46 protein-coding genes and 3 tRNA genes (2 of these 49 cut by a window edge) are annotated in these 57671 nt (G+C 50.5%); 13 read left to right on the plus strand and 36 right to left on the minus strand.

Going from position 1 to position 57671, the window contains the following annotated elements:
- The 5 genes from AB2U10_RS10030 to AB2U10_RS10050 all read right to left on the minus strand — a co-directional run.
- On the minus strand, positions 1-1011 hold the 5' end (the start) of the coding sequence (locus tag AB2U10_RS10030) for an alpha-L-rhamnosidase-related protein (RefSeq protein ID WP_367913961.1). The gene continues 1359 nt to the left of window position 1, outside the view; only the first 1011 of its 2370 coding nucleotides appear in the window; it begins with the start codon at positions 1009-1011; the stop codon falls past the left edge of the window.
- Between the two features lie 218 nt (positions 1012-1229).
- On the minus strand, positions 1230-2081 hold the full coding sequence (locus AB2U10_RS10035) for a LysR family transcriptional regulator (protein ID WP_367913962.1): 852 nt from the start codon (positions 2079-2081) through the stop codon (positions 1230-1232).
- Between the two features lie 5 nt (positions 2082-2086).
- Positions 2087-3109, minus strand: a complete 1023-nt coding sequence (locus AB2U10_RS10040) for a GntR family transcriptional regulator (protein ID WP_367913963.1) — start codon at positions 3107-3109, stop codon at positions 2087-2089.
- Positions 3102-4208 (minus strand): PDDEXK nuclease domain-containing protein, encoded by a 1107-nt coding sequence (locus tag AB2U10_RS10045; RefSeq protein WP_367913964.1) that lies wholly within the window; start codon positions 4206-4208, stop codon positions 3102-3104. Before AB2U10_RS10045 ends, AB2U10_RS10040 begins: the two co-directional genes overlap by 8 nt.
- A gap of 23 nt (positions 4209-4231) precedes the next feature.
- Positions 4232-4777, minus strand: a complete 546-nt coding sequence (locus AB2U10_RS10050; protein WP_367913965.1) for a hypothetical protein — start codon at positions 4775-4777, stop codon at positions 4232-4234.
- A gap of 141 nt (positions 4778-4918) precedes the next feature.
- Here AB2U10_RS10050 and AB2U10_RS10055 point away from each other — a divergent pair, with 141 nt between their 5' ends.
- A complete protein-coding gene (locus AB2U10_RS10055) occupies positions 4919-5260 on the plus strand; it encodes a zinc ribbon domain-containing protein YjdM (RefSeq protein ID WP_367913966.1) in 342 nt (113 codons plus the stop codon).
- Positions 5261-5353: 93 nt separating this feature from the next.
- Here the strand turns inward: AB2U10_RS10055 and AB2U10_RS10060 are convergent, their stop codons facing one another.
- From AB2U10_RS10060 to AB2U10_RS10080, 5 genes are all read right to left on the minus strand, one after another.
- Positions 5354-5536 (minus strand): hypothetical protein, encoded by a 183-nt coding sequence (locus AB2U10_RS10060; protein ID WP_367914081.1) that lies wholly within the window; start codon positions 5534-5536, stop codon positions 5354-5356.
- Positions 5537-5614: 78 nt separating this feature from the next.
- The gene (locus AB2U10_RS10065) at positions 5615-6535 is read right to left on the minus strand and encodes a glycoside hydrolase family 43 protein (RefSeq protein ID WP_367913967.1); all 921 of its coding nucleotides are present in this window, start codon (positions 6533-6535) and stop codon (positions 5615-5617) included.
- 40 nt (positions 6536-6575) lie between these two features.
- Positions 6576-7964 carry an alpha-d-galacturonidase gene (locus tag AB2U10_RS10070; protein WP_367913968.1) on the minus strand — a complete coding sequence of 463 codons (1389 nt, stop codon included), beginning with the start codon at positions 7962-7964 and terminating at the stop codon, positions 6576-6578.
- Between the two features lie 55 nt (positions 7965-8019).
- A complete protein-coding gene (locus AB2U10_RS10075) occupies positions 8020-10785 on the minus strand; it encodes an alpha-L-rhamnosidase (RefSeq protein WP_367913969.1) in 2766 nt (921 codons plus the stop codon).
- Positions 10786-11114: 329 nt separating this feature from the next.
- Entirely contained in the window at positions 11115-12572 is a 1458-nt protein-coding gene (locus AB2U10_RS10080; protein WP_367913970.1) for a rhamnogalacturonidase, read from the minus strand.
- 128 nt (positions 12573-12700) lie between these two features.
- Between AB2U10_RS10080 and AB2U10_RS10085 the strand changes: the two genes are divergently transcribed.
- Positions 12701-12847, plus strand: a complete 147-nt coding sequence (locus tag AB2U10_RS10085; protein WP_367913971.1) for a hypothetical protein — start codon at positions 12701-12703, stop codon at positions 12845-12847.
- 294 nt (positions 12848-13141) lie between these two features.
- Here the strand turns inward: AB2U10_RS10085 and AB2U10_RS10090 are convergent, their stop codons facing one another.
- The 7 genes from AB2U10_RS10090 to AB2U10_RS10120 all read right to left on the minus strand — a co-directional run bounded on the left by AB2U10_RS10090 (position 13142) and on the right by AB2U10_RS10120 (position 25001).
- A complete protein-coding gene (locus tag AB2U10_RS10090) occupies positions 13142-13870 on the minus strand; it encodes a DUF4450 domain-containing protein (RefSeq protein WP_367913972.1) in 729 nt (242 codons plus the stop codon).
- On the minus strand, positions 13867-15087 hold the full coding sequence (locus AB2U10_RS10095) for a glycoside hydrolase family 88/105 protein (protein WP_367913973.1): 1221 nt from the start codon (positions 15085-15087) through the stop codon (positions 13867-13869). The genes AB2U10_RS10090 and AB2U10_RS10095 overlap by 4 nt, the downstream gene beginning before the upstream one ends.
- A gap of 10 nt (positions 15088-15097) precedes the next feature.
- Complete coding sequence (gene rhaM / locus AB2U10_RS10100) at positions 15098-15412, minus strand: L-rhamnose mutarotase (protein ID WP_367913974.1); 315 nt, start codon at positions 15410-15412, stop codon at positions 15098-15100.
- A 100-nt stretch (positions 15413-15512) separates the two neighbouring features.
- The gene (locus AB2U10_RS10105; RefSeq protein WP_367913975.1) at positions 15513-17627 is read right to left on the minus strand and encodes a glycoside hydrolase family 88 protein; all 2115 of its coding nucleotides are present in this window, start codon (positions 17625-17627) and stop codon (positions 15513-15515) included.
- A 76-nt stretch (positions 17628-17703) separates the two neighbouring features.
- The gene (locus AB2U10_RS10110; protein ID WP_367913976.1) at positions 17704-19773 is read right to left on the minus strand and encodes a rhamnogalacturonan lyase; all 2070 of its coding nucleotides are present in this window, start codon (positions 19771-19773) and stop codon (positions 17704-17706) included.
- Positions 19774-19922: 149 nt separating this feature from the next.
- Positions 19923-21920 (minus strand): RagB/SusD family nutrient uptake outer membrane protein, encoded by a 1998-nt coding sequence (locus tag AB2U10_RS10115; RefSeq protein WP_367913977.1) that lies wholly within the window; start codon positions 21918-21920, stop codon positions 19923-19925.
- A 12-nt stretch (positions 21921-21932) separates the two neighbouring features.
- Positions 21933-25001: a SusC/RagA family TonB-linked outer membrane protein gene (locus AB2U10_RS10120; protein ID WP_367913978.1), complete on the minus strand. Its 3069-nt coding sequence runs from the start codon at positions 24999-25001 to the stop codon at positions 21933-21935.
- 327 nt (positions 25002-25328) lie between these two features.
- On the opposite strand from AB2U10_RS10120, the gene AB2U10_RS10125 reads away from it, so the two are divergent.
- Positions 25329-29396 (plus strand): two-component regulator propeller domain-containing protein, encoded by a 4068-nt coding sequence (locus tag AB2U10_RS10125; RefSeq protein ID WP_367913979.1) that lies wholly within the window; start codon positions 25329-25331, stop codon positions 29394-29396.
- Here AB2U10_RS10125 and AB2U10_RS10130 read toward each other — a convergent pair.
- From AB2U10_RS10130 to AB2U10_RS10170, 9 genes are all read right to left on the minus strand, one after another.
- The gene (locus tag AB2U10_RS10130; RefSeq protein ID WP_367913980.1) at positions 29391-29693 is read right to left on the minus strand and encodes a helix-turn-helix domain-containing protein; all 303 of its coding nucleotides are present in this window, start codon (positions 29691-29693) and stop codon (positions 29391-29393) included. The two genes, AB2U10_RS10125 and AB2U10_RS10130, sit on opposite strands and share 6 nt — an antisense overlap.
- A complete protein-coding gene (locus AB2U10_RS10135) occupies positions 29677-30015 on the minus strand; it encodes a type II toxin-antitoxin system RelE/ParE family toxin (protein ID WP_367913981.1) in 339 nt (112 codons plus the stop codon). Before AB2U10_RS10135 ends, AB2U10_RS10130 begins: the two co-directional genes overlap by 17 nt.
- Before the next feature lie 102 nt (positions 30016-30117).
- Positions 30118-31410 (minus strand): sensor histidine kinase, encoded by a 1293-nt coding sequence (locus tag AB2U10_RS10140; RefSeq protein ID WP_367913982.1) that lies wholly within the window; start codon positions 31408-31410, stop codon positions 30118-30120.
- Positions 31400-32743, minus strand: a complete 1344-nt coding sequence (locus AB2U10_RS10145; RefSeq protein WP_367913983.1) for a sigma-54-dependent transcriptional regulator — start codon at positions 32741-32743, stop codon at positions 31400-31402. The genes AB2U10_RS10140 and AB2U10_RS10145 overlap by 11 nt, the downstream gene beginning before the upstream one ends.
- Before the next feature lie 129 nt (positions 32744-32872).
- The gene (locus AB2U10_RS10150) at positions 32873-34045 is read right to left on the minus strand and encodes an ABC transporter permease (protein WP_367913984.1); all 1173 of its coding nucleotides are present in this window, start codon (positions 34043-34045) and stop codon (positions 32873-32875) included.
- Complete coding sequence (locus AB2U10_RS10155; RefSeq protein ID WP_367913985.1) at positions 34042-35382, minus strand: ABC transporter permease; 1341 nt, start codon at positions 35380-35382, stop codon at positions 34042-34044. The genes AB2U10_RS10150 and AB2U10_RS10155 overlap by 4 nt, the downstream gene beginning before the upstream one ends.
- Positions 35383-35461: 79 nt before the next feature.
- Positions 35462-36127 (minus strand): ABC transporter ATP-binding protein, encoded by a 666-nt coding sequence (locus AB2U10_RS10160; RefSeq protein WP_367913986.1) that lies wholly within the window; start codon positions 36125-36127, stop codon positions 35462-35464.
- A 10-nt stretch (positions 36128-36137) separates the two neighbouring features.
- On the minus strand, positions 36138-37613 hold the full coding sequence (locus tag AB2U10_RS10165; RefSeq protein ID WP_367913987.1) for a TolC family protein: 1476 nt from the start codon (positions 37611-37613) through the stop codon (positions 36138-36140).
- A complete protein-coding gene (locus AB2U10_RS10170) occupies positions 37610-38854 on the minus strand; it encodes an efflux RND transporter periplasmic adaptor subunit (RefSeq protein WP_367913988.1) in 1245 nt (414 codons plus the stop codon). The genes AB2U10_RS10165 and AB2U10_RS10170 overlap by 4 nt, the downstream gene beginning before the upstream one ends.
- A gap of 230 nt (positions 38855-39084) precedes the next feature.
- Between AB2U10_RS10170 and AB2U10_RS10175 the strand changes: the two genes are divergently transcribed.
- The gene (locus AB2U10_RS10175; RefSeq protein WP_367913989.1) at positions 39085-39279 is read left to right on the plus strand and encodes a hypothetical protein; all 195 of its coding nucleotides are present in this window, start codon (positions 39085-39087) and stop codon (positions 39277-39279) included.
- A gap of 1 nt (position 39280) precedes the next feature.
- On the opposite strand, the gene rnc is transcribed toward AB2U10_RS10175, so the two are convergent.
- From rnc to AB2U10_RS10190, 3 genes are all read right to left on the minus strand, one after another.
- Positions 39281-40000, minus strand: a complete 720-nt coding sequence (gene rnc, locus AB2U10_RS10180; RefSeq protein WP_367913990.1) for a ribonuclease III — start codon at positions 39998-40000, stop codon at positions 39281-39283.
- Positions 40001-40012: 12 nt separating this feature from the next.
- Positions 40013-41260 (minus strand): beta-ketoacyl-ACP synthase II, encoded by a 1248-nt coding sequence (fabF, locus tag AB2U10_RS10185; RefSeq protein WP_367913991.1) that lies wholly within the window; start codon positions 41258-41260, stop codon positions 40013-40015.
- Positions 41261-41347: 87 nt separating this feature from the next.
- A complete protein-coding gene (locus AB2U10_RS10190) occupies positions 41348-41584 on the minus strand; it encodes an acyl carrier protein (protein WP_013409086.1) in 237 nt (78 codons plus the stop codon).
- A gap of 132 nt (positions 41585-41716) precedes the next feature.
- Between AB2U10_RS10190 and kdsA the strand changes: the two genes are divergently transcribed.
- The 3 genes from kdsA to AB2U10_RS10205 all read left to right on the plus strand — a co-directional run bounded on the left by kdsA (position 41717) and on the right by AB2U10_RS10205 (position 44866).
- Positions 41717-42532 (plus strand): 3-deoxy-8-phosphooctulonate synthase, encoded by an 816-nt coding sequence (kdsA, locus tag AB2U10_RS10195; protein WP_367913992.1) that lies wholly within the window; start codon positions 41717-41719, stop codon positions 42530-42532.
- A gap of 460 nt (positions 42533-42992) precedes the next feature.
- Positions 42993-44144: a 1-deoxy-D-xylulose-5-phosphate reductoisomerase gene (locus AB2U10_RS10200; protein WP_367914082.1), complete on the plus strand. Its 1152-nt coding sequence runs from the start codon at positions 42993-42995 to the stop codon at positions 44142-44144.
- Positions 44141-44866 (plus strand): RluA family pseudouridine synthase, encoded by a 726-nt coding sequence (locus AB2U10_RS10205; RefSeq protein ID WP_367913993.1) that lies wholly within the window; start codon positions 44141-44143, stop codon positions 44864-44866. Before AB2U10_RS10200 ends, AB2U10_RS10205 begins: the two co-directional genes overlap by 4 nt.
- 4 nt (positions 44867-44870) lie before the next feature.
- Here AB2U10_RS10205 and AB2U10_RS10210 read toward each other — a convergent pair whose 3' ends face one another.
- The 7 genes from AB2U10_RS10210 to AB2U10_RS10240 all read right to left on the minus strand — a co-directional run bounded on the left by AB2U10_RS10210 (position 44871) and on the right by AB2U10_RS10240 (position 49639).
- Positions 44871-45545, minus strand: coding sequence for a class I SAM-dependent methyltransferase (locus AB2U10_RS10210; RefSeq protein WP_367913994.1), 675 nt, complete (start codon positions 45543-45545; stop codon positions 44871-44873).
- Between the two features lie 180 nt (positions 45546-45725).
- Positions 45726-47264, minus strand: a complete 1539-nt coding sequence (locus AB2U10_RS10215; RefSeq protein ID WP_367913995.1) for a serine hydrolase — start codon at positions 47262-47264, stop codon at positions 45726-45728.
- 177 nt (positions 47265-47441) lie between these two features.
- Positions 47442-48629, minus strand: coding sequence for an elongation factor Tu (gene tuf / locus AB2U10_RS10220; protein ID WP_367913996.1), 1188 nt, complete (start codon positions 48627-48629; stop codon positions 47442-47444).
- Positions 48630-48761: 132 nt separating this feature from the next.
- Positions 48762-48833, minus strand: a tRNA-Thr gene (locus tag AB2U10_RS10225).
- A 14-nt stretch (positions 48834-48847) separates the two neighbouring features.
- A tRNA-Gly gene (locus AB2U10_RS10230) sits at positions 48848-48920 on the minus strand.
- 12 nt (positions 48921-48932) lie between these two features.
- A tRNA-Tyr gene (locus AB2U10_RS10235) sits at positions 48933-49015 on the minus strand.
- Positions 49016-49237: 222 nt separating this feature from the next.
- On the minus strand, positions 49238-49639 hold the full coding sequence (locus AB2U10_RS10240) for a DUF3127 domain-containing protein (RefSeq protein WP_367913997.1): 402 nt from the start codon (positions 49637-49639) through the stop codon (positions 49238-49240).
- Between the two features lie 62 nt (positions 49640-49701).
- On the opposite strand from AB2U10_RS10240, the gene AB2U10_RS10245 reads away from it, so the two are divergent.
- The 6 genes from AB2U10_RS10245 to AB2U10_RS10270 all read left to right on the plus strand — a co-directional run.
- On the plus strand, positions 49702-50706 hold the full coding sequence (locus AB2U10_RS10245) for a hypothetical protein (RefSeq protein WP_367913998.1): 1005 nt from the start codon (positions 49702-49704) through the stop codon (positions 50704-50706).
- Positions 50707-50816: 110 nt separating this feature from the next.
- The gene (locus AB2U10_RS10250; protein WP_367913999.1) at positions 50817-51671 is read left to right on the plus strand and encodes a helix-turn-helix transcriptional regulator; all 855 of its coding nucleotides are present in this window, start codon (positions 50817-50819) and stop codon (positions 51669-51671) included.
- Between the two features lie 176 nt (positions 51672-51847).
- Positions 51848-53278 (plus strand): TolC family protein, encoded by a 1431-nt coding sequence (locus tag AB2U10_RS10255; RefSeq protein WP_367914000.1) that lies wholly within the window; start codon positions 51848-51850, stop codon positions 53276-53278.
- 12 nt (positions 53279-53290) lie between these two features.
- On the plus strand, positions 53291-54682 hold the full coding sequence (locus tag AB2U10_RS10260) for an efflux RND transporter periplasmic adaptor subunit (protein ID WP_367914001.1): 1392 nt from the start codon (positions 53291-53293) through the stop codon (positions 54680-54682).
- 119 nt (positions 54683-54801) lie between these two features.
- A complete protein-coding gene (gene ftsY, locus AB2U10_RS10265) occupies positions 54802-55758 on the plus strand; it encodes a signal recognition particle-docking protein FtsY (protein WP_367914002.1) in 957 nt (318 codons plus the stop codon).
- A gap of 377 nt (positions 55759-56135) precedes the next feature.
- A protein-coding gene (locus AB2U10_RS10270; RefSeq protein WP_367914003.1) for a sensor histidine kinase crosses the window boundary here: on the plus strand, positions 56136-57671 show its 5' portion. It continues 171 nt past the right edge of the window; only the first 1536 of its 1707 coding nucleotides appear in the window; its start codon is at positions 56136-56138; its stop codon lies off the right edge, out of view.

Consider the following 57671-nt stretch of genomic DNA (forward strand, 5'->3'; position numbering starts at 1 on the left):
TACCTGGTGGGCTGAACCGTCCGCGACCAGGCTGTCGGTACGGCCTATCAGCCGCTTCCCTGCTGTTTCGTTCCGGTTGCCCTTCTTATAGCCGTCGCTGTAGAGGGCTTCTGCATAGCCCATGGCAATACGCGCATCTTTCCCTTTACTGAATTCCAGCACAGGGTAGGCGTTAGTGAGGTAGGTCTGATCCAGCAGGATACTGACCGATGTACCGGCGGGTATGATCACTTCCTGCTTCTTCTCCGGAAAACCGGCCGGCAGGGTGAGGCCCGTAGCCATCCCGCGGGGAATGCGCTCCGGCTTCAGCTCCATGGGCGGAATACCCGAAGGACGGAGCATCCAGACGTTCGTGGTGCCGTAGGGGCCCAATACGTCTTTGGGCAGGCCTTTGAAAAGCGTCCGGGCAGCCGGCCAGGCGGAGTCGTCAAAATCAGCGCTCTCCCATCCCCGCGTATGCCGGAAAAAGTCCCGTATCTCGCCCGGCCCCGCCACATAGTAGAAGGGAACATTCAGCTTCAGCGGGGTGTAGCTTTCGTCTCTGATGCATTTCCAGGAAACACCGGTATTCACGGATTCTTCTACGGAAGTATTGCCCTGCAGGATAAAGCCGGTCATGGCGCTGATCTGTACCTCGGGCCGCCATCCGGCTTCGTTCCATACCCGGGCAGCGAGGATATTTTTCCCTTGCCTGAGGTGAGGTTTCAGGTCCACCGTTTCAAAATTCCAGTGGTTCAGGTCGCCCCGGGCCGGGCCAAAAGAGACCATCTGCCCGTTCACAAAAAGCTGGTAGCGGTTATCGGCTGAAACGTGCACGATGTAGTGATCCGGAACCGACGGCAGCTCCAGTGTTTTCCGGAAGAGGTAAACGCCGTATTCCGTGGCAGAGTGATCCGGAGTGGTGATCCAGTTGGCCGTCCAGGGTTTTTCCAGGATTTCAGGTGCTGTTTTTTGTCCGAAGAGAGGGCAGGTAAAAACCGCAAGGGTGATAAGTAGGGTAATTGTTTTCATAAGGTTAAATAGTTTTGAGTATTTTAGTTCCAGGTAAGAAACCGGGTCGGATACCACTTGTCAGTTCGAGCGAAGACGAGAACCACATGCCTCTCGTCTTCGCTCGAGGTGACAATGGCACCATACTTGTCAATAACAGCACAAACGAGCGCGTTAGAACGAAGTTTGTACTTGAGGTAACAGCAGCACCTGATATTATTCATAATCATATCCTAACTTTAACAGGAATCCCGCACTTGCCTCACCAGCGAAGAATTCCCGTTTTTCCGGAAAAGCAATGTTTGCCTGCAGGAGATGACCTTGCCATGCGCACCTTCCGAGAACAGGTTTATCCGACAGATTGCCGACACCTCCAGACGATAAAAAGAAGGCACCGCACCCAGTCCCATACCCCGCTCCGCCAGCCCGGCCAGCAGCCCGAAATCACTCACCTGCTGGCTTACCCGCTCAGAAAACCGGCCCGGCAGTGCACTGCATTCTATCCACTTTTCGTTTTTCAGCTGATGCATATTCAGACGCTCTTCCTGCGCCAGCGGATGCTGTACACTCATACATACCTGAACACGCCCCTCCTGCAAAACCACCGTATCCATCTCGGCCGGCACGCTCCCGGTATCCAGGCCGGTGGCAAACAGAATTTCATCTTTCTTTAAGGCTTCGTACATTTCGTACAGCGAATCAAAGGCCTGGAGCTTCAGCTCAAAAGCCGGCAGCCTTTGGTTCAGAAAGTCGAGGGCCAGGGTCACGCTCTCTCCCGGCAACCCGGCACAATAGCCCACATTTACAGTCTTCCGCCGGGTGCGCAGCCGTTCCAGCCCGTCGGTCATTTCTTTGCTCTGCCGGAGAATCTTCAGGGCTTCCTGATAAAAATAGCTGCCCTCTTCCGTCAGTACAATGCGCTTATGCCTGGTTTTTTGCGTAGCATCAAAGAGCTCCGTATTCAACTCCTCTTCCAGGAGAGCGATCTGCCGGGAAACCGCCGGCTGGGAAATGTTCAGTCGGGCTGCGGCCCTGCCGAAGCTGAGCTCCTCTGCCACCGCAATGAAATATTCGAGTTGCCGGAATTCCATAGGCATTATTTTAACGATTCCCGCAGGGTAATGTGAAACGGATTTTCAATCTGGCGGCGCGAATTATCCAGCACCAGCTCCGCGGCTTTTTTCCCCATGGCCGCAAAGTCGGTAGAGACCGTGGTGAGCCCGTTCACGATGTACTTTTTGGCCTTGGTTTCATTGTATGAAATGATGCCGATGTCGTGCCCCACCCGCAGTCCTTTGTATTCTATTCTTTCCAGCAATTCGAAGAGGTCGTCTTCCATGAGGTTGATAAACACATCGCCGGGGGTTACTTTTTCTTTCCGGATGTCATGCACCACTTTGTGCTCAAAGACAAAGCTTTCGCAAAACGACACAAACCCGTCAATGATCTCCCTGGGGTAATAGCTGTTTTCGGGAAAGACCAGCTTCAGCACGCTGAACTTCTGAAGGGCCTCCAGCACCTGGAAAAGGGCCTGGTAAATATCGCGTGCGAAGTTCTCATACACTGCCCCGTAACTGCCGGTGATTTCGGGTAAAATCTTATCCAGCAGGATCAGCCGGGAGCGCGGAATTTTATCAATGGCCTGGATGGCGGCCTTTTCCCCGTCAATAAAATGGGGAATAATGACGTAGTGCGTATAGGTGTTTTCGCCCTTGCTTTCCAGTATCCGGCAAAACATGCGGGCGTCATTGTTATAGATATAAAAATCAACCGAGGCTTTCTCCCCCAGCTCGGCTACAAAGGCATCGTAGATGATCTTCTTGTGGGCGCTCAGCTTATTAAACATCAGGAAGATGCGATAATCCTGCTGAATATGCACCGACTTCACAAAGTACCCCTTGCCCGGGTAGGCCTCCAGCACGCCCATTTTCCGAAGCTCTTTATAGCTTTTCTCTACGGTCAGCCGCGAAATATCGGTATGAAAGCTCAGCTCATTGATGGAGGGCATGAGGTCGCCCTGCTGCAGCCGCCCGGCCTTCACCGACTGGATAACGGTATCCATCAGCTGCCGGTATTTGGGGGTGGCAGAAAGCTCATCTATTTCGAAATGGTCAAACATGGTCAAGATTTCGTAATTCAGCTTCTATATATTGCTTTAAACGCATTTTATCCGGTAACTGAATCAGGTATTTTTGTACAAAAAGATTTTCATCCATTCCGGCAGTAGCATATTTTACTAATGCCTGATCTTTTTCTGCAACTAATAAAATACCGATGGGAGGATTATCTCCCTGTTCCAGAACCTCTTCTTTATAAAAATTCAGGTAGGTATTCAGTTGAGCAATATTTTCATACTCAAAAGCTCCCACTTTTAATTCTACCAAAACATGACATTTCAATACCCGATGATATAAAACCAGGTCAATAAAGTAATATTTATCTCCTATCAGAATTCGCTTTTGTCTTGCCTCAAGGCAGAATCCATTCCCCAATTCAAGCATAAATTGTTGCAGATTGTCCAGTAAAGCAGTTTCTAAATCAGATTCTTCCACAGCCTCTTTAATCCCGATATCCAGAAATTCAAATGTGTAAATATTTTTCACGATATCTTTAGATGTTTGGCGGGTAATTTTGGCCTGGGTAATTTGCGAGAGTTTTTCCGGGGCAGCCGATAGCCCTGAGCGCTCAAAATACATACTGGCTATTTGTCGTTTAAGTTCTCTCACACTCCACGTACCTTTCATTGCTTCAAGTTCATAAAATTCTCTTTTAACCGGCTCTTCTATATTTATCAGAAGTTCAAAATGAGAATAAGACAGCCTGGTTATTAACAAATGAGGGTTTGAAGAAAGTGGGGACAGTGTCCCCACTTTTGTATTTTCATCCAATTGTGGGGACGACCACACTATTGTATCTAAATGGCGAAGATTTTGCTTTAATACTCCTTTCCAATCAGGATATACCAGATAAAACTGCCTGAATTTAAACAAAGCTCTTTTGTCAATTCCCTTAATATGAGCTAATTCAATAGCAAGCTTCTCCATCAATTTTTCACCATATTGACCACGGTCTCTCCCGTTCTGTTCAAATTCCACTATATAAAACCCAATCAGCCAGTTTCTAATCGTCAATGCTCTGTTTACAGCACTAGCTGCCGAATATTGTAATTGCGTGTGAACATTCTCAATAGAATTTAATAATTCTTTAAAATCTTTCATTGAATTTATTAGTTGTTAGGTACTTAATCGTTTTCCTCATAATAATAGGAATAATCAATCCCTTTCATATACATTTCCCGATCGTTAATTTGGGGGGTTAATGCATTTTGCAAAAGTGTTTTCAGCACCTGGCTTTGGGTGGGGCTCAGCATCATGGCGTTCATATAATCGCGCTTGCTTATTTTGCTCCAGTCCACACATTTTTTCAAGCGTTTTTTGAGCATCAGATCCAGCCATATCCGGGTACTTCTGCCGTTGCCCTCCATAAACGGGTGGGCGATATTCATTTCTACATATTTTTCGACGATTTCGTCATCGGATAAACGCTTTTTACCGTCAGGTGCAAGCAATTTCAACTGGGTAGTGGCACTAACCACTTGACTATTTTCTTTTTTTAATTTGGCTTTCAGATATTTCCAGTAGTTACGGCTTTTAGTATAGTCGTCCTGGTTAGTTAGTACGGCTATAATATCTAACACTGAAAACCACCATTTAGCGTTTTCTTCATCCCAAACAGCCCGCACTTCACGGTCGTTAAAAAAACGTATGGATATTTTGGTATTGCTCATTTATCTGCAAACTGTATTGTGATTAAAGTTACGATTTTTAGTTGAATCGACGACTCTGAGCGCTGGGAAAAATGGGTGATCGTTATGGATTAGCCATCCCGGATATAATTTCGTAAATTTGCCCGAAAATTACAGAAAACCATGTCCGAATTTCCTCCTTGTCCTAAATGCAATTCCGAATACGTTTACCCTTCTGATAACCTGCTGATCTGCCCGGAGTGCTTTTATGAGTGGAACCCGGAAGAGGAACCGGCAGAAGCAGACGGCGCCCTGAAAGTGCTGGATTCCAACGGAAACGAGCTAAAAGACGGAGATTCGGTGGTGATCATCAAAGACCTGCCCGTTAAGGGGGCTCCCAAGCCTATCAAGGCCGGCACCAAGGTAAAGAACATCCGGTTAACTGATGGCGATCACAATATTGACTGCAAAGTAGACGGCTTCGGGGCTATGGGACTGAAGTCGGAGTTTGTGCGCAAGGCGTAAAAGAGATTGTAGCCCAAACGTCTTTTTGCCTGACTAAAAGCAGAAGCATTTGAAATTGTAGCAGAAAAATTGATTAGTAAAAGTGCTGACAGTTTATTCTCCCTCTAAAATTTTCAATAATTGCTCATTCAAATACAATTTTTCTTTCCCAACTTTTACGGATTTTAAAAAGCTGTTTTTTTCCAACGCTATTAAATAATTTCCGACTGTTTGCGGATTACCGATGTTTTCATCTATTAAATGTTGGCTTGGGACAAGGGTAAAAATATTAAAAATTTACTCTCGTTTTATTAATAAGGGTAAGAATTACTCTCGTTTGTTCTTAAAACATTTCTGGCCTATTACCCGATTTGTTTACTTCAGGTTATCAAATATTTTACGCGAAACCTCAAACGCCGTACCGTGACGTATGCCCTTAGGGAAAGTGACCTGATCGGAAACATCCTCCCAGTTTTTGAGGTCAGCAGAACGCACCGCGCCGTATTGTTTTTCCGTGTACTTATCAAAATACACATATACGGAGTCTCCCACCAGCAGGGGCGCCGGGCCTTCCGCCCAGTAGTTTCCGGTAATGGGCGCAGATACTTCTACGGGGAAGTCAAAGGGTTTATCGCTAACCGTTAAACGGATATTCTTCTCCGGCGGGTTGGAGTTCTCGTTCTTTAAAAACATATAATAGCGGCCTCCTTTTTCCAGTATGGCGCAGTCGATTACCGAAAAACCCGGTTCAAAATACAGGCGGGTGTCGCTGAAATTTTTGAAGTCTTTGGTGGTTACGTAGTACATGCGGTGATTGAGGCCTTTTTCACTTTCGGATGTAGGCACTTCGGGGAATGCCCCGGGAATCGTCGATGCCCAGAAGATGTAAAATGTCTTGTCCTTTTTATCGTAAAAGAGCTCGGGTGCCCAGGCGTTTTTAGTGCCTTCAAATTTCTCCATTACGGGGATATTCTGTTGTGCAGACCAGTTCTTCAGGTCGCGGGAGGAAGCATAGCCTATGCCCTGATCCCACCACCCGGTGGTCCAGACCATATGGAAAACCCCTTCCTCATCCTGCACTATGCTGGGATCACGCATCAGCTTATCTTTGCCGATTTCTGGCCTCAGATATACGGAATCGTTGCCCAATGCCTGCCATTCTTTCCCGTCTTCACTGTAGGCCAGGTGCAGTCCGTCACCATTGCCGTTAAAGTAGGAAAAAAGATAGACGGGTTTTTCCGGCGTTGAACACGACATTGTCAAAACAAGGGGAAGCAGAACAGGCAGTAATTTCATTTTATTTTCAGTATTTCCGGTCAAATATAACTATAGGGAATCAGTTTTCCGGCAGATGCTCTACGCCTTTGAATTCATCAAAACGTACCTTCTTTTCCTTCACATTTTCCGCGTGGGTCACCTTACTGATGAATTTATTTACCTTGCCCACTTTTACGTTTTGAATAGTTACATTTTTCACGGGAAGCCGGGCATCGCCTTTGATCTCATAAATAGCATCTGCCGATTCACAGGTAACATTTTTAAGCGAGATATTTTCAATCCGGGAAATCCGCTCTTCGAGGGTAGGCACCAGGTCACGCCACTGGTAGAGCACATCGGTATCAATCTCAAAAACACGCATGGTGGTGCCTGACCGTACGTTTTCCATGTAAATATTTTCTACGAAACCGCCTCTGCGATGGTTGGTTTTGATGAAGAAAAAGCGGTGTACCGATTTTGGGGCGGTACAATCATGCATGTAAATATTACGCACCCCGCCCGACATCTCACTGCCGATACCCAACAGGGTGTGGCCTTCCAGGATGGTACAATTGCGGATCACGATGTTCTCACAGGGAGTGTTCAGGCGCCAGGCGTCCCGGTTCCGGCCTGCCTTGATCACCACCGCATCATCGCCCTGGTCAAAGGTACAGTTCTCTACCAGGAAATTCCGGCTCATTTCCAGGTCTATGCCGTCGTTATTGTGGCCGTGCGCTTTCACGTCGAGATTCCTGACCACCCCGTCGTTACACATATACAGGTGGATGGTCCAGAACGGGCTTTCACGGATCATGAAGCCGTCAAGCAGCACATTTTTGCACCGGTTAAAGTGGATGAGGTGCGGGCGGAGGTGATTCTCCCCTTCGGCCATCTGGCGTTGCTGCACCGGCACATCCGTAGAAGCCATCGTGTACAGGTTTTTCAGGGCATCCAGGTGCAGTTGGGGTCGTCCGAACCAGGTTTTCCAGAGGTCCATATCCGGCTGTAACATGCCTTTGCCCGTGATAGCAATATTCTCACATTCCAAGGCATACACCAATGGCGAATAGTTATAGCACTCCATTCCTTCCCAGGAAGTCATCACTGCGGGGAGGTAGTCTTCCGGCTTGTCGGAAAACCGCAATACAGCTCCTTCCTGCAGGTGGAGATTGACGTTATTTTTAAAGTGTACCGGGCCGGTAAGCCATGTTCCCGGGGGTACCACCACCCGTCCGCCGCCAGCCTTGTTACAGGCTTCAATAGCAGCGGCAATGGCCCGGGTATTACTGGTTTTCCCGTCATTCACTGCACCAAAATCCGTGATGGGGAAATCTCTTTCCGGGAACACAAAAACCCGGATCGGCTCCATTTTAAAAGGAGCTTTTACGTTTACAGTTTCATATTTCTGGGCCGATACCGGAAGGGCAAGCAGGTATACCCATGCAGTGACCGCGACTATTCTTATCATCTTTTTACAATTTCAGTTCCGGATAGTTTATTGTGGATATCGGGCGGATATGTTTTTACTTCGGATTCACCCTCTCCATCTCCCGAATCACCACCGGCCCCAGCAACCCGGAAGGCATAACTTCCCACTCATCAAATTTTGTGTTTTTGTAGGTGATACTCACAAAGTTGATTTCGTGGAATATGCGCCAGTTCACGCCGCGCCGGTCATAGTCGCGGATGCGGTTAGCAGGGAGGTTAGTCACTTCTACTTCCAGGGTATTCTCTCCGTTTTCCAGGAATTGGCCAATGTTTATTTCAAAAGGCACGGAGAAGAGGGTTCCGGCATCCCGGCCGTTGACCCGCACGCGAGCGCTCTCCCGTACATCGCCCAGGCTCAGAAGGTATTCCCGGTTTGGCTTTTTGTGAAAGTCAAATTTTACGGCGTATTTTCCTGTGCCTGTGTTGATTTTCAATGTTTCATTTTCCAATGCTGTCCATGAGGTCGGGTTATCAGGTTTGAAATGCTCTTTTACCTCTGGGGTACTCTCCGGGAAACTGAGCTCCCAGCCGTTTTTCAGTTCCGTTTCATGGCCGGAGGGGGCATAGTACGGCCAGTTTTCGGCTTTGACTCTGTCCGTGGAAAAGGTTTTCAGGATAAGCGACTGCCCCGGTTTGAGCTGCAGGTATACCTCGGTGCGGCCCTTGTTTTTTCGCAGTGCCGCCCGGCCTGATTTTCCGGTCATGGGATCAAAGATCAGTGCGGAGGTAGCCGCCACACTGAGAGAAACCCAGTCGTCTACCGTGGTGTTTTTCAGCAGGGTCATAAAGTACAGGTGTCCTTCGCTGTGCTTTTTGCGGATAAGCTGCCCGCCAAAGTCGGTCTTGAACGGTTCTTTTCCTTCCGAAAAATCCGCCAGAAAATCCCGGGATCCGGTGATGATCCGCCCTTTTCCGAAAGTATGGGTTTGCGTTTTAGTGAACGGGGAGATTTCAGGAAGCCGGGCCAAAAGCGCTTTCAGAGCAGCCTGTCTTTCTGCCTGATCCTGTAAACCTGGCACATCGGTCGGATAATGGTCTGTAAAGATGACCGTAGCCCCTTCTTCTGCCAGCTTCAGCAGGTGATTCAGGGTTTCCGGGGGAATGGCCTTGGCAGCCGGTACGATGATGGCCTTGTAACGGCTTCCGCCCTGCGTCTGCAGCTGTCCGTCCTGAACCGTAGTGGTTTTGATATACGTATCCGAGATATAGTCGGGGTCAAAGCCGCTCTGCATGATCTTTTCAGCCAGGTCACAGAATTCGGGCAGGCGCTCACGCATGCCGTGAATGGCGAAAGTGGTGAAGATGCTGCCTCTCTGCCCCGCCCAGATGTCGTAAACCGGGAAGTAGAGCAGGAAATCGTTATCGGGTTTTGTGCTTTGCAGAAACGACTGCACCCGGGTCACATAGTTAAAAAATGCCGGTGCGTCTTTCCAGATGCTGTTGGTGGGCGACATGTCTACCGAGGCATAAAATTTCCATCCCGGCCAGGCGGCATCCTGAGGGGAATACGTGCTTCCGTGAAAGTACACATGGTTCACCCCGGCGGTAAACATCTGGTCGATCTCCGGCTTGCACTGGCTCAGAGAGCTGCGGAAATGCTCGGTGAGCCAGGTGAAGGTCTCGGCCGAAGTAAGGGGCTTGCCGGTGATATTGGCCGCAGAAGAGGCATATTTCAGAATGGTGGGATCGCCATCGTTTTTCTTACGGATGGAATCTTTCCGCAGACCGGGGATATCGAAATCAGAGATGCCGAAGGTCTCACATTCCGGGATATCCACAGCGGCGTACAGGTCGATCAGGTTGGCGGGTGAACCGTGGGCCTGGTTTTTGGTAGCGGCACCATGCCCGTGGGCCCAGTCGGTCCAGACGGCCGTAAAATTATCTTTCAGGATTTCGCCCAAGGTTTCGCGGTAGTCGGAGATGACCCGCACGGAGGTTTCCGTACGCCCGTCATCCAGGAGCTCCGGGAGGTGCTCTTCCAGCTTATAGCCTCTTCTCCGGTAAAATTCCCGGAGGAAGTCCGGGGTCCAGTCGGCCCCGTATACTTCGTAAGAATCATTAAAGAAGTTCTTCGGGTAGGGGGCTCCGCTGGTTTGAAAAGCGGTATCAAACTTCGCCAGGTAACGTTTTACGGCTTCTTTATCGAAATGGTTTAACACATAGCCCTGTCCGCCGGGGGCCGCCCGTTTCACTTTCTGGAGGGTCTTGCCCACGTACAGGGCCACCATTTGCCCGTCTTCCGGCGGGGTATAGCTGAAAAGTCCTCTTTCGCCCACCTGGTGGGTGGCATCTATTACCTGCCCTGAGGCCAGGTAGATCATGACCTTGCTGAGTCGGGCGTTTTTATCGCCCTGGGCGTCGAATTTTTCTACGATCAGCTCGCCTTTTTTCAGGGAAAACCGGTCGAAGACGGCTTTGCTCGCCGCATCTTCCAGGCTGATTTCCGGCCCGCCGAACGGCCAGCCGGTGCCGGTGTTCATGTCTACGTTCATGCCCAGGCGTTTTGCTTCTGACTGAGTGAATGCCAGCATACGCATCCAGGACGGTAAGAGGAAATTGCGGTAGTGATTCTCCCTGCCTTTCACGCCGTAAATGGGGGTGATCTCTACCCCGCCTATGCCGGCCCTGCTCATGGCTTCGAGGTTATAGGTGAGGCCGGCAGAGTCTACATCGCTGCCCAGCCACCACCAGCGGGTGTGGGGTTTACTTTCGGTGGTGATTTCGGGCCAGGAGGTGGTGATGGGGGCGGTGGTGCAGCTGCAGAGGGAGAGGAGGAGGAAGAGTGCGCTCCATCTGCCCAAGTGGGTAAATTTTAGTGTTGTGCCCTTCGACAAGCTCAGGGTGACAATGGTTACACACTTGTCGCAACTGTCACCCTGAGCTTGTCGAAGGGCATGAGCGATAGAAGGAAACCATTTGAGTAAGCTAAAAACCATCTGAAGCATATTCTTAACTGATGTTACGCATTTCGTGAAATAGATTTAACCACATAGATTTTAGAAAGAAAAGGAGACATTAGGGAAATCCATTTCCATCGCATAGCTATGTGAAACAGGTTTACATGTCCTGATGAAATCTCTTTAATCTATGTATCTATTGTGGTTTGGACAATAGTATGTAACATATATCCTTAATTTTTCATTTCAAAATCACTTCCCTTCACTTCAAAACCCGTCACATTTTTCAGAAGGTACGGTTTAACCCCCGTAGGCAGCGGTGTCCGGTAATTTCCTACCCGTATCCCCTGCACATCTTCCAGCCAGAGGGATGGCCGGAGATCTTCCTTCTCAAAAGAAAGCTGCACATTATTTAACGCTACGTTTTTGGCATGGCGGATAAAAAACCCGGAGGCGGGAATGGTGCCGAACATCCAGGGCTCGGGATATAGCTTTTCGTTTTCCGGCGGGGTCAGGAGGCCGTCTTCACGGGTACCGCCGCCTTTGAAGTGAATCCGGATGTTCTGAAGGGTTACATCTTCAATATTGTGCCCGGGGATACCACTGATGATGCAGGAATAACGGGAATCGGCATTGTAAACGTTGATATTACTTAGGGTAATACGGGCCATCCGCCCCACAGCCGTACCTTCCGGGCTGCGCATCCGGGCGCCCAGGCGGAGGAACAGGGGGGCATTCACGATATCGCGCATAGTAATATTACTGATGACCACATCTTCCAGGAAGCCCCCGTCTACGGTTTCGAGGGCAAGGCCACGGCAGCGCTCAAACACGCAGTTGGAAATGGCGATGTTCCGGAAGCCGCCGCTCGATTCGGTTCCGAATTTGATCCGGCCGGTCACAAATCCCTGGTCGGGTGCCTGGGGTTCATCGCGCTGAAAGGTGCCGTTGATCACCGAGCCTTTGTCGTACCCGCTGACAAAGCAATTGGTGATGGTCACATTTTCCGTGTCCCGCACAAAACCCAGGGCATAGCTGCTTTTCAGAACGATGGCATCGTCCCAGGGAGAATTCACCGTGCAGTCGGAAATCCTAACATCCCGGCAGGCGTCGATATCGAATCCGTCGCGGTTGGTATCTACCGTTATATTATGCAGGGTGAGGTTATCCACACCGGTGGCCAGCAGGGCAAAATGCCCGCAGTTGACCATGGAAATATCTTTTATGGTCACGTTCCGGCACAGCTTGAGGCTGATGGCCTTATTACCCACGCCCGGCAGGCGACTTTCCTCACGCGTAAGGCCCGCTCCGTTGATTTTTCCGAAACCGGTGATGCTGATATTTTCCAGCCCGATGCCCCAGATCAGGCTGTTTTTCCAATGGCTGTGGCCGAAGTCCTGGTAGCGGTTATGCGGGTTTTCTTCCGCCACATCGTATCCTGAATCTTTTCCCGGAAATGCGGCCAGGATTTCTGCGCCGGCATCGAGGTAAAGGTGAATATTGCTTTGCAAACGGATGGAGTAGCTGAGGTAGATACCGGCAGGCAGTAGCACGGTTCCGCCGCCTTTTTGGGCGGCGGCGTCAATGGCGGCATTGATGGCCGGGGAGTCCAGGGTGGTGCCGTTGCCGGCTGCGCCGAAGTCACGGACGTTATATACCTGGGGGTAGGCTTTAAATGTCGTTAAAGTCAAAAATATGAATATACAAATTCTCATGAACAATACCACATTTCGAAATCTCTTAATTATTACACCATTCAAAAATGTTAGAACTATTTTTACCTTTTTTATTGTTGTTTTTACATATATTATTCATCCTAATGAAAGCTACATTCACATTACATGTAAATGAAATAGATCATAATCTCCTTGAAGCAATAAAAAGGCTCTTCAAAAACAAAACAATTACAATTACTGTAGAAGACATTTTGGAAGATAAAGCTACACTTAATCCAAAAGAGTCATAGAAAAATGCCACCATTATACAATACCTGAATTATATTGAAAAGAACTTTTTTGATTAATTATTTTGTCTTTCAGACAGACTTAACTTTTTTTCAAAAAAAGTAAGCGGTAGCGGCCGACCGTAAAAAACATTCACAAAATAATGTCCTCCTGAAAAATTTGATTACCAGCACAGTACCACAAAACAATCGCTTTGTAAATCAAATTTTACAGACGGACTATTTTGTGAGATAAGGTACATTCTATTTATTTCTCTTACGTGACTATAATATTTTCAAACAAATAATTCACTTTTCTTACCTCTGCGCTTTCGCTTCCGCAAAAACTTCCGGCAGCATAAAATAATTATAATCAGCCGCGGCGTTTTGCCGGTAAATACAAAAATACTGTTCCTTTTCCAGCAACAAAACGGCAGCCAGAGACGGGGCATCGGTCTTTTTGCCTGACTCAAAAAAGGCCAGCGGCGTATCCTGGCGGAAGGCATCAGAAAGCCGGATCACTGACGCGGGCGGCATCACGCCCTGGATGACTTTCAGCTTCATGCTTTCGCCGTAGTAGGCGGTAAATGCCGTGCCTTCCACACTGAAGACATTGTACTTGCAGTATTCGGGAAGCAATTCGGGCTTTGACCCTGTTTTTCCCGACGCGCCACCATACGCCCAGAAGAGCTGCGTTCCGGCCGGGAAGTCCCGGGCCGTGACCTGTATAACCAGGCCGTCGGTAACCCGCAGGGAAACGGCTTCTATCACGAGCTCTCCGGACGTCTCTCCCTGTAGGATATATTTTATGCTTCGCCGGTCAGCCGTGACTTTTGTTCCGGCAAAATCTTTCAGCCATTTCGATTTTCCCCCCTGAATAATACCGAACTCCAGGCTCCCGGCCATTTCGGGTAACAAAAAGCTAAAGCCGGGATGCGATGCTGCCACGATCTGCGATGTACTGTTTTTAGCTTTCAGTATCACCGGGGCGTTTTGTGCACGGGCGCTGAAAACGCAGAAGATCATGATGATGACCAGCTCCCTCATTTTTTCTTCAGCTTCATGATCTCTATACCGGCTTCAATGATCAGCCCGAGGCCGTGCTTTTCATTTTCACCCACGGGCCGGTTGTAATAAAACGGCAGGTCATCGGAAATGCCTGTTCCCACACATACGTTTCTAAAATGCCCTTCTTCGGTGATCTGGGTCTTTTTCAGCGCTTCCCACCCGGTGATGGCGATCGACCGGTATTTCGGGTCCAGCCAGCCGTGGTTAATGCCTTTGGCCACTCCGTATACATACATGGCGGTGATGGACGATTCGTCGTACGATTCCGGCTTGTCCAGGAGCTGGTTCCACATGCCGTTTGCATTCTGGTAGCGGGAAGCCCCCACGATCTGCCTGTCGAGCCAGCTGAGTAGCTCTCCCCTTTGCGGATGATCCTCCGGCAGCACTTCCAGCAGCATGCAAAGCGAAACGGTGATCCAGCCGTTGGCCCGGCCCCAACAGGCCACGCCGTTTCGCTTAAGATCGGTGTAGTAGCAATGATAGAACAGCTGCTTTTCATCATCCCACAGGTAGTGGGCAATTTGAATGATCTGCCGGGCAGCCTCGTCAAAGTATTGTTTTTCTTTTGTCAGTTTCCCCATCTGGGAAAGGAAAGAAACGCTCATGTATACGTCATCGGCCCATACGGTCATTTCACGGGGAAAAGTACGGCTTAGCGTGCCGTCGGCCAAACGTACCTGGCCCTTCATGATATGTTGGGCTGCCTTGTCGATATAGGTTTTATATTCCGGCTTCTGATCCCGTTGGTAAACGTTTACTACGGCTGCTCCCATGGCCCCGCAGTCGTCCAGTTCCTTAAAATTCCAGAGCTGCCCGAACGGCCAGTACCAGTGCTTACGGTCGTTCCGGAACGTATTTTTGAAATAGGCGTAATTATCAAACCCGAATTTCACGTGGTTCATGGCGTAGTTCGTATACCGCGTATCCCCGAGGTATTCTCCCAGGCGCAGCATGCTCATGTCCAGCACCCCGTTAGAGTAATGCCATTCGGCCAGCGGACTGGCAAATTTCACGTCTTCACCCTTTGGAATCTCCCGGGTCGAGTTATAGATTTTACCAGTGGTAACACCTGTAAACTGCGTAACGGGCTGTTTGAGTATATTGTCTGCCACGGCACGGATGGCGGCCTCATCGGTTTGCTGCCAGGCAGACGCTATGAAAGGCAGAAAAGTGAAAAGGAGGGCAAATATTCTCATCAGACGGTATTTAATCCATGTGAAAAACTTCCTGCAATGTGATCGATACCGGCGAGTTATCCGGATTAGTTTCCATGATATCGGCCATGTAGGCCCACCATTTCTGAACAATAGCCGTGCTGCCCAGGTCCTGGGAGCCATCCGCACCGGTATTTTCCTGGTAGGCAAATAAGGTGTTGGTTTCTTTATCCCAGAAAATGCTGTAGTTGGCCACGCCTGCTTCTTTCAGCAGGGCCTGAAGCTCCGGCCAGATCTCGTTATGTCTTTTCTCATACTCGGCCTCAAAACCGGGTTTGAGGAACATTTTGAAGGACTGTCTTTTCATATGTATAAAAGCTTTCAGCCTTCAGCAATCAGCTGTCAGCCCTGTGGCGGACTGCTCATGTTCATCACCTGACTGAGTGCTGACAGCTGATTGCTTAAAGCTATTTCAAATATTTATTCAGCGAATTCCCTTTCAGCGACCGGATCCCTTCTACCACCGCTTCCGCATTTAGTACCGCGCCTTCGCGGTTGGTATGGGCCGCATCAAAGAACAGGGATTTCCCTTTGCTTTCGCCCAAGGCTTCCGTTTTCCTGGCCGCCAGATCATTCAGGTCAATATACGGTACTTTTTCCTGATCGGCTACTTCTTTCGCCCATTTGGCATATGTTTCGTTCATCCGCTCCATCTTACCGTCTTTCCAGATGTTCCGCGGGGTAGGTGAAAGCACCACCGGATAAACCCCTTTGGCTTTGGCCTGGCGGATATAGGTTCTCAGGTAATGCCCGAAGGTAAACACCTCTTCCGGTCCGCCTGTACCGGCCATAATCACCGTTTCCGATTCTTCCCCTGTGCCTTTCAGCGAGGCCCGGGCCCGGCCGGTGTTCATCGGACCGCCATCGTTATGCCCGAACTGGATCAGCAGGTAATCGCCTTTCCGGATCTCGTTATAGACGTTTTCCCACAGGCCTTCTGTGATAAAGGTGCGACTGCTCCGCCCGCCCAACGCATGATTTTCTACGGTGGTTTTATCGGTCTGGAAGTAGTTTTCAAAGAAGCTGCCCCAGCCCCACTGGCCGTTATCGCCCTCACCTGTTCCGTTCTTAACGGTGGAATCACCGATCAGGAAAACCACCGGGTTTTTACCTTTGCGGGAGCTGCCGGGAGGCGTATCGTTTTTACGGGTGCTGACACTGAAAATGGGCGAAGGGTAGGTCTGTTCCTGCCGGTAAAACTGGACGGCCGAGTCATTCAGACGCGGATGGAAATTTTTCAGCAGGGTGATCACCTCTGCGCCTGCCAGCAGCACCGGGCCGTAGCCGTGGGCCGCGTATACATTCACCGGACGATAGTAGTAAAACGCCGGGTCAAAGCCCATGCCTGTACCCACGCAGGTGCCTTCTACCTGGCCTTTGTTGTTGATCTTTGTAGCTACCGCATTCCAGCCGTAATAGGCCACCGGGCCATAGGCAACGGGGTCCAGCCAGCCTTTGTTGACGCCCCGGGCGATACAGTAGGTATAGATGGCCGTAGCCGATGTTTCGAGGTAGGAATCGTTCCGGTCCAGCAGCTGGTGCCAGAGGCCTTCTTTCGACTGATACTGCACCAGGCCTTTAACATGCGCTTTGTACTGGTTCAGCACATACTCGCGGTCAGGGTGGCCTGCCGGTAAAACATCCAGCACCTCGGTCATGGTGAGCAGTGCCCAGCCGTTAGCCCGTCCCCAGAAAAAGGCCGGATGCTGATCCGAAGATTCCACCCAGCCGTGCATGTAAAGCCCTTTTTCTTTCACAAACATCCGCTCGGTAAACTGCCGGATCTGCCGGGTAGCTTCGTTAAAGTATCGGGCTTCGCCGGTGAGCTTCCCCATCTGCACAATGGCCGGAACTGCCATGTACATATCGTCGAGCCATAGCGTGTTCAGCTGGGGCCGCTTGCGGGCAAAGGTGCCGTCACTTAGGCGGTATTCTTTGTACATGATGTAGTTCATGTAGTGGTCTATCACACTTCTCAGATTAAAACCGGGCTTGCTTTGCTCAAATTTGATCATAGCCGTACACATGGCCCCGGCATCGTCAAGGGCGTGCGGCTTCAGCATCTGCCGCATCTGCGGGTCAATCACCCCGTATTCATTCAACTGCTCTATGAAATGGGGCTTGGCCTCCGCCAGGAATTTAAAGCGGTCATTGACGTATTTAAAGTAGCGGTCATCACCGGTCACTTTTGCCGCTTCCAGCATGCCGGAATAGGTCACGCCCCACTCGTAGCTGGCCAGCCGGAACGAGCCCTGCTGCAGGCGGGTGTTTTCATCCATACCGGAGTAATCTTTCAGCTCCTTACCGGTAGACGAATCGATCACCTTGGCCGGCGTGGATTCGTCCAGGAACTTCAGCACCTTGTCGAGTGAAGTTTTGACCTTTTCGGGGCTCAGCTCCCCGTAGGGCGTGTCATAATCCGGTTGTAAAAGGTGAAGCGGCGTGGTAAAATCATTTACCTGGGCCCGGGTGCAGTTCAGGCTCAGCAATAGTGCAGCGGCTAAATAATGTCTTTTTTTCATTTCTGTAATTTTTAGCTGTGAGCTATAAGTCCTGAGCGATGAGCTTTTCACTCAGGGCTCACCGCTCACTGCTCCTTCACGGTTTGAGTGTGATATATATATGATCTTTGAATTTGTACCCGCGGAAGGCCAGCGTCAGTTCCACTCTTGTCTTTTTCCCTGCCGGAATATCCGCTGTGGTAAGGGTACGGGTACGTTCCGTTCCTCCTACTGACCACCGGTAGGCATCGGCCGGCATACCTGCATCCAGCGTTACGGATGTCCCGTTAATTACTACCTCTTTTTCGGGGAAGATATGCTCCAGGTCGGTTCCGAAATAAAAGCCGGGCTGGGTGGGCTGGTTATAGGCTACATTCTGAGTGGCCATGCTGATGCGGTACACCGGGTCTTCGATAAAGCTATGAAAGCGGTAGCGCGTAGGGTAAGGCGAAACATAGAGCCGGAGGTTTTTATTGTCTTCCGTGCGTAGCAGAATCTCTTCCCGCCAGTCGCCCAGCAGGTCACCCTGGATGGCCGGGGTGGCTTTGGTTCCGTTATTGGAAGCCGCCCCTTCTGCCCTGAAAAGCAGTTTTATGCTCTGGCTTTCGGGGTCGTATTTGGTCACCCGGTTCTTATCCAGCAGCTCGCGCGAAAGATCGCCGTCCCACCAGACTCCCATATTCACCGAAAGCACCTCCGCCAGGCTGTCGGTAGGACTGGCCTGCACGCTCACCTTGTCGGTAGTGATCTCTCCTTTGATGTTCCGGATTCCGCCGGAGTCCCACGACCACATCTCCACTCCCCGGTGGGTGGGGTCAATGTCGGCAGCCATAGCCCGGCCCACATCGATTTTGGATTTCACCTGGAACAGGATCTCGCCGGTAGCCGCATCGCGGAAGGTGGAGCCGTCTTTCTTATTTTCGTGCACATCCCACACCTGAAGGCCTTTCCGGGAAGGGTCAAAGATAGTCATGTGAATGGCATCGCCATGGCCCAGGCCGGTGCTATAGAGGCCGGTGCCGTCGTCATCAATGGCACAGGAACCGTAGATGATCTCATCTTTCCCGTCACCGTCCACATCCCCTACCCGCAGGTTATGGTTTCCCTGGCCGCGGTAGGATTCGTTGCCCGGCGTATCGCTGTCAAAAATCCAGCGCTGCGTAAGCTTCCCGTCTTTCCAGTCAAAGGCCGCCAGTACGGTACGGGTATAGTAGCCCCGGCACATGACCACGCTGGGATTCACCCCGTCAAGGTAAGCAATGGCGCCCAGGAAGCGATCCACGCGGTTGCCGTAATTGTCGCCCCAGGCCTGCCAGTCGCCGCGCGGTGGCACATAATCCACGGTCTGGAGCGCCTCTCCCGTTTTACCGCTGAATACCGTGAGAAATTCCGGTCCTTCAATAATATAGCCGTTTTCATTCCGGTAGTCGGCTTTCGGATCGCCGATCACCTTGCCTTTGGCATCCACGGTGCCGTCAGCTGTTTTCACTACCATTTCCGCTATTCCGTCATTGTCCAGGTCATATACCATGAACTGGGTGTAGTGGGCTCCGGCGCGGATATTCCGCCCCAGGTCTACCCGCCACAACCGGGTACCATCCAGCTTAATGCAGTCAATGAACACATTTCCGGTATATCCTTTATGCGAGTTATCGTGGGCATTAGAAGGGTCCCATTTCAGGAAGATCTCGTATTCACCGTCTCCGTCCACATCCCCGATGCTCGCATCATTCGGTGAATAGGTGTAGGCTTCGCCGGAAGGCGATACTCCGCCCTGCGGCACGTCTAAGGGGATATTGATGTATCCTACCGGGGCGTTAGCCGGAAGCGTATACGATTGTAAGGTTTCTTCCTTCCCTTTTACCACACTTTTAACGGTGTAAGTCAGGGCTTTGTCCGATGAAATTTTATCCTCAAAGAAAGTTGCCCCGGCCAGGGGTGCCTTGTTGATCTTCTTCCCGTCGCGGTAAAGATTGAACGTTATATCCTGCGGATCAGCAGAAAGGTAACGCCAGGTGATGACGTTTACCGCCGGGTCTTTTCTGATCACTACCAGCCCTCTGCCCGGCTTTTCTCTTTTCAGGCGGGTGTAGTCATAGGCGGTTTGCGCCCCAAGCTCTGAGCATACGCACAATAGCCATAAAATGAAAATTATATTTCTCATCATTGGTTTTAAAAGAAAGAGAATATTTTGTGTTGCATTTCCCTTGTGTACTTTGTGCTATATCTTTTTTCACAAAGAACACAAAGTATATTGCACAAAGTACACAAAGGAATTAATGGGTTTGAGCCTCAGCCTCTCTCGAGCCCCCATGATTACCACCCGGGGTTCTGCATTCCCTGCTTTTGTTCACTGGTCAATGCCTTGCCTCCACTGGTTACAGCGTCCAGGAACGACTGCGGGATAGGACGAAAATAATGCTTTCCGGCATTAAATGCAGAACCGGTGATCACCGAACCGTCATTAAATGTTTTAAACCGTTTTTCCAGCTGCTTCGTCCGGGCCAGGTCAGGCCAGCGCATCAGCTCACCCATAAGCTCTCTTGAACGCTCATTCATGATGAACACCAGGAATTTGTCGGCATCTGAAGCAGCCCCGAGTACATCGTAGAATTCTTTTGAGGAACTCAGGATTTCATTGACCGAAGCAAACTGCAGGTTGGTTTTGGTGGCCGCAGTAGTTACTGCCATATCGTTATTCGATTCATAGTAGGTATTGGTTTCCGAATAGGCGGCAAAGGCATTCCCGCTGCCGCTGCCGGCCGGGTTGGTCTTGTACGCCTGCCCGCCGTCGATGTTGACACTGCGGTCTTCTCCCTGTGCATAGCCGGCTCTTTCACGAAGCTTGTTAATGTAAGGAAGCGCTTCTGCGTATTTGCCCTGTCTTCCCAGCGCTTCGGCTACGATCAGGTAGTCTTCGGCTGAACGCGCCAGGATACCGTCGCGGGTGCCAAACTGGTCGGCTACCGTTGTCCGTGAGCCGTCCCTGAATTTACTCAGGGCCACATAGCGGCTCTTGTTGGCATAGGTACCGCTGTTTCCATGTTCGCCGATATACTTTTGGGTTTCTCCCTTGAAGTACCTGACAAACATGTGCGGTGCACGGTAATTCAGGTTTGCTGAAGTATACCGGTCGTCTCCCGCACTGTTCACAATATACCGGATCCCCTCTTCTCCCCCGACAAATTTAAAGTCGGCAGCAGTTTTCCCGGCCGGTGCGTACTCGCCCCACTTAGGTGCGGCACCGGGGTTATTGCAACGGTAGGACGTAATAAAGCTTTTCCAGAAACGGGAATCGTTCACCCGGTCATATACGTCCAGCGCGTATTCGGTAGTTCTCAGGCGTGAGAATTCCCGGTCGCCGGAGATATCCCTTTTCAGGCCCGCCATGTTCTGGTAAACAGAGGGGTAGTAGAGATGTACCTGGTTTCCGTAACGGCCCCGGGATGGGACATCGTTAGAAAACTGGGCGGCCAGAACCACTTCCGTAGACCGCTCGTTTGCCCCGTTGGGTGTAGTAAAGTTCCACAGGTCTGAAAAGTTAGCGGCTAACGGGTGCGCCCCGATCACCTCATTGGCATATTTCACGGCATTTTCCAGATCCTGGGTTTTGGTGGCCCCGTTCCAGTCACTGTACAGCTCACTGGCCCGGAACAGCGAAGCCTTGGCCAGGAAGTGGGCTGCGGCCCATTTGGTCAGCCGGCCGCGCTCTGTAACTGTAGCGGGAAGCAGGTCATAGGCTTTTTTCAAATCGTTAATGACCAGCTCATAGGTTTCCTGGATGGAGTTCCGCGCGAAGTCGGTAGAGGCTCCTACTACCGGTTCGGTGATCAGCGGCACCCCGCCGAACTGCTGAACCAGCCGGAAGTAGTTGAATCCCCGCATAAAATAGCCCTCACCCAGACGGGTATTGTAGCTGGCATTGCTTTCTCCATAATACAGAGGCACATTTTGTATGAGGGTATTTGCAGAGGAAATTCCCGAGTACATGTTATCCCATAGCGAGCCCATGCCGTCACCGCGGGCCGGGTCAAAAGCCGATGTATAGCTGTTATAGGGCTCCTGGATACCGTCATTGGCTACCGCCATTTCATCGGTTCCGTACTGCCATAACGTATAGGACCACTCGTAGTTAAAGTGAAATTCCAGGTTCCGGTAAACTCCCACCGACAGCTTATCCAAACCGTCTTTGGTTTTAAACGACTCGGTACTTACTGACGTGATCAGCTCCTCGTCCAGGAACTCCGGCTTGCAGGATGAAACGAAGGTTAAAGCCGTCATTCCCAAGCCAAGATATATATGTTTCAGTTTCATAAAAGTAAATTTTTAAAATCCTAAGTTAACACCAAACACAAAGCTCCTGTTGAATGTAGAGCCGCCCAGATCCGGATCTATGAAATCTATTTTTGAGTATACCAGGCCCGGGTTCATGCACTGAACATACAGCTTAGCGTTCTGAACTTTCAGCACTTTCAACTGACCCGGCCGGAAGTTATAGCCCAGCGACACGTTACGCAGCTTGATAAAGGAACCGTCCCTATAACCCTGTGCGCCCTTGAACGTGTCTCCGTTCTCACCGCCCACACCCGGTGCATAGTATTCCGCATCTTCGTTCACGCCTTCTATCCAGTAATCCAGCTTACGCATAGCAAAACGGCCTGAAAGCGTTTCTGAGCCTGTTCTCATGGTAAACCCGAATCTTCCGTACAGGAAAGCCGACAGCTCCCAGTTTTTATAGTTCAGGGTATTCAGGAAACCGCCTGACCAGTCGGGGCGCGACTTGCCTACTATGGCCCTGTCGTTATTGGCATCAATCACACCGTCTCCGTTCAGGTCTTTTACTTTGATCATCCCCGGTTCACGACCGTATTTGGCCGCTGCGTCTTTTTCGCTGGTTTTCCAGACGCCGTCATATACGTAATCATAGTACGAACCGATAGGCCGCCCCACAAACCAGCCGTTGGCGATGTCTTCAATCTTGCCGTCGGCCAGTTCCACAATCTTGCTGCGGTCAGCCGAGTACGTCAGGGTGGAAGCCCAGCGGAAATCTTTGGTCTTGACGTTTACGGTATTCAGGGAGATGTCGATCCCCTTGTTATCAGTTTTACCGATGTTATCCCAGGTTCTCAGGTAACCTGTAAGCGCCGGCAGCGCTTTTTCCATCAGCAGGTCGCTGGTTTTTGATTTGTATAGGTCAATGGTTCCGTCGATACGGCCTTTCAGGATAGCAAAGTCAATCCCCAGGTTATATTGCGCCGTTTTCTCCCAGCCCAAAGCTGTATTAGCCATTACTACGGGCGATGCCGCCGAAGGGTCAGAGGCTACCATACCCGGTGCCACAATTTCACCCCAGTGATAGAAATTATTGGAGACGGCCCCTTTGGTTCCGTAAGCGCCTATCCCCGCATTACCCGTTACCCCTACACCCAGGCGCAGCTTTAATTGGGTCACCCAGTTCACCTCTTTCAGGAAGCTCTCCTGGTCTACACGCCAGGCCAGTGCGGCCGACGGGAAGAAATCCCATTTGTAGCCTTCCGCCAGCTGAGAGGCGCCGTCCCACCGCCCGGAAACGGTCAGCAGGTATTTTTCGTCGAAACCGTAGTTTACCCGCGCCATGTACGAGGTCAGCTGGGTCTCGGTCAGGTAAGACCCGTAGCCTTGTATGCTGGCCAGAGAGCCTACGTTATACCATAGCTCATCAGCCGTGTTCACAAAAGAACGGATATTGCTTCCTTCCGATTTATAGGCAGAAGCACTCTGCAACAAGGTCACTCCCAGTGAGTTCTTTCCTATGTTTTTATTATAGTAGATCAGGTTATCCAGCGTCCAGGAGTTCCGTAGATCCGTGTTGTATTGCACCAGGTTATTACCGTCACCGTTAATGGAGGCTGCCTGATCCGCTATACCGTTACGGTTATACCGGAAGTCGGGCCCGAACTGGAAACGGTATTTCAGGCCGTCAAGGAAACCGAAGATCTTACCGAAGTTCACTTCGGAATACAGGCTGGCCATGGTGCGCACGTTGATCCGCTGGTTGCGGCTGTAATCCACCTCGCGAATGGGGTTAATGATGTTCACGTCACCACCGGGATTCCGGATATATTCTCCGTCCGGCGTATAGGGAACGGTCCAGGGCAGCATTCCCTGCAGGGCGAAGTAGAGGTTGGAAGCACCGGTTGTGCTCTTCCGGAAGTTATAGCCGTACTCCTGGTCTCCCCAGGTCACATTGATGTTTCCGCCCAGCTTCAGCCAGGAGGTGGCGCTGAAGTCGGCGCTGAATTTCCCGGTGTAGCGTTTGTATCCCTGGCCGGGCTGGGTACCCTGCTGGTCCATATACCCGAAAGAGCCATACGACTGCAGCTTCTCCGTGCCGCCACTGGCGCTCAGCGTATGAATCTGGGTGAGCGCAGTTTGCAGACCGGCATCTGTCCAGTTATAGGTTGGAACCCGGCTGCCGTCCCAGCTGCCGCCCTGCCAGCCCTGCTCAATCTGGGCAAAGGCATAAGGATCGGTACCGTATACTTTCCGGTCGTTTTCAAGCGAAATAACTTTCGAGCCGTTATAGGTACCTGCTTTTATTTTAGCGGCACGGCTGTAATCGAGCCACTCGGCAGAATTCATCATTTCCATCCGGTCGTGCATGCTTTCTGAAGAGAATGTGCCCGAATAGTTCACCGACATCTTTCCGCTCTTTCCTCTTTTGGTGGTCACAAGAATGACCCCGTTGGCCCCGCGTGATCCGAAGATAGCCGTAGACGATGCATCTTTCAATACTTCGATCGATTCGATATCGCCGGGATTCAGGTTTTCAATGCCTGTTCCCTGGAGCGGAATTCCGTCTACCACGTAGAGAGGGGCATTCGTAGCGGTCAGTGACCTTTCTCCCCTGATCCGGATAGATCCGATCTCACCCGGCCGTTCATTGGAAGTAATGTCTACCCCGGCCGTTTTGCCCTGCATGGCCTGCAAGGCATTCTGCACCGGCATGGCCTCCATCTCCTTCTGGCCTATTTTGGCAATGGCACCGGTTACATCGCTTTTCTTTACCACACCGTAACCTACCACTACCACTTCTTCCAACGCCTGGATGTCTTCTTCCAGCGATATGTTAATGACGGTTTGGGTACCTGCCGTTATTTCTACCGGCGTGTAGCCCACCTGCCGGAATACCAGAACGGCATTTCTGTCTGCCACCTGGATGCTGTACCGGCCTTCCTGGTCTGTAAGAACGCCGCGGTTGGTTCCTTTCACCGTAACGGATACGCCGGGAATAGCCGTTCCGTCTGAACCCGTAACCTGCCCTTTGATTTCGGTATCAAAAACTCCTGCCAGAGCCGGGATACCACTACTCAGGATCCATAGGAAAATGAGTAATCGTGTAAAACTACTTTTCATACATTTACTTAAGAGTTGAACAATTGACTAATCGATCTGATTAATGGTGTTATGCTTATATCTTATTTAATCAGGATTAAACCCAACACCATTAATCATTGGAATAGTGCAAATTTAGGAGACGTTTTCCACTTGCAGGGGGGTAAAATTCGTCAATCAGGATTGCAAAATTCGTCTCCTCAGGGTATAAAAGCGTTATTAATACACAATTTACCGGCTTTCCGTGCCCGTCCGCCCGTTTTTAGAATGATCTGCTTGTTAGTTTCTGCTTTTTTACCGAATTTTCAGGTTTCAACCTTAACCCATACCTGCCGTTTACAGGGCATCATGACACCAAGAATTGCCATATTTTTCCTGCTCCTGATTTTCTGGACCCCTGGTCATGGCCAGAACATCTTCAAGTTTGAACATATTACGGTCAACGAGGGCTTGTCGCACAGCGATGCCATGGCTGTGGTGCAGGACAAGGACGGCTTTATCTGGGTGGGCACCAATAAGGGGCTGGACCGGTACGACGGCTATACGCTTAAAAACTATCGCCTGCCTTACCGCAATGTCAACGGACAATACACCAACCGGGTGCTCGGGCTTCACCTTTCACCCGATAAAACCCTTTGGGTGGTTCCGGAAACCCAGGGCATATTTTATTACGACCCTGAATCGGATGATTTCAAGAACCTGGCAGACAGAACAACCGACCCGAAAGATGCTGAGGTGCTCCGGAACCTCACGGCCCGGTCGCTCAGCACTTCCCCCAACGGAGACCTGTTTATCGGCACCAGCACCAACGGGCTTTACGCAGTCACTTTTAACCGGGATAATTCCGTGAAGCACATCCAAAAGATTCCCTTCCCGTTTCACGGGGAGAATGCCCTGATCTTTGCCATCACTCCTGACCGGAACGGTCGGGTATGGGTAGGCACGGTAGGCCTCGGCCTCTGGTACCTCACCAAAAGCGAGGCGGGTTATGTACCGCATGCCTTTACTACCTGGGGGGCAACAACCATTCGCGCCATTACCCTCAGCCACGATACCAATATCTGGGTGGCCTCGGAAGAAGAAGTGATCCGGATAGAATCAAAAGACGGGCAGACCTTCCGTTACCTGGATAATCATTTCAGCTACATCACATCCCTGCTCGAAGACTCCTACCGGCGGCTCTGGGTGGGCAGCCGCACCGGCCTGTACCTGATCACCCGCATCCACCCGGGCCCTTTGCGCATCACCTGTACCACAGATCATTTTGCGCCCGACGATTCGAACCCTTCCGGCCTGAACTATCACCTTATTCACAATATGGTGGAAGATAGCTTCAACAATCTCTGGATAGCGGCCTCTGCCGGCGGACTGAACAAAGTAAACCTGCTGCCCAAGCCTTTTTACCGGCTTTCCAAAGAAGTTGGCGGACTGCCCAACGACTACACGAACACCATCTGCCGCGATAAGGACGAGGAGGTGATGTGGATAGGTACCCGCAGCGGCTTTGCCCGGTATTCTATCTCTACCGGGAAGGTGACAAAATTCCTGGATGAAAAAAACCTCCGCAATGCCCCCGGCATCGATGTTACTTCTATTTATGACGCAGGAAACGGCATACTATGGGTAGCCACCCGCGTTCATGGCATTTATCTGCTGAACAAAAAAACACAGCAGCTTGCCCGCTTACCGGAAATACCCGGACAAAAAGAATGGAAGCTTGCCGAGCCCATCGCCATCACCGCTGACCAACGCGGGAATATCTGGGTAGCCTGTTTTTATGACGGTCTGCATATTTACAATAAGGAAGGGAGGCTTCTCCACTCGTTCAGCAAAGCCGGCGGCTCCCTGCTTTCCGGCAAGCTGACCTTCCTGCTCAACGAGCCGGAACAGCAGGCCATGTGGCTGAGTACCCGCGACGCCGGCCTTTTCCTCCTGAAGCTGCAGGGCGACAAGCTGGTGGTGGAGAAACGTTTCTCTTTCCATCCGCAGGGACTCAAAACCGATTATATCTGGCCCCTGACCAAAAGCCGGAACGGAGATTTGTGGGTGGGTACCATCGGCGGCGGACTGCACCGGATAGACGGGAAAAGCCTGCGGGTGGAACGTTACGACCGCTGGCTTCCCGAAACCGATGTGGAGTCTATCCTGGAAGACGATAACGGCGACCTGTGGATCGGCGGGAACGGCCTGTACCGCCTTGATCCGGCCCATAAAACCTACCTGCATTTTGATGTGGCTGACGGCCTGCAAAGCAATTCGTTCAAGGTAGCTTCAGCCGCCCGTGGTAACGGGGGCATTCTTTATTTCGGCGGGATCGGCGGGGTAACCTACTTTGATCCCCGGAACGTATCTACCAATCCGCACCCCCCGAAAATGCAGATCACCCAGGTCAGGATACTCAATTACGCCTACTCTCCTACCCATAAAAATGACCCGAGAGCATTGATCTCCGGCCCTTTTTCTCCCGACAATGAGATTACGATAAAAGCCTTTGAAAATGATTTTTCCATCGAGTTTGTAGGGCTGAATTACATTAACCCGGGCAAGCAGCATTACGAGTACAAGCTGGAAGGATACCACAAAAACTGGATCTCGCTGCCGCCGGGCCAGCGCCTGATGGGATTCTCCAACCTGCCGGCCGGTAACTACACTTTCCTGGTGAAAGCCGACAACGGCGACGGTGTCTGGACCCATGAGCCCGCCAGCCTGAAGCTCCGCATTCTGCCGCCCTGGTACCGCACCTGGTGGGCATATTTTATCTACGCTGTGCTGGTAACCTCGGCCGTACTATGGTACAAACGGGTAACCGGTAAGCAACGCGAGCTGAAAAACAAAATTGCCCTGGAACAGGTGGCGAAGGAAAAGGAAAAAGAGCTCGCCGATCTTAAGCTTAACTTCTTCACCAACGTATCGCATGAGCTCCGCACGCCGCTCACGCTGATCATGAGTCCGTCTGAATACCTGATCCAGTCTTCAGAAACGGGCAGTGAAGCCCGCCGGAAGGCCGAGCTGGTGCATAAGCAGGCCCATAAGCTTCTCGACCTGGTCAACCAGCTGATGAATTTCCGGAAGGTAGAAACCGGGAACGTGGCGCTGCAGCTGCAAACGCTGGACATCGTGCCTTTTATCACGGAAATTTTCCTGATCTTTAAAATCAAGGCCGACGAACAAAATATCCGGTATAGCCTCAGCCTGCCCGACTCGCCCGTCTGGGTGAATTTTGACCCGGAAAAACTGGAGATCGTATTGACCAACCTGCTCTCCAATGCTTTCAAATATACCCCGGAAAACGGCAGCATTGAGGTAGAGGCCGACTGTACGGAAGATCCCGCTTCAGGCGGGTATATTACCCTCCGCGTGAAAGATTCCGGAACCGGTATCCACGAAGACGAGCTCAGCCATATTTTTGAGCCGTTTTACCAGGCCTACAAGCACCGGAGCAACCGAACCACCGGAACGGGCATCGGGCTCTCACTGGTACATGAGCTGGTCAAAAAGCACCGGGGAGAAATCAGGGTGGAAAGCGCTCCCGGCCGGGGTTCGGTCTTTACCGTACAGCTGCCGTTCGGAGAAAGGGGTGATTTTCCGGCCGAAAGCCGGGAAGTGGTGGTTCCCGAACCCTCAAAAGAGGTGCACATCCCTGACTCTACCCGGGAGTATAAGCTGCTGGTTGTGGAAGATAATGACGACCTGCGCGATTACCTGGTCAGCCTTTTTCATGGCCATTTTGAGACCCACGCTGCCGCCAATGGCCGCGAAGGGCTGGAGAAGGCAGGGCTCATTCACCCGGATATCATCCTGAGCGATGTCATGATGCCGGTGATGAACGGCCTCGAGTTTTGTGAAAAGATCAAGAACAATCCCCGCACGGCCCATATCCCACTGGTGCTGCTGACGGCCCGGGCCGCTGCTTTGCATGAGCTGGAAGGGCTGGAAACCGGGGCCGATGATTATATTGTCAAGCCCTTCAACCCTAAGATCCTGCATTCCAAAATTCTTTCTCTCCTGAACAACCGTAAAAAAGCGCAGGAGTATTTCCATCGCCAGATCCTGGTAGAGCCCTCCGAAGCGGTTATCCCTGATGCCGACCGGCTGTTCATTCAAAAGAGCATGCAGATCATTGAAGATAACCTGACCAACGAGCATTTCAGCGTACAGATGCTGGTGCGGGAATCAGGCATGAGCCAGTCGGCTTTCTATCGCCGCCTGAAAAACCTCACCGGTCAGTCGGTCATTGAATTTATCAAAGATGTACGTTTGAAGCGGGCCGCCCAGCTCCTCTCCACCAAACAATTCCGCGTGCAGGAAGTGGCCATGATGGTAGGCATGGAAGACCTCAAAAACTTCCGGGCTTCTTTTCAGAAGCTGTTTGGGGTGAGCCCGTCGGAATACGGGCGGAAAGAGGGAGGATTATAAGTGTAGCTTAAGTTTCAGGCTCCCTCCCAGGCCTGTTTGAATAATTTTCATAAGGGTAGAAAGCCGGATATCACTCGCATTGTTTTCAATACGTGAAATATACGATTTATTAGTCCCGCATTTTTCTGCAAGTTCCTGCTGGGTCATCCCCAATTTAAGCCTCGCTTCTTCAAGCAAAACCCCAAGTTGGAATGCTTCAAATTCCTGTTCCCAATGTTCTCTTTTCTCTTCCCCCCGTTGACCATATTTTTTGTCGAGAATCTCGTCAAAGGTGGTGATATTATTTTTCGTTTTCATACTCCTTTTTTATTTTTAATGCCTTTTCAATTTCGCTTCCGGGTGTTTTCTGAGATTTCTTCTGAAAGCCATTGCCTAATACAACTAAACTCCCCCTATCAAAGAATGCGAATATCCTAAAGATATTTCCACTAAACTCAACCCGAACCTCAAAAAGCCCGTCTGTTCCCGTTATGTGGTCAAAATACTTTTTTGGTATTCTATCGATTGTTCTTAAAAGCTGTAAAGTCCATTCAATCTTTCGTTGCACTTCGTCCGGCTGGCCTTCATAAAAATCCAGAAAATACCGTTTGTATGCTATAACCTGTCGTGTGATTTTCATTTTACAAAGTTAACCGATCAGACAACAATATCCAACTTTTTCTTCTATAAAACAAGCAGGTATCGCATCTCCCTGCAGTGGAGATTGTTTTTCAGGGCGGTGTTACTGAATGTGCTTCCTGCCTAAATTGATCACAAACCTGGTCATTCCCTCCCCTGACCCCAGCTCAAATCCCCATCCGTGGTTGTGCAGGATCTCGCGCACCATGGTCAGCCCTACGCCCTGGCCGGTGGGTTTGGTGGAGAAAAACGGGGTGAAGAGACCGGCTCTGGCTTCTTCAGAAATGCCGGTGCCGGTGTCAGTAACCGTCAGGGTATCCGGGGTCAGCTGCAGGTGTACCTTCCCTTCTCCGGGTATGGCTTCAAAGGCATTCAGCACAATATTGATCACTACCTGCTCTATCTGCTCCTGGCTGCCGGTAACCTGCACCGGCCCGGCAGGCAGATCAACGGTGAATTCTACCGGCAAATGCCGGAACTTCAGTTTCATCAGGTGATAGACCGAACGTACGGTCTCCGAAAGATTAAAAGCCTGCCTGCCCGGTAAAGGAAGCCGCACCACCCGGGCAAAATTTTCCATGAATGCATTCAAACGGTTATTCCTGTCGATCACGATCTGCAGGTATTCCGCTCTTTCTTCTGCCGTTAATTCATGGACCCCCGCCAGGGTCTCCAGGATACTGTTTACGGCCCCGACCGAATTTTTGACCTCGTGAGCCATCATGCGGATAACCTTTCCGTACGATTGCTTCTCTACCTTCAGGATCTCGTCGCCGGCCTCCTCCAGGATCACGAACTTCTGGTAAAAGCCCCGGTTCCGGAACCGGTCTACGTACACCCGGATATACCGCGTACCATTGATCTTATAGGTCTCCGGCTGCTGAATTTCCTGGCTCAGGATCTCCTCCCGCAGCATAAGGGAGGTCCCGGCCAGCTTCCGGCCCTTGTCTGCTTCCCTGATTCCTAAAATTTCGCCGGCCACCGGGTTATATTCTTTCAGCTGATCATCAAAGTCGAGGATAATGAGCCCCACAGGAAGCGCCTCGATCAGGTTCTGAAGGAAGAAATGCTGCTCCTGCTGAAACCTCCGCTCTTTCCGGATGTTATCCAGCATCTTGTTGTATACCTCCACCAGGCGGTCTGTTTCTCCCGATCCCGTAGGCCGCATATACCCGGAGAAGTCCTGGTCTTTCAGGGAATCCAGTCCCAGCGTGATCTGGTCCAGCGGCCGGAGAATCCGGCCCAGTATCCACAAAAATAAAAGAAGTGCCAGGAAAAGGATGATTTCTGCCGGGATAAGCCGGGCGGGGTGATCCCGGAGCAGCCGGAAGATCAGGCCCCCTGAAATCACGAAAAGAATACCGAAAAGAAGAGACAGCTGCCATTTAATTCTCATGGTCACCGGGATTGGTCAGCCCAAATTTACTCATTCTCCGGTAGAGTGCGCTCCGGGTGATGCCCAGGTTTTTGGCTACTTCGCTCATATTCCCCTTTTTGAGGGCAATGGCCTTCTGGATCATGTTTTTTTCCATTTCCTCGAGGGTCATGCCGGATTCCTGCCGGGTGGAGTCGGACGAAAGATTTTTCTTCAGCTCTTTAATGGTGATGCTGTAGTTGTCTGAAAGCAGCCAGGTTCTTTCGATCAGGCGTTTCAGCTGCCGTACGTTTCCCGGAAACGCCTGCGTGCTTAACCACTCCAGCGCCCGGTCTTCCAGCTTTCTTTTCTTATCGCCCCGGTTCAGGTTTTCTGCAAAATAGGCCGCCAGCAGCGGGATGTCTTCCGGCCTTTCGGCCAGTGCAGGCAAATGAATATGCACCAGGCTCAGCCGGTAGAACAGGTCTTCGCGCAAATGCCCTTCTGCAACCAGCCGGCCGGCGTCTGAACGCGATGAGGATATAAAATTACACCTCAGTTTTTCAGGCAGGCCTGAGCCCAAAGGCTCAAATACCCTTTCTTCCGTAATCCGGAGCAGCTTGCTTTGCAGCGGCAACGGCATGGCCCCGATCTCATCCAGGAAGATCGTACCGGCCTCTGCCCGCGAAAGCAGCCCCTTATAATCAGAAGCTGCTTCCGCAAAAGCGCCCTTCCGGTAACCGAAAAGCTCTCTTTCCAGCAGCGCGCCGGGAAACCCGGGCACATCTGCCTTGATAAACGGGTATTCTTTTCTCTGGCTAAGGTCATGCAACGTTTCCGCCACGAGGTCTTTGCCTGTTCCCTGCTCGCCCGTAATCAGCACCGAGGCATCGGTAGGGGCCGCTCCCAGCAGCAAGGCTCTTGCCTTTTGCATGGCTTCACTCCCGCCGATGATCGTATCCAGCTTTTGCAACACCGCCGCCTGCCGGCCCGCGTTGAGCTTCAGGTGAGTGTTTACGGCCGATACGATCGCCTCATTGTCCCAGGGCTTGGTAATAAAATCCGAAGCCCCGGTCTTCATTCCCCTCACGGCCAGGTCAAGCGTAGCCCAGGCCGTGAGTAAAACCACGGGTAGGTCCGCATAGGCGTGGCGCACCTCCTTCAGGATCTGCAAGCCTTCTTCCCCGGTGGTTTCAATACTAAAGTTTAGATCCAGTAACAGTACGTCTGGTTTAAAGCTCTCAATAAAATCAATGATATTGAAAGGGTTTATGAGGTATTGCACCTCAAAACCCCGGGTAAGAAACAACAGCCGTAACGACTGGCATACCGTACGGTCATCATCTGCAATCAATATTTTGAGCTTGGAATCCATATTTTACATTAAACCATTTACCCGGACAGGTTCTTAAAATATTCATTTGCAAGTGAGGTTATTTCCTTCACTCTTTCATGTTTTAAATCACTTTCCCTTAAATTATCCATCAACATGAAGAGGTTAAATCTACTCCTCGTGCAATGCTTTAGCGGGCAGGGTTACCGCTGCCTGGTGGCTGGGGAATATACTGCACAAATATACGATGCCGAATATAACCAGGGCACCGGCCCCCATCCCCATAAAGTACGCATCTTTCTCAATAGGCAAAGAAGCGATAAACGGTATCTGTACGGCAAAAACAGCCGCCAGAACAAACGCCAGCGTTACCAAAACCAGCATTTCACCTGTAAACTGGCGGCGAATGGCCCCTGAAGAGGCTCCTATGGCTTTCCGGAGACCGATCTCGGGAATTCTCCGGGCAATGTTGTACCGCAGGATCCCGAACAGCCCCATTGATATATTAATGATCAGGAAAACCGCCAAGAAAAACATGGCTGCCAGGGGAATATAGGTACGGCTGTTGGTATTTTTCCGGCCGGCCTCTATTTTAACAATACCGAAATCGCTGCTTTTGGTGGTTTGCTCTACCAGGTCGTTTATTTTCTTTTCCACGTCCGGGCCCGTACCCGGTTTCACCCTTATGCTCATGGCCTGGTAGAGGTCAATCGACGAAAACGTTAAGGGCAGGAAGATGAAGGGGTCTTCTTCCGTAAAATCACCCTGGAATTTAAAGTGCTCTGCAACCCCGATGATCTCCACCTCCTTTTCTTTAAAAAACCGGAAACGGAACCCGATCGGCTCTTTCCCTTTCATGAACTTCTCCACAAATTTTTGCGAAACCACTACCGGCAGATACTTCCCGGCCAGGTCTTCTTTGGTATAGAAACGCCCCGATTTCATCTTGATTTTCCAGGTATTGGCATAATCTTCATCGGCATACATATAGCGGCTGTTAAAATTAAACCCGTCGTTATCATTGCCGTTGCCCCAGGTGTTTCCCAGGTAAGGCGCTACGTTTACACTGTAGGAAACCTGGTCTATTTCAGGCAGCGCCTTCAGGTCGTGCTTCAGCGACTCTATCGTCACCCCGGCCGCCGTAGAGTCAGCGGTATTGATGCTGAGATATACCCGGTACATGTCTTTCCAGTCAAAGCCCAGGGGCGACGAGTAGTACCTGAATTTGGATATCCCGTAAGAGAACACGGCAAAAACCACCCAGAATACAAATATCAGCTGAACAAAAAGGAAGGCGTTTTTTCCTTTGCGTTTCCATATCAGTTTGAAATAATGTGCAATCATAGCTTTCCTGTTTTTAAAGCTCCGGCCACCGGGGTTTGGGAAATCCTCCATGCAGGAAGAAAACCCGATAAAATGCCGAAGACAAAAGTGATAAAGATGCTTATAAAAAGAACCGGGAAGTTAAACGTAAGCCTGCTTGTTCCGAATACCTCAGCATGATTCAATGCATTCATCAGCAGAACGGTCAGAATTATACCGATGATGCCTCCCAGGAAGGTGATGATCAGGTTTTCAAACAGGAACTGGACCAGCAGGTTGCTTGTTTTTGCCCCGAATGCCTTCCTGACCCCTATTTCTGACGACCGCTCAAAAATTCGGGTAACGTTCAGGTTCACCAGGTTCAGGATAGGGATCACCAGGAAAAAGGCCAGTACCCCGAAAACTATTTTCAGGAAATTCCCGCCTTCGCGGGTGGCCTGGGTACCCATAAACTGCCAGGCATAGATATCTGCCGCATTTTTTTCATGGATAATGTACCGGTCAAAATCATTTCTTTTTTCCAGGCTGCTTTCCAGGGTTCTCAGCTCTTCTTCCATCCTGCTCACGTCTGAAGGTTCCTTAGCCAGCAGGGCTACCACACAGCTCCCCAAATATTCCTGGTTGTAGTTCAGCTCACTCTCTCCGGCCCAGGAAATCGGGACAAAAAAATCAGCCATTACAGACCGGTTGGAGGTACTGGCATCTTTCACGATGCCCACCACTTTAAACGGCCCCTTAAGCCCCCATACCAGCTCTTTCCCCAGGTACGATGCCTGTTTCCCGAAATATTTCAGGGCTGCGCTTTCCCTGAGAATGATCACATTGGCCTGGTTATCGATTGCCTCCCGGGTAAACGGCCCGCCTTCTTTAAAGCGGAAGTCAAATATCTTCCAGTAGTTGGCGTCGGTGAGGTTCCCGTTGAGCGTGAGCTTCTGTCCCTGCGGGTAAACATCCAGGGGCGCATAATCGACAAAAACACTGCTCAGCTCCGGTGTTTTCATTTTGCTGAGCTTGTCTTTGTAGAGCTTATAACTGAGGCTTGAGCTCGAATTGGAGGCCACCTTCCCTTCAATGACCCTGGTGGTTACCGTGGTGTCGATCTTCATAACACCGTCAACCTCCGTGGTATCGTAGGCCGTTACTTTTTCCCGTTCGAAGCCCTGCCCGCTAAAGCTGGGCAAAAACAGTATTCTGTCTTTTTTGCTTAGCGGCGGATTGGCCCCCAGCTCATTCTCCAGCACTGCCGATGCCAGCATCAGCACCATCAGCGTAAAGCTGATCCCGAAAAGGCTGATAAACGTGTACAGCTTATTCCGACGGAGTACTTTAATTGCGATTTTGAAATAATTTTTTAACATATTTTTTTCAATTGACGATGGACAATTGGCGACTGACAATGAGGCAATATGATAATTGTCCATTGTCAACTGTCAATTGTCAATTAACTAAACTTCCATCATATAAGCGGATCACGCGATGCGTTTTTCGTGCCATGCTTTCGTCGTGAGTAACCATCACCACCGTTACTTTTTCCTGCTCATTGAGATCCAGGAGCAGCTGCATCACCTCATTCCCCAGCACACTGTCGAGGTTACCGGTGGGCTCATCGGCCATCACCAGCGCAGGCTTACCCACAATGGCACGGGCTATGGCCACCCGCTGGCGCTGTCCGCCGGAAAGCTGGTTGGGATAATGATTTTTCCGGTTCAGGAGCCCTACCTTTTCCAGGGCTTCTTCTGAAAGCCGTTTCCGCTCTTTGGCGCCTACACCCCGGTAGAGCAGGGGCAGCTCCACGTTATCAATCACGCTCAGGTCGGAGATCAGGTGAAAGCTCTGGAAAATAAAGCCCAGGTTCTCGTTTCTGAATTTTGCCAGGTCGTTTTCTTTCCGGTTTTCGAGGTTCACCCCGTTAATGCTCACATGACCGCGGGTGGGCGAGTCAAGAAGGCCGATCATGTTCAGCAAGGTAGATTTACCGCAGCCAGACGGCCCCATGATGGATACAAACTCCCCTGCCCCGATGCTCAGGGAGATGTCGTTCAGCGCCACTGTTTCCAGCACATCGGTGTAATACGACTTACTCAGGTTTTTCAGCTCTATCATAATCTGTGTTTTAAAAGTTTTCCAATGTTAATTGTCTTAATGCATAATAGGTTACCCAATAGGCCCGCAGCAGGCCCGTGTAATTCCGCCAGGCCATGTCTCTCTCGTTAAAGGCAATGCTCAGGTCGGTAATGCTGATGTCGTTCAGAAGATAGCGCCGGTTGGCAATTTCATAACGCTCTCGGGCAATCTCCAGGCTCTTCGCCCCCAGCTCCACTTCTTCATTCAGCTCCCGGAACTGGAGGGCCAGCTGACGTACATTCTGCTTAAAGGTCTGCTCGGTGAATTCTTTCTCTGCCTCTGCGTATTGCTGCTGTTCCAGGGCCGCATTGACACTGTATTTCCGTTTACCGCCATCCAGCAGCGGTATCCGGAGCGTCAGCTGAACAAAGTTCTCTACCTGGGGCAGCTGGTACGATTGAGGAAACCGGGCACCGGTACCGACCCAGCCGAACGTAGCCGACAGGCTTCCCTGCCAGCCGTTGTTCTTCCGGGCCTGCTCCAGTGCTCTTTCGGTTTCGAGTAACAGCTTTTCCATTTGTTTTTGTTCGGGCCTCTTCATCCAGGCCTTTTGTGCCGCTGCTGCGGGGTCTGGTGCTGCCGCGGTAAGGCTCTCCGGCGACCGCAAGACATACACCTGGTCGTTTGCGGTTTCCCAGCCCATGGCTTTTTTCAGCTCGGCATTGGCTCTCAGCACTTCTCTCCGGGCATTTACTGCGCTTTGCCGGGCCGAGTTCAGGCTGAGCTCCAGCTGCAACAGGTCACTTTTTGATATCTTCCCCAGCTTGTCGCGTTCCAGGGCAATCTGGTAAATTTTCTCGCTGTTCCCCGTATTGGTCAGCGCAATTTCGTGGTTTACCTGGGCTGCCAGCAGCTCAAAAAATGCCGCTGTGACCTCGCCCGATATCTGTTCCCTGTTCATATCCAGGCCGGCTTTGGCTATTTCTTCTTCCAGCAGGTAAAACCGCCGGTTCCATTTCAGCGTGTTAAAGGTGTTTATCGGTTGCTCGATCCCGATCCGGAAGGGCACCGAGTTAAAATTCTGAACCCCGTTTTCTGTAAAATCATTGTACCTTCTTAATCCTGATTCCGCAAAAAATAAGGTATTGGTATTCAGCAAACGCTGGGTCAGGTTAAGATTTACACTGCTGTTATCCTGTGAAACCGGCAGGAAACTGATGGTACCGTCAGGCTGCGTAATGGCTGATGTGGTCTTGTAAAAGTTGGGCAGGGTTCCGCCCAGGCCCACCTGGGGCTTTATCTCTGCCTTGCTGTACAGCACCCGGTTTTGCGCCACCCGGTATTCCATCCGGGCTTTCCTGCCACTCAGCGAATGCTCATGGGCAATAGAAATGGCATCGGACAGGGTGAGGGTATCGGATTGCGCAAAAGCTTTCGGCGTGAAAAGTGAAAAACCAAACCCTAAAAACAGGATTGCCACTGTTCCCTTTAGAAAAAACCCGGAATTATCTGCTCTCTTTCTCATCTCACCCGTATTTCCGTTTTCCCTTCATATACACTCATATCAGACAGGATCACTTTGTCGCCCGCTTTCAGGCCACTGATCACCTCCACCTTGTCGCTGGTGCGGAAACCCAGCTCCACGTTCCGGGCCTCTGCCTTATCTCCCTGCAGCACAAAGACTTTTTGCGATTTCCCCGCCAGTATACCCGGGCCGTTCGGAATATACATGCTCTGCTGTTTGGTGCCGGTGACAATCCGCACGGGCACTTTCATCTTGGGCCGCAGCTTGTCTGAATCTGCCTTTCGCAGCCGGACCTTGAACTGTATAGTGTTATTCTCCACCGCCGGCAGGATCTGCTCAATTTCTCCCATTTCCACGGTGTTATTCACCTCCACCTGCACCGGCTGGCCCAGGCTGATCTTGTCGGCATGCATGTCGGATACCTGCGCCATAATGCTGTAGGAAGAAATATTGGCCAGGCGTACCAACGGGTCGCCCTCCTGCACCTGGGTACCGATCCGGTTATCCAGCCAGGTGATGACGCCGGGCACTTCCGCCCTGACCGTTGCATTCCGGAGCTTCTTTGCCAGCTCATCAAGCCGCTGGCGTTGAATAGACGACTGGATCTGCTCATTCAGCACACTCGAGGCAATCGATTCTTTCCGGTACTTCAGCTCATTTTCCAGCTTCTTTTTTTCCAGCAAAGCGATAGACAGGTTCTGCCGGGCTTTGTCTACTTCTTCCTGTGTCATGCCGCCAATGGCCTGAAGGCGCCGGGCATCAGACAGCAGGGCTTCGAAATTCTTCACCTGGAGGTCTTTCACCTGGTCATCCAGCTCAATATCCCGGATATTCTTCTCCAGTTCCAGCTTTAACCGTACTACGTTGTTGTCTTTTAGCTTCAGCTCGTCTTTCAGCCGCTGGTATTCCAGTTCCGAATATTCGGTATCCAGGATCAGGATCGCCTCACCACTCTGCACCCGGGTGCCGTTTTCGGTCACAATCTTCCGGATCTTGGCCGAGAGCGGGCTTACCAGCACAATCTCTGATGAAGGCTCTACCGTGCCGTTGGCCGAAACGGTATTTTCCATTTCTCCCGCCCGCACTTCGCCTACTACCAGCTCGCTCCTTTTAACCGAGGGCGCCAGCAATTGCCTGAAAAGCCACACGGCTCCTAAAATGGCGGCTATCCCGCCTGCTATGTACAGGCCCCGCTTTATCCGGCGCCCCTTGATCCTGTCTGTGCTTATTTCCTTATCCATGGCCGAAAATTAGCGCAGATTTTTACAGAATTTACAATTTGCTGACAATTAGTAGATTACAAAAATACAAATACGCAAAAAGTGTTTGATTTTGGGACACCCCTATTTTTCCGGCCGTAAACTAACTTTCATCACACGCTTTCTTCTCTTCCTGTTCCGGAAAGATTTGCATTACAACGATCAAAGCCATCAATATATCCGGCTTGGGTTTAATCAGGCACCATAAGCTGTTGAAAATTATAGAAGCCACAGAAGGCTGGACGCCTCAGGAACATCGTGGGTGGAATATGCCTTATGACAATATCCTCCTCGATTCTCCCAAAGGCTGGGAAAGTTTTCCGCCCGTATATTATCTGAGCCTGGGCTTACGCCTGGGAGCCGGGTTCAGGCCTGTCCGGCTTCCGGTAGAAAGCGTCCTGCCGTAATTTAAATTTTAAGAATCTCGCAGGCGCGGCGGGAGGCGTCCTGTTCGGCCTTTTTCTTGTTCCAGCCGTTTCCGTGGCTGATGATCTCCGAGTCGATCAGCACCTGGGCTACAAATTCGCGGCTGTGATTTTTGCCTTTCTCTTCTACAATCACGAATTCTACTTTTTTACCCTCCGACTGTGCCCAGCTCAGGATAGACGATTTGTAGTTGGTGTTGTTGGAAATGACCTCGTCGAGGTTAAAATGATTGGAGAGAAGCTTGGATACGACGAACTTCCGGGTGAATTTATAGCCTTTGTCGAGGTAAATGGCCCCGATAAGGGCCTCCATGGCATCGCCCAGCAGGGAGGTCCGGTGGTAGTTTTTGGTTCCGTCTGATTCGATCAGGTTTTCCAGGCCCAGTTTCCGCCCGATATTATTCAGCGATTCCCGGTTCACAATCCTGGAACGGATCTCGGTCAGGAAGCCCTCATTCTTGAACGGGTATTTTTTAAAGAGATATTCTCCTACTATCAGGCCCAGAACGGCATCGCCCAGGAACTCGAGGCGCTCGTTCGATTCCCGGAAACCTTTGAAAGAGCTCTCCTTGGAAGCAGAGGTATGACGAAAGGCCAGCTGGTAAATAAGCGGGTTGGATGGTTTTGAACCCACAATCAACTCAATGGCCCTGTTAAAGTCTTTGAATTTATTATCCCGTCCAAAAAACCTCCCTATATTCATCCAATACCTCTCTTACAACTTCCTGAAAATCAATGTAGCATTGTGTCCGCCAAAACCAAAGCAGTTACTCAGCGCCACATCTACCTTACGGCTCTTCGCCACATTGGGAGTGAGATCGATCCGCGGATCGATAGTTTCGTCAATGTTAAATAAATTAATCGTTGGGGGTACCATCTGATGCTGAATGGCCAGCACCGACGCTACCGATTCCACAGCCCCGGCTCCACCCAGCAGGTGACCGGTCATAGATTTCGTAGAACTGATAGACAGCTTGTAGGTATCTTCCCCGAAGAGCTGCTCAATGGCTTTGATCTCCTGCGGGTCACCCAGCGGGGTAGATGTACCGTGGGTATTGATATAATCTACTTCAGCGGTAGTGATCCCGGCATCGTCCAGCGCGTCTTTCATGGAAAGATAGGCCCCGTAGCCGTCCGGGTGCGGCGCAGTAATGTGGTAGGCATCTGAAGAAAACCCTCCGCCAATGAGCTCACAGTAGATCTTGGCTCCCCGTGCTTTGGCATGTTCGTATTCTTCCAGGATCAGCGCAGCGCCGCCTTCGCCCAGCACAAAGCCGTCGCGGTCACGGTCATAGGGCCGTGAAGCCGTTTTAGGGTCGTCGTTCCGCTCGGAAAGCGCCTTAAGCCCGTTAAACCCGCCAATACCCGATTGGGTGTTGGAAGCTTCCGAACCGCCAGTAACGCAGGCGGTGATCCGGCCCAGGCGGATATAGTTAAAGGCATCGATGATCGCATTGTTGGCCGACGAGCACGCCGAAACGGTTACGTAATTCGGTCCGCGGAAACCGTGACGGATAGAAATCTGCCCCGATACGCCGTCAGCAATCATCTTGGGAATAAAGAACGGGTTGAACCGGGGAACACCGTTGCCCTGGATATAGCCGGTCATTTCTTCCTCAAAGGTTTTTAAGCCGCCAATACCTGAACCCCAGATAACCCCTACCTTGTTGTGGTCAATGTTTTCTTCGGTAAGTCCCGAATCAGCTATGGCCTGATCAGCCACCACCACCCCGAACTGGGTGAATAAGTCCATTTTCCGAGCATCCTGCCGCGGAATAAAATCGTTAACCTCAAAATTCTTAACCTCGCAGGCAAAACGGGTCTTAAAGTTAGTGGCATCAAAACGCGTAATGTAATCACATCCGCTTATTCCGTTGGAAAGTCCGTTCCAAAACTCCTCAACCGTATTTCCTATGGGCGTTAACGCTCCTAGTCCGGTAACAACTACTCTTTTAAATGACATATTCTAAAAAATTAAAAGTTCAATACCCCAATCTCAAATGCCTAAACATTTTTCAATAGAATATTGAACTTCGTCTGAGCGAAATAATTATTTCGAATGTTCTTCTAAATAACTAATAGCCTGCCCGACTGTTTGGATATTTTCAGCTTGATCGTCAGGAATAGAAACATTAAATTCTTTTTCGAACTCCATAATCAATTCTACTGTGTCCAGGGAATCTGCTCCCAAATCGTTTGTGAAAGAAGCTTCTGTAGTAACTTCAGCCTCATCTACTCCTAATTTCTCAACGATAATCTTCTTAACTTTTGATGCAACGTCAGACATTTGAAAATGTATTTTGGTTAAAAACGGTACAAAGAAAAATAATTAACTTGAACCAACAAAATGATTAAGTGTTTTTCCAGCTTAAAGATAGGTTGCATATTTGTATTTTCAAAACAGAAACAAAAAGAAATAATGCAATTATTCCTCGATAAGTTACAAAAATACGATTCGGGCAACTTTTTCCTGATGGCCGGCCCCTGCGCCATTGAAGGCCGCGAAATTGCCCTGAGCATTGCCGGTAAAATTGATAAAATCTGCCGTACTCTTGAAATTCCGTACATTTTCAAGGGAAGTTACCGCAAAGCCAACCGCACCAAAGCCGACAGCTTTACGGGCATTGGCGACGAGAAGGCGCTGCGCATTCTGAAAGAGGTCAGCGATACTTTCGGGGTACCCGTAGTTACCGATATTCACGAATCAGCTGAAGCCGAAATGGCCGCAGAATATGTAGATGTGCTGCAGATCCCGGCATTCCTGTGCCGGCAAACCGAACTGCTGGAGGCCGCTGCCCGCACCGGCTGTGCGGTAAACATCAAAAAAGGGCAGTTCCTTTCGGGGGCCTCTATGGGCTTTGCCGTAGAAAAAATCCGGTCGGTAAACCCGGATGCGCCGGCGCTGCTGACCGACCGGGGCAACAGCTTCGGATATTCTGACCTGGTGGTCGACTACCGGAACCTGGTGGAGATGGCTAAATTCGGGGTCCCGGTGATCATGGATTGCACCCATTCCCTCCAGAAACCCAACCAGACCTCCGGCGTTACTGGCGGAGACCCGGCCATGATCTCTACCATTGCCAAAGCGGCTATAGCGGTAGGAGCCGACGGCCTCTTCATTGAAACCCACCCAGACCCCGCCAATGCAAAATCTGACGGCGCCAATATGCTGCACCTGGATAACCTGGAAAAGCTGCTGACAGAGCTGGTGAAGATACGGCAGGCGGTGAGATGAGTTCCGAGTGGGGAGTTCCGAGGGGGGAGCCACTGTCAGTTCGAGCGAAGACGAGAACCAGGCGCCTCTCGACTTCGCTCGAGGTGACAGGGGCTACCCTATATTGGTGGTGTACCTATCCTTATAACTTCTGAAGAGTATCCGTCATTTTTCCTTCAAAAGCCCCATTCTTGCAGATTGTTTCAGAAGTGGTCAAATATGTATAGCCTAAATAACATCAAATCCCCATGTGGCCTCATTTATATCTGACCACGAAGTAGTCAAATATGTATAGCTCCAACGGCGTAAAAACCCCTATTCGACCCCATCGGGGTCGTACCAGAGCCCAGGCTTCCTTTTCTATAAACATTTGAATCCTTCGGATTCTCTTAAAGCCTTCTGCTCTTTTACGATAACTTCTGAAGAGTATCTGTCATTTTTCCTTCAAAAAGCCCTATTTTTGCAGATTGTTTCAGTTCTGATGAAGAAAAAAATTGCTCTGCTCGGCTCTACGGGGTCTATCGGTACCCAGGCGCTGGAAGTCATCGCGGCCCATCCCGACCGGTTTGAGGCAGAGGTGCTGACCGCCTGGAAAAATGCAGATTTCCTGATTGAGCAGGCGGTGCGGTTCCGGCCCAATGTGGTGGTTATTGGTGAAGAGAGCCTCTACGATAAAGTAAACAGCGCCCTGGATCCCCTGGACATCAAAGTATATTGCGGCCAGAATGCCCTGAATTCGGTAGTACAGAGCGAAAGTATTCATATAGTGCTGACCGCCCTGGTGGGGTATTGCGGGCTCCTGCCCACCATCCGTGCCATTGAAGCCGGCAAAACCATTGCGCTGGCCAATAAAGAAACACTGGTCGTAGCCGGCGATATCATCACGGCACTGGCCGTGAAACATAAGGTAGACATCCTGCCGGTAGACTCGGAGCACTCGGCCATATTTCAGTGCCTGACCGGCGAGTACTATAACCCTATCGAGAAGATCATCCTGACCGCTTCCGGCGGACCGTTCAGGGGCAAAGACGCCGCGTTTCTGAAGACCGTCAGCAAAGCGCAGGCTCTGAAGCACCCGAACTGGGACATGGGCGCCAAGATTACCATTGATTCGGCCAGCCTTATGAACAAAGGATTGGAAGTCATTGAAGCCAAGTGGCTTTTTGACCTCGGGCCCGACCAGATTGATGTGGTGATCCACCCCCAGAGCATCGTGCATTCGTTGGTTCAGTTTGAAGACGGAAGCCTCAAAGCCCAGATGGGCCTGCCCGACATGAAGCTGCCCATTCAATACGCACTGGGTTTCCCGCAGCGGCTGAAAAACGATTTCCCCCGCTTTGATTTCCTGCAGTATCCCAGCCTTACCTTTGAAAAGCCGGATCTGAATACCTTCCGGAACCTGGATATGGCTTTCGCCTCTCTCAGGAAAGGCGGGAATATGCCCTGCATCCTGAATGCAGCCAACGAGGTGGCTGTAGATGCCTTCCTGAAAGACCGGATCAGCTTTCCCGGGATGTCCGACCTGATCGAGTACTGCCTCGGGAAAGTGTCTCTGGTAGCAAAGCCCGACCTGGAAACCTATATGGAAACCGATCACGAAACGAGGAGAATAGCCCTCGAAAAAATAATATGAAACCGTTTCACGTACTATACGAAGACAACCACCTGATCATTGTCAATAAAGCAGCCGGGGTACTGGTTCACGGCGACAGCACGGGAGATAAAACCCTTGAAGACTTTGTTAAGGAATACATTAAGGAGAAATACGACAAGCCCGGTGAGGTTTTCCTGGGTACCGTACACCGCCTTGACCGCCCTGTAAGCGGCGTGGTCATCTTTGCCCGTACCTCCAAAGCCCTGGCCCGGATGAACGAGCTTTTCAAAAAAAGACAGATACAAAAAACCTACTGGGCCATCACGCAGCGGAAACCGGAAAAAAAATCAGGTCGCCTCACGCACTGGCTCAGGAAAGACCCGGTGGCCAACAAAACAGAAGCGTTTGAGCAGGAGGTAGCCGGTTCGCAGCGGGCTGATCTTGATTACCGTTACCTCGGAACCATCAACAAGCACCACCTGATAGAGGTCAGTCCCATTACCGGGAGGCCCCACCAGATCCGGGTACAGCTGGCTTCTATGGGTACTCCTATCAAAGGCGATGTAAAATACGGTGCCGCAAAGGGAAATAACGACGGCTCTATCTTTCTTCACGCCCGGCGGGTGTACTTCATCCACCCGGTAAAGAAAGAGCCCGTGCTTTGTAAGGCGCCTGTACCCGAAAATGCCTTCTGGGAAGAATTCCTGGAGCTTGACAGGGAAGAATACAAAGACGATACCCTGGGCTTTATCCACGGGTAAGGCTTCAAAAGGCAGCACCGTTTTTCTTCATGATCCAACCCATATATATAGACGACTGGAAAAAACGGAGCGGCGGCTCAAACCCTGCTGCTGTACATAACTCCGATATTCTTTCTTCCGAAACAGGAAAGAGCTCATTTTCTATCCTGTTCAGCCGGTTATCTATCTGATCCTGCTCTAAGCCTGCCGGCAAAAGAAGCCTGAGAACTTCCAGGTTCTGCCGGAGCTGATTTTTACCGCCCGTTATGTCCAGCATCACGAAGGTGGCACCGGGCACCAACCTGTCTGCAATATCTTTCAGCAGGTCCAGCTTACTACCGTTATCATCCAGGAAATGCAAAACCAGCAGAAGGGTGGCTGCGTTGTATTTCCTATCGATATCCGACACAAATCCTTCAATTAACGTTACGTTATCGTATTCCTGAAGCTTTTCCCGCGCCTGCTTAATCATTTCAGGCGAAGGGTCAACACCCGTTACCATCCATCTTTCCGGTGCCTGCACAAACCGTTCTATCTCGTTTCCTGTTCCGCATCCCACCACCAGCAGGTCTTTCTGGTTTACCTGCCCGAACAGCCCCGGCAAACCATCCAGGAAGTAATTGTAACCGGGTATCCACGTTTCTACAAAGCGGTTGTAGCCCGTTGCTCTTTCATTTTCAAATACCTCTGCTTTGCTCATTTAAACTCCATTTACAGGCCATCTGTCCCGGAGTAGCTTGGAAAACCAGGATAAAAGCCACTATTATTGATACCCTGCAAATATAGATTATTTATAATTAATCCAGGTATAAATAACAATCTGACTTATAAAAGGAAAACCCTGACGGCATACCGGGATAGACGCGGAGAATTGTCTTCTTCATTTTTTTCTCAAATCCAGATCCTGGAAATCAAAGCTGAAATCGGTCAGCGGAGAGATAGCGCTGACCTTAATTCCGCGGGCGGCACCTTCGGTATCCAGGCTGAATACCAGGTAGGCATCGGCATCCATCGACCGGTCTGTCCAGCGTACTATATACGTATTTCCTTTGTAGTAATACATCGGGCCGTTGAGACGTGCCGAACGCTTTGACGTAAACCACAATTGCCCTCCTTTCTCTGCAATTTCCACCTCTCCAAACCAGGGATCGGCATATACGCCTTTCACTTCGAATGAAGGTGCTTTCACCCCGGAGGCATTCTTCCTGACCTCTTCATCGGCTTTTGCCAGTATTTCATCGGCTTCTTTCTTTGCGGCACTTACCCGGTTACGGTAAAACTCTACCCAGTCTTCATTGGCCTTCCCTCCCAGGTAAGCATCTTTAATGGTATTGGAGATGGCATTGAATGCGGCCCCGGATTGCTGGTTGGTATACACCAGGATAGCCAGGTCGAGATCAGGAATAATGATGGTCTGGGTCACAATTCCTGCCAGCCCGCCGGTGTGGCTTACCTGCTTATGCCCTTTGACGTCGTTCAGCACCCAACCCAGGCCATAGGCGGCAAACTGGGTATTGTAGGGCCCCGGCGAGCTCAGGGGCAGAAGCGTCTGCGGGCTCCACAGCTCGCGAAGGGTGCCCGGAGAAAAGAGCTGCTTATCCCCCGATTTTCCCCCGTTCAGCAGCGTCAGCATCCATTTCGACATATCGGATACCGAAGCATAAATACCGCCGGCCGAATTGGCATTCTCACTCCAGTCGCGACGAATCACCTGCAGCTTACCGTCAACATAAAAATGTGGGTCAATCACATTTGACTTATCCTTCAGCAGGGCAAAAGACGGTGCGGCTGTGCGGATACCCATAGGCTCAAAAAAACGTTTCCGGATAAATTCTTCCCAGGGCATCCCGCTGACACGTTTCACCACTTCCCCGGCCACGATATACAGCAGGTTATCGTAGTCGTACTTGCTTCTGAACGAGCTCACCGGCTTCAGGTACCGCAGGTTATGGATAATATCTTCTTTGGTAAAATTGTTCTCGTCCGGCCAGAACATCAGGTCGCCTGCACCCAGGCCCAGCCCGCTACGGTGCGTCAGCAGGTCACGGATGGTAAATTCGGCCGTCACATAAGGATCATACATCTTAAATTCCGGGATGAAGTCGGTTACCTTCGAGTCCCAGGTCAGCTTTCCTTCTTCTTTCAGCATACCCAGCGCTGCAGCCGTAAATGCCTTGGAATTGGAAGCAATGCCGAATAAGGTATTTTCATCTACGGGCTGGCGGGTATTCAGCGAGCGCACACCATAGCCTTTGGCATGAACGATCTTCTTGTCTTTGATCACACAAACAGCAATGCCCGGCACATCAAAGGTCTTCAGGGTCCGGTTCACCAGCGCATCAATTTCAGCTGAACTCAACTGCGCCCGAACGGGCAAAACCATAGCCAACGTGCACAGCACAAGAAAAGCTCTTTTCATAATAAGGTCATTTTTGCCTTAAAAGTACAAAAATATATAAACCGCATAAAGCATATAAGTCCGTATAAGAAAAAACTAATATGAACTTATATGCCTTATATGGTTAAAAACGGTGAAGCCCGCAAACAAAAAAAGCACTCCTTTCGGAGTGCTTTCCTTATATAATCAATCTCGTGATTACTCGATGATTTCAGTTACCTGTCCGGCACCTACTGTACGTCCACCTTCACGGATCGCGAAACGAAGACCTTTGTCCATCGCGATAGCGTTGATCAGGTGCACTTCAATAGTGATGTTATCACCAGGCATTACCATCTCCACGTTCTCAGGAAGGAAGATTTCACCGGTAACGTCTGTGGTTCTGAAGTAGAACTGAGGACGGTATTTGTTGAAGAATGGAGTGTGACGACCACCTTCTTCTTTTGACAGAACGTAAACCTCAGCTTTGAATTTAGTGTGAGGCTTAACAGAACCTGGCTTACAGATTACCATACCACGACGGATCTGGTCTTTATCGATACCTCTCAGCAGCAGACCTACGTTATCACCGGCTTCACCTCTGTCAAGAATCTTACGGAACATTTCCACACCGGTTACGGTAGACTTCAGACCTTCAGCACCCATACCCAGGATATCTACAGGATCACCTGAGTTGATAACGCCGGTTTCGATACGTCCGGTAGCTACAGTACCACGACCTGTGATAGAGAACACGTCTTCTACGGGCATCAGGAACGGCTTGTCAGTAGCTCTCGCAGGAAGTGGAATCCAGTTATCTACTGCATCCATCAGCTCTTCAATTTTGGCTACCCACTGAGGCTCTCCGTTAAGACCACCCAGAGCAGAACCCTGAATTACAGGAATGTTGTCTCCGTCGAATTTGTAGAAAGAAAGCAGCTCTCTGATTTCCATTTCCACCAGCTCAAGAAGCTCGGGGTCATCTACAAGGTCAACTTTGTTCATAAATACAACCAGCTGAGGTACACCTACCTGACGGGCAAGAAGGATGTGCTCACGGGTTTGTGGCATAGGACCGTCAGTAGCAGCCACCACGATGATCGCACCGTCCATCTGAGCAGCACCTGTAACCATGTTCTTCACATAGTCAGCGTGACCAGGACAGTCAACGTGCGCATAGTGACGATTTTCTGTCTGGTACTCTACGTGTGAAGTGTTAATAGTGATACCACGCTCTTTTTCTTCAGGAGCATTGTCAATTGACGAGAAATCTCTTTTAGCTGCAAGACCTTTGTTAGCAAGAACAGAAGAGATAGCAGCAGTCAAAGTAGTTTTACCGTGGTCAACGTGACCGATAGTACCGATATTAACGTGAGGTTTACTACGGTCAAAATTTTCTTTTGCCATTTTATTTAATGAATTTTTATATTGTTCAAACTATTTACTAAAAAATTAAAAAACGTACAGGTATCAACAAAAAATGAACCCTAAAAGTTTTCAGAGTTCTGTAAATTCCTGCCGCCTTTAAAAAACCAAAAGAGCCTTTGAGCAGGATTGAACTGCCGACCTCTTCCTTACCAAGGAAGTGCTCTACCACTGAGCTACAAAGGCTTGATGGAATTCCGAGCGGGAGACGGGGCTCGAACCCGCCACCTATAGCTTGGAAGGCTATCGCTCTACCAAATGAGCTACTCCCGCTTGTTTTCTGTGTGGGGGCGGATGGATTCGAACCACCGTAGGCATACACCAGCAGATTTACAGTCTGCCCCATTTGGCCACTCTGGTACACCCCCCTATCTTCAAAGAACGCGCCCCTTTTATTAAGGAGTTGCAAAATTAGAGCTTTATTTCATTCTCACCAAATTTTTATCGAAAAAAATCTGACTGTTTTTCAAGCCCCGGAGAAAACCCTTTAACAGCTGCTTCTCCTACCTCTTCTCTTTGCATCCCTGCGGCCCTTACCGTCTTGTTTTCCGGTAAGACCCGCCCGGATCTCCGCGTTCCCTGCGTAATCCTTAAAACGGCAGATCGTCCTCTCCCTCCAGCGATCCCGGTACCGGGGTAGGTGCTGCCGGCGATCCGCCACCCGGCATTCCGGCGGCAGGCGTACCCGATGCAGGCATCCCCGTAGCAGGGGCATCTGCTCCCGCCCGCTCAATTCTCCATCCCTGGATACTGTTAAAGTAACGGGTCTCCCCCTGCGGGTTCACCCATTCGCGGCCTCTCAGGTTAATAGACACCTTTACCGCATCGCCTATATTATACGCATTCAGGAGGTCGGTCCTGTCTTGCGTAAATTCTATCAGAATATGCTGCGGGTATTGCTCATCCGTAGTCACTACCACTTCTCTCTTTTTAAATGAAGCGCTTACCTGCTGCTCCGGATTAATCACCTTTATGGTTCCTGAAACTTCCATTTTGCTTACTTTTGTAAAAATCTGAACGACAAATATACGGATCTTATCTTTACCTTAAAAAAATGCTTTGCCGAATAATTTCGGAAATAGAGACCGCGCTGAGATCGCATGGTGACCAATGGGCCACGCGCTTTACCCCGTTCTGGCACTACCGGCGGCAGGAGAACAATATCTTTTCCCTGGCGTCCGCCCTGTTCATCCTGCGCGAGCTGGAACCCCGGCTCTCCCCTGAGCACCAGCACAAAGCCGCGGAGATTGCCCGGCTGATCACCCGCGAATACCCGCGGTTTCAGAATAAAGACGGGCGGATGACCTATAACTTCTATCCTACCCGCCCCTCCCGGCATTTTCCGAACGGGTATATCATGCAGCACCTCGACCACTTCCGGCTGCCTGACGACATAGACGACACCGCCCTCATCACATTTACACGGCAGGCCTCTCCCAAAGAGGTACAGGCCCTGAAAGACCTGACCGAAGGCTTCGCCGAAGACCTCCCGTCAGGAAAAAGGGTCTATTCTACCTGGTACGGGAAAAATATGCCGAAAGAACAGGACGTATGCGCATTGCTGAACCTGCTTTACCTTTTCTTTGCCTTTGAGCTGCCGCTCACCCGCACCGACCGCGATACAATCTCCTTTCTTGCAGAAAAGGCCGGCGAAGCACTGAGCCGCCCTTTTGAAATTGCCCGGCATTACGCCACCCCGGCCCTGATTCTGTACCATTACAGCCGTTTTATGAGCCGGTTTGCTTCACCTCTCGATCACACAAAACCCCTTATCCTGGCTTCTCTTTACAAAGCCCTTGAACAGGAAAAGGTCTTCATGAACCGCCTCCTCATGGAATCGGCCCTGCTTAAGCTGGGAGAAAAAAGGCCGCCCCTCGATCTCTCGCGGGTAACCTTCAACGGTTTTCATACCTTTATCGGCGCTCCCTTCGCCCCTTTTGCACACCCCCTGCTCAAAAAATGGTCTGAGAAGTCCGCTTACCAGATATTCTGGCGCTCCGATATCCATCACAAGGCCCTTCTGGCCGAATATCTTGTGCTGTCTTCCTTGAATTCATAAACACTATCCGCTAACTTAGCAGTTGATACTGCGTACTATTATCAAACCACAGTAGATACATAGTCACATTCTTTATAAAATCTATGTGGTTAAATCGCGTAACAGAACATATGCTCAGAATTCCATCCGAAATATCCTCTCAGCCGTTTGAGTCCCTGAAGTTCAGGAAAAATACGTTCGTGGCATTCCGGAGCAATCTCTACCCCTTCAATAACCAGGTGTTTTTTGAAGAAAATACGGTCATTTATATCCTGGAAGGTGATAAGATCTTTCGTTCCGAAAAAACAGAATTCAATGTCAAAAAAGGCGACCTGCTTTTTGTCAGGAAAGGATACTACCTCTATTCCGAATCAACCAATGCGGGCTATAAAAGCCTGGTTTTTTTTATTGACAGCCCCCTCATCCGCGAATTTGTCAACCAGAATACGGGGATCCTCCAGGAAGGCCCGCCCCGGCAATCGCCCTCCTGGGTGCTTAAGCTGACCGCCGACGAATCGTTTGAAAAATTTGTAGAATCGGTGCTTCCTTATTTCCGCACCGACACCCGCTACCTGGAGCACTTTCTCCGCCTGAAAGCCCAGGAGCTGCTCCTGCACCTGATCAATGCCGATACCGACGGGAATTTCCGGAAATTTCTCCTGGAAAACTTCTCCGGCAAAAAAATAGATCTCGACTACGTGATCAATACCTTTTACCTGAAAAACCTGACCATCCATGACCTGGCAAAGATTTCAGGAAGAAGCCTCTCCGCCTTCAAAAGAGAATTCTCGGAGAAATACGGCGAGCCGCCCGCTGCCCGCATCCGGGCAAAAAAGCTTGAACATGCCCATTTCCTGCTCAAAAACAAGCTGAATACCGTAGAAGAAGTGGCCGAAGCCGTAGGGTTTGATTCCGTATCCCATTTTATCAAAAGCTTTAAAGAGCAATACGGAAAAACACCGAAGCAATTGACAATGGACAGTTGACAATGTGAGAAAGCGTAATTGTCCATTGTCAATTGTCCATTGTCAATTATAAACTCACCCTACCCTTGTTTTTGACCGTTCAAATAAAAATAAAGATTCCACAGATTATATTGTAGTAAAATTGCAATGTGCTTCCTGAAGCACTTTCCGGATTTGTTAACTTATTTTTAATTGATATGAAGTACCTACATATTCTTCTCTTCCTGGTGGTATCGAAGGGTTTGTCTGCCCAGAGCGGGAATTCACTTACCCTACGCGACTGCATAGAATATGCTCTTCAGAATAACATTACCATCCGGCAGTCAGAAGCGGCGGTTGAAAACAGTGATAATGTTCTGAACCAGTCAAAGGCCCAGCGCCTGCCTGCCATAACCGGTTTCCTCAGCGGCAACGGGAATACGGGCCGGAACGTAGACCCTTTCACCAACGGTATCGTTACCCAGACCATCGGAACCAATAATATGGGCATCGGGCTAAACATGCCGGTGTTCCAGGGAAACCGCCTCAAAAATGCCGTGGAAAGAGACAAGCTGTCGCTGGAAGCCTCGCTGACAGATGTCCAGACCCAGAAAAATAATATCGGTCTGCAGGTAGCCGTGGCCTACCTCAATGTACTGTCTGCAGAAGACCTGATTGAAGTGGCCCAGAAGCAGCTGGAGGTAACCCGCCTGCAATACGACCGCACACAGAAGCTGGTAGAAGGCGGCGCCCTCCCGGAAACCAACCTGTACGACCTTGACGCCCAGAAAGCCAATGACGAGCTGTCGCTCATCAACGCTGAAAACAGCCGGGAGTCGGCCTTTCTTGCCCTCAAAAGAACCATGAACGCTCCCCTGGAGATGATGTTCAGCGTAGTGAAAAGTGAGGTACCTGACCCTGAAGTGCTTCAGCCGGCAACCTCTTCCGCCGCCGTTTACCAGACGGCCCTCGGTTTTCTCCCCGAAATTAAAGCAGGAAGAATCCGGATGAATGCGGCTGACCGGAATATCGCCATTGCCCGCAGCCTGGGATATCCAACCGTTTCCCTCAGCACCAACTGGGGTACGGCGTACTCCAGCGTGGCCAGGCGGGCTGCAGGCATGACCTCGTCGTCCCGGCAGATCCCTATCTCTGCCGAGTTCCAGGGACAAACCATTCCCCTGGTCATTAACTGGCCCGAAAGCAGCTACACCATGGAGAATATTCCTTACTTTAACCAGCTGGGCAACAACCAGAACCTGAGCTTCGGTATGTCGGTCAATATCCCCATATTTAACCGGTTCAACGTGAAATACCAGACCCAGTCGGCAGAGATTCAGAAAAAGCAGGTAGACCTGCAAAACAAAGCTACCGAGATCCAGGTTAAGCAGAACATTGACCAGGCCTATATTGATATGCTCAATGCCCGGAAAAAATATGCCGCCACCCTGACCCAGGCGCAGGCCCTGAACAAGGCGTTTATTGCCGCCGAGAAAAGATATAATGCCGGGGCCGGTACTTTTGTAGACTATAACCTGGCCAAAACCAACCTTGACCGGGCCAATACCAATCTTATTATTGCGAAATACGATTATATATTCCGGACCAAAGTATTAGATTTTTATCAAAACAAACCGCTTGAATTCTAAACCGACAGATATATGAAAAAGAAGTCTAAAAAAATGATATGGGTGATATCGGGCCTGCTGGCTGTGCTGGTGCTGTTCCTGATTATCGGGAAAAAAGCCGGGTGGATCGGTGCCGAAAAACCCACACAGGTAGAGATTACCAAAGTGGCCACGGCCAATCTTACCCAGTCGGTTTCAGCTTCCGGCAAGGTCCAGCCCGAAGTGGAAGTCAAGATATCGCCTGATGTACCGGGAGAAATCATTGCCCTCTATGTAAAAGAAGGCGATTCGGTTCAGAAAGGCCAGCTCTTGCTCCGCATCCAGCCTGAAAACTATATCTCGCTGGTAGAACGGTCCAAAGCCGGGGTAAACCAGAGCAAAGCTTCGGCAGAGCAATCCAAAGCGGCTATTGCCCGGGCAGAGTCGCAGCTGGCCCGTATGGAGGCAGAGTTCAACCGTCAGAAAAAGCTGTATGAAGATAAAGTGGTTTCCCTGTCCGACTTACAGACCGCAGAGGCCAACCTGCTGGCTGCCCGCCAGGACCTGGCTTCGTCCCGGGCTAACTACGAGGCTGCACGCTTCGGGATCAACAGCTCGGAAGCTGCCTTGAAAGATGCATCGGAAAACCTCCGGAAAACCAATATATACGCTCCCGTGAGCGGCATTGTCTCCAAGCTGGCCGTAGAGCTGGGAGAAAGAGTAGTAGGTACCTCCCAGATGGCCGGTACCGAGCTGCTGCGTATCGCCAACCTGAACAACATGGAAGTACGGGTAAATGTGAATGAAAACGACATCATCCGGGTAGATATGGGCGATACCGTTATTGTAGATGTAGATGCGTACAGCGACCAGAATAAGAAATTCAAAGGAATAGTAACCCGGGTGGCCAATACCGCCATCGGTTCAGGCGGATCACTCACGGCCACCGCCAGCAACAGCACCGAATCGGTGACCGAATTCGAGGTAAGGATCAAGATCCTGCCTGAATCCTACCGCGACCTGGTAGACCACTCTCTCGGTAAAAAATATCCCTTCAAACCGGGCATGACTGCTACGGTAGATATCATTACCGAAAAGAAAAACGGGGTGCTGACCATCCCGATCTCAGCGGTGACCACCCGCGTTCAGAAGACAGAGCAACCCGAAGATAACGAGCGCTTCGGAGCCGTCACCGAAGACCACACCAAGGTAGAAAAACCGAAAGAGATTGTCTTCGTAAACGAGAACGGTGTGGCCAAAAAGCGGGAAGTAACCACCGGCATCACCGATATCACCACCGGGAACATCGAGATTACTTCCGGCCTGAAAGCGGGTGAGCAGGTGATCACCGGGCCGTTCATTGAAGTCTCCAAACGCCTCGAAGACGGTAAAAAAGTGGAAGACAAAAACGCGCAGGTAAAACCGGCGGTGAAAGACAAGAAGTAAGGTCTGAATCACAAAGTCATAGGAGCCCTATAAGTTTTTATAATTGAATTTCTTATAGGGCTCCTATGACTTTGTGGTTTAAACTGAATACTTTTGTACTAAATTCAATTTAACGAATAATGGGTTTTTTTGATTTTTTCAGTAAGGAGAAAAAAGAATCTTTAGATAAAGGACTGGAAAAGTCCAAAACCGGGATCTTCGATAAGCTCACCAAAGCCATTGCAGGCAAATCGGAAGTAGACGAAGAAGTGTTGGATGAGCTGGAAGAAATTCTCATCAGCTCTGACGTAGGTGTGGAAACCACCGTGAAGATCATCCGGCGTATTGAAGCCCGGGTGGCACGCGATAAATATGCTTCTACGGCCGAGCTTGACCGTATCCTGCGGGAAGAGGTAGCCGCCCTGCTCCAGGAAAACAACTCCCGTGATGTCACCAACAGCTTTGAGACCGAAGACCTGCCCAAACCCTACGTACTCATGGTAGTAGGCGTAAACGGCGTAGGCAAAACCACCACCATTGGCAAGCTGGCCCATAATTTCACCCAAAACGGGAAGAAAGTGGTGCTCGGCGCAGCAGATACCTTCCGTGCCGCGGCGGTAGACCAGCTGAAGCTCTGGGGAGAGCGCGTGGGCGTGGAAGTTATAGACCACGGCATGAATACCGACCCCTCGTCTGTAGCTTATGATGCCGTTAAAACCGGGGTGGAAAAAGGAGCCGACGTCATCATCATTGACACCGCCGGCCGTCTCCATACCAAGGTTAACCTGATGAACGAGCTGGGCAAGATCAAACGGGTCATGCAGAAAGTGCTGCCCGAAGCGCCTCACGAAGTAATGCTCGTTCTCGACGGCAGCACCGGCCAGAATGCCGTGATCCAGGCCCGTGAATTTACCCGGGTAACCGACGTGAACTCGCTGGCCATCACCAAGCTCGACGGCACCGCCAAAGGGGGAGTCGTGATCGGGATATCGGATGAATTCAAAATCCCGGTGAAGTACATCGGTGTAGGTGAAAAAATGGAAGATCTGCAGGTATTTAACAAGATGGCCTTTGTAGAAAGCCTCTTTAACCGGTAAGAACAGGCCTCCTCCCGCAGGAACACGCCGCGCGGCGCGTTCCTACTCTGGCAGAACTTCGCCCAGGCCCCCTTCAGGGCCGGAATTCTCCCTGCCGGAGTCCGGGAATTGATTAGTGGATAGGGGTCTGTTTATATTTTTTCGGGTCGGCCACCAGGCCGCCGAGCGGATATTCCAGCTATTCCACAAATCTGAACTTTATTTGCGCAAAAATCAACCGGCCGGGGCCCTGTTGTGGAAAATCCCGGATGAACGCCTGCTTTTGCCGGACAAATACCGTCATCCTGCCCGCTCTTAGAAAATATGGTGCCTGTATTAGGCTATATTCACGGTAATCGGTACTTTTGATAAGCTACTCATTTTACCCGTTCCATAGGATGTTCAGGCTCATACTCTTTTTGCTCTTTTTTACGGTCTTTCCTTCTTCTGCACAGAACACCCCCAAAACGGTGGAAGAGAGAAAAGAATGGGCAAACCGGGTTCACCGCAAGGCCATTCTTAAAAATGATTCCCTGCTGCTGGCCGAAGCGTACTACCTCTACGGAAAAATAGAGATGAGTATTCCGAATAATTACCTGAAAGCCCGCCTCTGGTTTTTAAAATCGCTGTCCATACTGGAAACAGGAAAACCCGGGTTTGAGCTCACCCGCCTCTATCTCCGCCTGGGCCAGAATGAGCTGCTCCTTAAAAATTACGAGGAAGCCCTTACCTATTATAAAAAAGGAATCCGGGCGGCTGAAGCTACCCAAGATGAAGACACAATGGCCGAGGCGTACTGGTCATTATCGCTTTTCTATTCTCCCCGGGCCTTTCCTTACCCTCACCTGAACGAAACCATGGCGCTCAGCCCATACCTTAACAAAGACAGCGCTGCCTGTTACCAGGCCAAAGCTGAAAAATATGCCCGGCCCGAAGGGAGGAGCGCCTTAATTCTGGAGACTATAAAATTGTTTAAAGAAGACATGCCTACGGCCGGCCTGGAGAAGGAAACGGAAAAAATCGGGCCTGAGCTTGCAAAAAGCTCAGTGAAAACGGTGGCACACCTTAACCTGGCTCAGCGCTACGCCCGGGAAGGTAACCTCGAAAAAGCCCGGGCGCAGATTGCCGCTGCAGAAGAGGCCTATAGCCGTATCTCCTTCAGTCCGCTTCTGGAAAAAAGTATTCTGATGACCTATATTGACTACTATGAGGCATCCGGTAATTTTCAGAAAGCGTACTCCCTTCTGAAAGAGCTCAGGCAGAAAGACCATGCTCTCCTGGTACGGGAAAGAAACGGGGAGATCAGCGACCTGGAGAAAAGCTTCAAAACCGGGCAGGAGACCCTTGCCAAAGAGTTGATAGAAATGGAGTTGAAGCTTCAGCGGGAAAAAGGCCGGCTCCAGGACAAAATCCTCTTCTTTGGTGCACTTTCTATCCTGCTCCTGGGCGCTACCGTCGTCCTGCTCTTTCTCCTTAACCGCAAAAACCGGCAGATCAGCCGGCAAAACGCTCTCCTGGTGCAGGAACAGAACCACCGCTTCAATAATAACCTGCAGGCTGTATCAGACCTGCTCACCCTCAAATCAGAAGAGCTGGATATCCAGGAGGCCAAAACGGTTTTCGGCGAAAGCAAGCTCTTGCTCCAGTCTGTTGCCGCCCTGCAGAAACAGCTGTATTCGGGAGATAAGCTGGTGAGTGTACCGCTTTCTCAAATGATCCCGGAAGTGGTAGACAACAGCCTCAGGGCCTTTAACCTGACGCACGTAAAAACACAATATGACCTGCCCGCCGCTGAGATTCACGCCGAAGATGCCCTCCTGCTGAACCTCATCATCACCGAGCTCACTACCAATGCCTGTAAATATGCCTTTAAAAGCACCCCTGACCCTGTACTTAGTATCCGGATGAGCCTATCCGGTGAGCGCATGGAGCTC

The organism is Leadbetterella sp. DM7 (genome assembly GCF_040829825.2).
Lineage (GTDB): Bacteria > Bacteroidota > Bacteroidia > Cytophagales > Spirosomataceae > Leadbetterella.

Coding starts and splice junctions, on each gene's coding strand:
- AB2U10_RS10035 (WP_367913962.1), bottom strand. CDS start 2,081: ATGGAATTCCGGCAACTCGAATATTTCATTGCGGTGGCAGAGGAGCTC.
- AB2U10_RS10040 (WP_367913963.1), bottom strand. CDS start 3,109: ATGTTTGACCATTTCGAAATAGATGAGCTTTCTGCCACCCCCAAATAC.
- AB2U10_RS10045 (WP_367913964.1), bottom strand. CDS start 4,208: ATGAAAGATTTTAAAGAATTATTAAATTCTATTGAGAATGTTCACACG.
- AB2U10_RS10050 (WP_367913965.1), bottom strand. CDS start 4,777: ATGAGCAATACCAAAATATCCATACGTTTTTTTAACGACCGTGAAGTG.
- AB2U10_RS10055 (WP_367913966.1), top strand. CDS start 4,919: ATGTCCGAATTTCCTCCTTGTCCTAAATGCAATTCCGAATACGTTTAC.
- AB2U10_RS10065 (WP_367913967.1), bottom strand. CDS start 6,535: ATGAAATTACTGCCTGTTCTGCTTCCCCTTGTTTTGACAATGTCGTGT.
- AB2U10_RS10070 (WP_367913968.1), bottom strand. CDS start 7,964: ATGATAAGAATAGTCGCGGTCACTGCATGGGTATACCTGCTTGCCCTT.
- AB2U10_RS10085 (WP_367913971.1), top strand. CDS start 12,701: ATGAAAGCTACATTCACATTACATGTAAATGAAATAGATCATAATCTC.
- AB2U10_RS10090 (WP_367913972.1), bottom strand. CDS start 13,870: ATGAGGGAGCTGGTCATCATCATGATCTTCTGCGTTTTCAGCGCCCGT.
- AB2U10_RS10095 (WP_367913973.1), bottom strand. CDS start 15,087: ATGAGAATATTTGCCCTCCTTTTCACTTTTCTGCCTTTCATAGCGTCT.
- rhaM (WP_367913974.1), bottom strand. CDS start 15,412: ATGAAAAGACAGTCCTTCAAAATGTTCCTCAAACCCGGTTTTGAGGCC.
- AB2U10_RS10105 (WP_367913975.1), bottom strand. CDS start 17,627: ATGAAAAAAAGACATTATTTAGCCGCTGCACTATTGCTGAGCCTGAAC.
- AB2U10_RS10110 (WP_367913976.1), bottom strand. CDS start 19,773: ATGATGAGAAATATAATTTTCATTTTATGGCTATTGTGCGTATGCTCA.
- AB2U10_RS10115 (WP_367913977.1), bottom strand. CDS start 21,920: ATGAAACTGAAACATATATATCTTGGCTTGGGAATGACGGCTTTAACC.
- AB2U10_RS10120 (WP_367913978.1), bottom strand. CDS start 25,001: ATGAAAAGTAGTTTTACACGATTACTCATTTTCCTATGGATCCTGAGT.
- AB2U10_RS10125 (WP_367913979.1), top strand. CDS start 25,329: ATGACACCAAGAATTGCCATATTTTTCCTGCTCCTGATTTTCTGGACC.
- AB2U10_RS10130 (WP_367913980.1), bottom strand. CDS start 29,693: ATGAAAACGAAAAATAATATCACCACCTTTGACGAGATTCTCGACAAA.
- AB2U10_RS10135 (WP_367913981.1), bottom strand. CDS start 30,015: ATGAAAATCACACGACAGGTTATAGCATACAAACGGTATTTTCTGGAT.
- AB2U10_RS10140 (WP_367913982.1), bottom strand. CDS start 31,410: ATGAGAATTAAATGGCAGCTGTCTCTTCTTTTCGGTATTCTTTTCGTG.
- AB2U10_RS10145 (WP_367913983.1), bottom strand. CDS start 32,743: ATGGATTCCAAGCTCAAAATATTGATTGCAGATGATGACCGTACGGTA.
- AB2U10_RS10150 (WP_367913984.1), bottom strand. CDS start 34,045: ATGATTGCACATTATTTCAAACTGATATGGAAACGCAAAGGAAAAAAC.
- AB2U10_RS10155 (WP_367913985.1), bottom strand. CDS start 35,382: ATGTTAAAAAATTATTTCAAAATCGCAATTAAAGTACTCCGTCGGAAT.
- AB2U10_RS10160 (WP_367913986.1), bottom strand. CDS start 36,127: ATGATAGAGCTGAAAAACCTGAGTAAGTCGTATTACACCGATGTGCTG.
- AB2U10_RS10165 (WP_367913987.1), bottom strand. CDS start 37,613: ATGAGAAAGAGAGCAGATAATTCCGGGTTTTTTCTAAAGGGAACAGTG.
- AB2U10_RS10170 (WP_367913988.1), bottom strand. CDS start 38,854: ATGGATAAGGAAATAAGCACAGACAGGATCAAGGGGCGCCGGATAAAG.
- rnc (WP_367913990.1), bottom strand. CDS start 40,000: ATGAATATAGGGAGGTTTTTTGGACGGGATAATAAATTCAAAGACTTT.
- fabF (WP_367913991.1), bottom strand. CDS start 41,260: ATGTCATTTAAAAGAGTAGTTGTTACCGGACTAGGAGCGTTAACGCCC.
- AB2U10_RS10190 (WP_013409086.1), bottom strand. CDS start 41,584: ATGTCTGACGTTGCATCAAAAGTTAAGAAGATTATCGTTGAGAAATTA.
- kdsA (WP_367913992.1), top strand. CDS start 41,717: ATGCAATTATTCCTCGATAAGTTACAAAAATACGATTCGGGCAACTTT.
- AB2U10_RS10200 (WP_367914082.1), top strand. CDS start 42,993: ATGAAGAAAAAAATTGCTCTGCTCGGCTCTACGGGGTCTATCGGTACC.
- AB2U10_RS10205 (WP_367913993.1), top strand. CDS start 44,141: ATGAAACCGTTTCACGTACTATACGAAGACAACCACCTGATCATTGTC.
- AB2U10_RS10210 (WP_367913994.1), bottom strand. CDS start 45,545: ATGAGCAAAGCAGAGGTATTTGAAAATGAAAGAGCAACGGGCTACAAC.
- AB2U10_RS10215 (WP_367913995.1), bottom strand. CDS start 47,264: ATGAAAAGAGCTTTTCTTGTGCTGTGCACGTTGGCTATGGTTTTGCCC.
- tuf (WP_367913996.1), bottom strand. CDS start 48,629: ATGGCAAAAGAAAATTTTGACCGTAGTAAACCTCACGTTAATATCGGT.
- AB2U10_RS10240 (WP_367913997.1), bottom strand. CDS start 49,639: ATGGAAGTTTCAGGAACCATAAAGGTGATTAATCCGGAGCAGCAGGTA.
- AB2U10_RS10245 (WP_367913998.1), top strand. CDS start 49,702: ATGCTTTGCCGAATAATTTCGGAAATAGAGACCGCGCTGAGATCGCAT.
- AB2U10_RS10250 (WP_367913999.1), top strand. CDS start 50,817: ATGCTCAGAATTCCATCCGAAATATCCTCTCAGCCGTTTGAGTCCCTG.
- AB2U10_RS10255 (WP_367914000.1), top strand. CDS start 51,848: ATGAAGTACCTACATATTCTTCTCTTCCTGGTGGTATCGAAGGGTTTG.
- AB2U10_RS10260 (WP_367914001.1), top strand. CDS start 53,291: ATGAAAAAGAAGTCTAAAAAAATGATATGGGTGATATCGGGCCTGCTG.
- ftsY (WP_367914002.1), top strand. CDS start 54,802: ATGGGTTTTTTTGATTTTTTCAGTAAGGAGAAAAAAGAATCTTTAGAT.